This is a genomic window from Desulfuromonas carbonis, from assembly GCF_054658035.1.
Genome location: NZ_BAAHXR010000003.1, coordinates 1293429 through 1350299, shown reverse-complemented (window position 1 = coordinate 1350299; position 56871 = coordinate 1293429). Strand labels below are relative to the sequence as shown.

Sequence of the window (56871 nt, the reverse complement as noted above, 5' to 3'; positions counted from 1 at the left end):
AGGGAGGCTACCAGCAGCACCAGCAGCATGGAGAGGGCGACGGTGTTGCGCAGCTCGGTGATCGCCTCCTCGGTCTGCTGGATCGAAAATCCGATGCGGAAGCCACCCCAGTGCTCGCCACCGACGAAGACCGGCGCGGTGATATCCCACATCGTTTCACCGGTATCGCGGCGGTAGACCTGGCGCAGGATCTGCTGGCCGTCCCTGCCGTCATAGCGCCCCGCCGCCAGACCGACCGGGTCGTTGAAGAGGCGCTTGGTGCGGTTGCCGACCTTGTCCTTTTCGGCATCACCGGTCAGGGGGTTGGAATATCTGGTGTTGTGGGTCGGCAGGTAGCCGTTCTTGTCGACCAGCACGGCGAAGACCACCATGCTGTCTTCCTGGACCAGGGTATCCTCCAACTCCAGAATGTTCTGGTCGAGATATTCATCATAGGCGGTGTGATATTTGGGAATCGACGCGCCGGCCAGAGGACCGCTGGTGATCGGCTGATAATCGCTGTCGAATACCTGCGCGCGGGTCAACTGGCCGCTGCTGATCGCTTCCTCCAGCACCTGCTCCATCGCCTGGGCGCCGAACAGGGCGAGGGTCCGCGCCTTGGTCAACATCAGATCCTTGAGCACTTCGCCCCGGCGCTGCACCAGGGTGGCGGTAAAGATCGCCATGATTACGGCAAGAACCGCAATCAGCGAGATAACGATCTTGAGGGAAATTCTTTCCGTGATCCATTTGAACATGTGACCCCCTTGTGCCGGCCGCAAGCCTGGCGGGAATGGATGGGGCGGGCGCCAGGCGCCGTCAGTCCCCTTTCTGTTCGATGACGAATTGCGAATGGCTGAAGAGACGCGGCAGGTCGAGCAATACCAGCATCCCGTCCGCCCGGGGAACCTGCCCGAGGACGGTTTCCCGCGGAATTCTGGCGAGACCCTCGGTCAGCGGCTCGATGGCGGCAAGAGGAAAGGTCTCGATTCCCAGCACTTCGTCGCTCAGCAGGGCGGTGGTCAGGCCGCCGGCTTCGACCACCACCAGCCGGGTGCCAGCGGTGACCACCGTCTCGCCGAGGCCGAGAACCTGGGCGAGGTCGGTGACGGCGACGATCTGGCCACGCAGGTTTATCACCCCGCGGATGTGGGACGGCACCTGGGGGACGCGGACCAGCTTCGGAGCGCGCAGGACTTCCCGGGTCAGGCTGGTGGCAAACCCGAAGCGCTCGCCGCCCAGGCGCAACACCAGGTAATCGGCAGTCTCGCCGATCGCCGCCTCCTCGACCGCATCGAGCCCGCGCCAGTATTCCTCGCGCATCTCCTGGAGCACCCGCTGAATCTCGTAGGATGTCGACTGTTTCATCTGCCTGTCCTGTCTTTCTGGAATCTAGGCTCCTGCATACTGTTCGAGCTCCCGGCGACACTCCCGGGCCAGTTTCTGCGGGGTCCAGCTGCCGGCATAAACCAGCTTGCGCCCGGCCGGGAGCCGTTCCAGCAGGCGCAGGGTGTTGCGCACCTCACGGGCCGCCTCCTGCAACCGGCCGAGGCGCCGGAAGACGCGGCTCAGGGCGTAGTGGGGCATGATCAGGTTCATGTCGAGCAGGAGCGCCCGCCGGTATTCGAGCAGCGCCTCCTCCGGGTTATCTTCCATCTCCCGGATCAGCCCCATGAGGAAGTAACTCTCCGGGTAGAGGTCATCGACCTGCTGGGCGCGCTGGCAATATTCGAGGGCTTCCTGGTAGTCGCCGCGGTTGGCGAGCAGGAAGCCATAACCGACCAGGCCACCGACATGTTCCGGTTTGTGGCGCAGGAGTATAGCATAATTTTGAGACGCTGTTTTAAAATTTTCCTCATCAAAGGCGGCGACCGCCCGGGCATAGATTTCCGCCAGATCCGGGGGGTCCTGATCACCGCCGCCAGCAGCCTGGGACGGCGGTTCGGGTAACGGCGGCGGCAACACCGGCCGGCGGACAATGGGGTCGATCTTCGGCGCGGCAAGGTTCCCGGAAGGAGGGGGGGGCGGCGCTCCCGGCTCCGGCAGGCGGTAGACGAAGCCACCCCCATACTGAACCCGGGCGAAGTCATGGCGCAGGTTGAGCAGGGTCTCGGCATGGCCGAGCAGGAGGTAGCCCCCGGGCCGCAGCACCCCGGCCATCCTGTTGATGATCTCCTGGGTCGTCTCCGGCTGGAAATAGATCATGACGTTGCGGCAGAAGATCAGGTCGAGGGGCTGGGCGGCAGCCCGCCCCGGGTAGAGGCCGGTCCGCAGGTTGAGATATCCGAAGTGAACCATCGCGCGGATCTCGGGAACGATGCGGAAATGACTCCCCTCTGCCCGGAAATAGGCATCGCGATAGGCGGCCTCGGTAGCCCGCAGGGCGCGGCCGCCATAGAGCCCGGCCCGGGCCGCGGCGAGGGAACGCTTGTTGATGTCGGTGCCGAGGATCTCCAGGCGCCAGTCGCGCAACTGGGGAAACTGGGCATGGAGCAGCATCGCCAGCGAGTAGGGCTCTTCGCCGGTGGAACAGCCGGCCGACCAGATGCGCAGCGATCGGTTGTGCCGGTTGCGGCTGATCACCTCGGGGATGATTACCTCGCGCAGCAGCTCGAAGTGGGCGAGGTAGCGAAAGAAATAGGTCTCGCCGATGGTCAGCAGGCCGAGGAGTTTTTTCAGCTCCTGGCGACTCTCCTGGTTCGCCTCGAGGTAGCCGAGGTAATCACGGTAGCCGGTCGAGCGCAGGGCCCGCATCCGCCGTTGCAGGCCACGTTCCAGCAGCAGGGCGTTGCGGCGGTCGAAATGGAGACCACTGTGGGTGACGAGGAAGTCACGAAAGAGGGCGAGGTCGACCTCGGTCAGGCCCGGGTAGGGGCCGGGGGGGCTGCGCCGCGCCGCGAGCTGGGCCAGATCTTCGAGGAGACGCTCCTCATCGAGGGGCTTGGGGAGGACGTCGAAGACATCGAGGAGTTCGAACTCGAGGCGGGGATCATTGGCGGTGACGATGATCGGCAGATGCAGGGTGGACCGCTGCAGACTCAAACGCCGCAGCAGGTCGACCTCTTCCCCCTCGGCGCCCGGCACATCGATCAGCAGCAGATCGGGGGTCTGGCGCCGCAGCTCGGACAGGGTCAAAGCCCCCCGCAGGCAGCGGACCCGATGCCCGGACGCCTCCAGCAGCCCACTCAGGGCCTGGCAGAGCTCCGCGTCGCGATCGACGATCAGGACCTGCAGGGGGGAGGTCATGAGGACACCTGTCGCAGCCGTCGGCGGCAACCGCCGCGGGTCATGACGGCGCGCCTGTCGACTCCTGGCGGGCCCAGGAGTCGCGCAGCGTCGCGGTCCGGTTGAAAACCGGGACCCCGTCTTGGCCGCGCTCCGCATCGACGGTGAAGTAGCCGAGACGCTCGAACTGGAAGGTCGTACCCGCCGCCAGCTCTGCCATTCCCCCCTCCAGCCAGCAGTCGGTGAGGGTTTCACAGGAGTCGGGGTTGAGGTCCTCCAGAAAATCCCGTCCGCCGGCGCCGGGGGTCGCGCTGGTGAAGAGCCGGTCGTAGAGCCGGATCTCGCCGCGCCGGGCATGGGGAGCGGAGACCCAGTGAATCGTCCCCTTCACCTTGCGCCCGTCCGGGGAGGCGCCCCCGCGGCTGGAGGGGTCGTAACTGCAGCGCAGTTCGACGATCTCACCGGCGGCATCCTTGATCACCTCTTCGCAGCGGATGAAATAGGCGCCGCGCAGGCGCACCTCACTGCCGGGCGCGAGGCGGAAAAACTTCTTTACCGGTACTTCCATGAAGTCGTCGCGCTCGATGAAGAGTTCCCGGGAGAAGGGGACCATGCGACTGCCGAAGGCCGGGTCTCCGGGGTGGTTGGGGAGTTCGAACTCCTCGCTCTTCCCCTCCGGGTAGTTGCTGATCACCACCCGCAGCGGCCTGAGTACCGCGAGCACCCGCGGCGCGCTGAGGTTGAGCTCCTCGCGAACGCAGTCCTCCAGCACCGAGATGTCGATCCAGCTGTCACTCTTGCCGACCCCGATCCGCTCGCAGAAGCTGCGAATCGCCGCGGCTGGATAGCCGCGCCGCCGCATCCCGGCCAGGGTCGGCAGGCGGGGATCGTCCCAGCCGCCGACATGCCGATCCTGCACCAGTTGCAACAGCTTGCGCTTGCTCATGACGGTATAGCTCAGATTGAGGCGGGCGAACTCGATCTGCCGCGGCCGGCAGGGGACGGAAGTGTGGGTGACAAACCAGTCGTAGAGGGGGCGGTGGTCTTCGAATTCCAGGGTGCAGACCGAATGGGTCACCCCCTCGAGGGCATCGGAGAGGGGGTGGGCAAAATCATACATCGGGTAGATGCACCAGCGGTTGCCGGTCCGGTAGTGGGGGACGCGCTGGATCCGGTAAAGGATCGGATCGCGCAGGTTGATGTTGGGGGCGGCCATGTCGATTCGTGCCCGCAGGATATGGGCGCCGTCGGCAAATTCTCCGGCGCGCATGCGCCGAAAGAGGTCGAGATTCTCGGCCACGCTGCGGTTGCGGAAGGGGCTCTCCTGCCCCGGCTCGGTGAGGGTGCCGCGATAGAGCCGCACCGACTCGGCGTCGAGGCTGTCGACGTAGGCGAGCCCTTTTTCGATCAACTCCTCGGCGAAGGCATAGAGCCGTTCGTAATAGGCGGAGGCATAGTATAGATGCTCGCCCCAGTCGAAGCCGAGCCAGCGCACCGCCGATTTGATCGCCTCGGCGTACTCCTCGCTCTCCTTCTCCGGGTTGGTGTCGTCCATGCGCAGGTGGCAGCGCCCGCCAAAGGCGGCGGCCAGCCCGAAATTGAGGCAGATCGACTTGGCGTGGCCGATATGGAGGTAGCCGTTCGGTTCGGGCGGAAAGCGCGTCACCACTCCGGCGTCGACTCGTCCCTGCTGGAGATCATCGCTGATGAGGTTGCGGATAAAATTGGTGGGAGTCACTTCGCTGGTCATGGACACCTTTCCTGGGCTGTTATCCCCGCTGTGCCGGGAGCCGTGGGTTTGCATTGCGGTTTTGGCCGGCTAGAACTCTTCACCGACCGGGCGCGGTTCCAGCAGGACCACGGCATGGCTGGAAATCCCCTCGCCGCGCCCCTCGAAACCGAGCTCCTCGGTCGTCGTCGCCTTGACGTTGACCCGTTCCGGATCACACTCGCAAGCCGTGGCGATCCGCTCGACCATGGCGGGGATATAGGGGGCGAGTTTCGGGCGCTGGGCGACCACCGTTACATCGAGGTTGCCGATAACATACCCCTTGCGTCGGGTGAGAACCATCACCTCGCGGAGGAGCTTGAGGCTCGAAATTCCCTTGAAGGCGGCATCCGAGTCAGGGAAATGCCGGCCGATATCCCCTTCCCCCAGGGCGCCGAGGATGGCGTCGCAGAGGGCGTGCAACAGGACATCGGCGTCCGAGTGACCCAGCAGACCGAGGGAATAGGGGATTTCCACACCACCGAGGACCAGTTTGCGCTCCGAAACCAGTCGGTGGACGTCATAGCCATGGCCGATGCGCATCATCCTGCCTCCTCCTCCGCTGCCAGGAAGGCCCGGGCCAGCACCAGGTCTTCCGGGGTCGTAATCTTGAGGTTGCGTTCACTGCCGGGGAGCATCGCCACCGGCAGCCCGAGCCGCTCCACCAGGGAGGCGTCGTCGGTGCCGCGGAAGCCGTCCTGCGCCGCCTCGGCGTAGGCGCGCCGCAACACCGCCGCCGGAAACGCCTGGGGGGTCTGGGCGAGCCAGAGGCTCCCCCGCTCCGGGGTCGAGACAATCCGCCCGCCAGCCACCACCTTGACCGTATCCTTGACCGGCAGGCCGACGACGCAACCGCCGACCCGCTTTGCTGTCGCCACGACCGCGGGGATCAGCCCGGCCGGAAAGAGGGGCCGCACCCCGTCGTGGACCAGGACGATGTCGTCATCCGCCGGCGCGGCGGCCGCCAGCCCGTTGGCGACCGAGTCCTGGCGTTCGGCACCGCCGGCAACAATGGCCTCAACTTTGCCAAAGGCGTAGCGTTCCACCACTTCGGCGCGGCAGAAATCGATTTCCGCGGCCGGCGAGATAACCAGAATCCGGTCGATCAGGGGATGGTGATCAAAGACTGCCAGGGTATGAGCGAGGATCGGCCGGTCGGCCAGGGTCAGGTACTGCTTGTTGACGGCGGCTCCCATGCGCCGGCCCATGCCGGCGGCAGGAACCAAGACAATGACACTCATGCTCCTCCGGCGGGCACCCCCGCAGGGCAGGGGCCACCTTGGCGGCGGCCGGCAAGCAGATCTCCGCAGCTGGGCTGCAGAGAAAAAAGAGGACCGGTGCTTGCGCGCCCGGTCCCGGTCTGGACGGTGGGATACTAGTTGACGAAAATGCTCTCGACCCGCTCGGCAACCTGCTGCTCTTCGCTTCCTTCGGCAAAGGCCAGTTCCTTGACCAGCAGCCGCCGCGCCAGGTCGAGCACCTTCTTCTCGCCGTAGGAAAGATCCTTCCCTTCCTTGATCAGGTAGAGTTCGCGCAGCACCTGGGCGACTTCGAGCAGGTCACCCGACTTGATCTTCTCGTTGTATTCCCGTTGCCGGCGGCTCCAGGAAGCAACGGCCCCCCCGTTCTCCTGCTTCTCCCCGAGGGTGGTGTAGATCGTCGAGACCTGGTCTCTCTCAATGACCGTTCGCAGCCCAACTTGGGCCGCATTGGTCACCGGGACCATGATCGTCATGTCGCTGTCGACAATCTTCAGAACATAGAATTTGTTGTGCTGCCCTGAAAACTCCCGGGCTTCGATTGCCTCAATGACACCGAGGCCCTGGGTCGGGTATACCGCCCTGTCGCCAATCTTGAACATAAGGCAAACTCCTTCCGCAACCCGGGAAGAATACCACAACAGAGCCCTCCCGTCAAGGACAACCCCCCGTGAAACGGGGATTTGCGGCGCGTTGCCGGGAGGGCTGCCCCCCACTCCCGGGTCTGCCGTTAACGCCGGTAAGGGGTCACCGTGAGGGTGCCGACATCGAGCATCTGCCCGCTACCGACCTCCCGGCAGGCGTCCTCGCCGCGACCGAGCAGGCCATAGAGTTCACCGGCCACCGGCTGACCGCGGCTCCCGGAGCGAACCACCAGACAATAACGTCCGGCCGCCGGAACGTGGAGAATAAAGTGGCCATCGATCTGCGTCGCCGGGGAAGTGACGTCGGGCATACGATGGAAGTCACTGTCACGGTACGCCATGGCGATGACGCCGGCGACCGGCTGGCCGCTGGCGTCCACGACGGAACCGGTAAAACCGGTATCGCTACTGGCGAGACGGGCGTTACGACCGAGCTGGGGCCGGTTACCGCCCATGAGAACGAAATCGGCACGTCCCACCCGGGACGGCGCCACTGCTATCGGGTTGTCGGGAAAGAGCGCCCAGGCATCCCCCGGCTGCGGCGGCCCCGATTCTCCGCCCCCCTGCCGCAGCCGTGCCACCAACCAGTAGTCTCCCTCGACCAGATCGAGAAAATAGGCGCCGGCGGCATCGGTCTCCGCGGCAAAATCGGCAGGCCCGCGCAGGTTACCGCGGGGATTGCGATAGGCATAAACCCAGGCCCCTGCAGCCGGTCGACCATTCTGACTGCGCACCGTCCCGGCGATGCCCGACGCCCCCAAACCGCCACCCGGAGGCGCCAGAACCGGAGTCGCGGGGCCGGGGCTGCAGGATAGCAACAGCAGCAGGGCTACGGCCGCAAAAACTGGCCGGAGGAGGGTTCGATATCGCCAGGGTGCCATACTTAGGGAGAATCCGTCAGCCGCGCTCAATTGATCTGGACAATCTTGCCATTTTTCACCTGCAAGAGAAAGAGGACCTTATCCGCTTCCCCCTCCAGGGTGAAGGAGGTGGCACCGGTAACGCCGGGATAATTGTGCAGCCGTTGCAGGGCGAGGCGCAGTTCGGCGCGGGTCGCGATCGCCGGATCGCTCAGGATGTCGAGGAGAATGCCGGCCACATCGTACCCCTGGGCTTCAAGGACGGTCGGCTCCTCCCCATAACGTTCGAGGTAGCGGGCGACGAAGTCGCGCACAAAGGGATAGGGGCTGTGAACAAAGAAGCCATCGACGAAGACCGCCCCCTCGACGTAGGGGCCGGCAGCCCGGACCAGCTCCGGCGAATTCCAGCCGTTGATACCGAACAGAGGCACCCCCTCGAGACCATAATAGGGGAGCTGCGGCGCCAGCAGGCCGACCTTTTCGACGTAATCGGGGATGAAGAGCGCCTGGAACGGCAGGGGCGGCGGTTCCGGCCGGAAAAGCTCTTCCAGGGGGTCATCGGAAGGTGCCTCATCCCGGGCATCGGGGTCCTTCCCCATCAGCAGGCGGACCTGGCGGCGGAAATCGGTGGCATCGGGAGCATAAGCCGCGCGCACCAGGACCTGGCCGCCGCAGCGGCGCAGCGCCGCGGTAAATAAATCGGCCATCTCTTGCCCGGAACGGCTGTCGGGCAGCAGAATGGCGAAACGGGTCAGGCCCCGCACCTCCACCGCATAGCGGGCCAGCGCCTCGGCCTGCAGTTGCGGCGTCAGCGAGTCGCGGAAGATCATGTTGCCCAGTTGCGGCAGGTCCTCGCGTTGCGACAGGGTCAGCAACGGCACCTGCTCCTGCTGGGCGCGCTCGGCGGCGGCCACAGCCGCAGACCCGGTGATCGGTCCGGCGATCGCCATCACCCCGTCCTCGCGCACCAGCCTGCTCACCGCTTCCGCGCTGCGCTCGGGGTCGGCGCCGATATCCCGGAAGAGGAGTCGCACCGGGGCCGGGCCACCGGACTTTTGGTCCAGGGCGAGTTCCATGCCGCGGCGCACCAGCTCGCCAAAGGTCGCATACTTTCCGGAGAGGGGGAGCAGTACGCCGATCGTGCGCTGCAGCCAGGGGCGCCCCGCCACCCGCGCATAGAGCTCCGCCGCCGCGGCGCGATAAGGAAAGTCGACCGGGCTGCCGAGGAGCCTCGTCAACAGGCGGCTGGCGGTGGCCTGATCGCCACGCCGATAGGCCCGTTCGGCCTGCTGCAGGAGGGCATCAAGCCCGAGGGGAGTCTCCCCGAACATGAAGGCGGCCTCGCCGAGCGCAGCTTCGTCCAGGGTCTGCAGGATCGCGTGTCCTTCCTGCAGGGGGACAGAGCTCGTCTCGGGAACGAGGCGCACGAGCTGGTAGAGGAAAGTGAGGGCTTCCAGGGGGCGGCCCAGGGCGGCATCGGCGCGGGCCAGCGCCTGCAGGCGTGCCCCCTGGCTGGTCGTGGAAAGGTCGGGGGGATCGACGGCCAGCAGCTGCTGCCGGGCCCTTTCGACCTGGCCGTTGGCAAGGAGCGCCTGGCCGAGGAGCAGGCGCAGCTCCGGGGTACGCTCCGCCTCCGGTACCCGTTCCAGGTAGAGCAATGCTTCCTGGGGATGGTTTTGCTGGAGAAAGATCTGCGCCAGGGCGAGGACGGCGCGGGGAAGTTCGGGGTCGGCGGGATGCTGGACGACAAATCCGCGCAGCAGGATGGTGGCCTGGTCGACCTGGCCGGCGCGGAAGAGGGCCAACCCCTGCTCCAGGCTCCCCTGCCCTTCGCCGAAACCCGGGGGGCGGCTCTCCGCGGGGCTGTCCGGGTAGGCCGCCGCCGTCAGGGGCAAGGCGAGCAGGAGCAGTAACAGCACCAGCTTCAGCAAGCGAGTCATCCCATCCTCCCTGACCGGGACCGTTTTGGGCGTCCCGCCCCGGTCAATCGAAGAGTTCCTTGACCTTGTCGAAAAAGCCCTTCCCCGTGGGGTTGATCTCCTCGCCCCCCTCACGCGCGAACTCCTCAAGGAGTTCGCGCTGCTTTGCGGTAAGCCGGGTCGGGGTTTCGAGACGGACCACCACCAGGTGATCGCCGCGGCCGTAACCCTGCAGGTGCGGGATCCCCTTGCCGGCGAGCTTGAAGACCTTTCCGGTCTGGGTGCCGGCGGGGATCTTGAGCTTGACCTTGCCGTCCAGGGTGGGGACCTCGAGTTCGCAGCCCAGGGTCGCCTGGACGAAGGAGATCGGCACCTCGCAGATGACCTCCTGCCCCTCCCGCTGGAAGAGGGGATGGTCCTTGACCGCAATCACCACGTAAAGATCGCCGGGCGGACCGCCCTGGCTCCCGGTATCCCCCTCGCCGCTCAGCTTGAGGCGGGTGCCGGTTTCAACCCCGGCGGGAATCTTCAGGGAGAGCTGGCGTTTCGCCTGGATGCGTCCGGCGCCCCGGCACTCAGGGCAGGGGCTGAGGATGACCCGCCCTTCGCCACCGCACTCGGGGCAGGGGCGGGTCAGGGAGAAGAATCCCTGCTGGTAGCGAACCTGTCCGGCCCCCTGGCAGGTGGGGCAGGTCTTGGGACTGGTCCCCTTCTTCGCCCCGCTGCCGTCACAGGCACTACAGCTCTGGTGGCGGGGAATCTGGATCTTGGTCTCCAGGCCAAAGGCCGCCTCCTCGAAGGAGATGGAGAGATTGTAACGCAGATCGTCACCCCGCCGACCGCGGCCGCGCCGGGAGCCACCGCCACCAAAGATATCCCCGAAGATGTCGCCGAAGATATCCTCAAACGGGCTGCCGCCAAAGCCGCCGCCGCCATTCAGGCCGGCGTGGCCGAACTGGTCATAGGTCGCCCGCTTCTGGGGGTCGGAGAGGACCGCATAGGCCTCGGACAGCTCCTTGAACCGTTCCTCCGCCGCCTTGTCCCCGGGGTTCTTGTCAGGATGATAGCGCAGTGCCAGCCGCCGATAGGCTTTCTTGATCTCGGTATCGCTGGCGTTGCGATTGACTTCGAGTGCTTCGTAGTAGTCTTGCTTGGCCAATGGATCTGTCCTCGCAGCGGCCTCACCGCCGCCGGCTCTCTGCATCCACCGGGGTGGAGCAGGGGTTTCCAAGCGCCAGAAGCCGGGACGGGTCCCGGCTTCTGGCCCCGCTATTCAGGGCGAAGGAGATTACTTCTTCTTGTCGCCGTCGACTTCCTCGAATTCGGCGTCCACCACCGTATCGTCACCGCCCCCCGGCGCTCCCTCCGGGGCGGCGCCGGCCTGCTGGGCCTGGGCATACATCGCCTCGGCCAGCTTGTGGGAAGCCTGGCCCAGCGCCTCGGTTTTGCTGCGGATCGCCTCGGCATCGCCGCTCTCCATCGCCGCCTTCAGCTCATCGAGGGCGCTGCGAATCTTGCCGCGGGTCTCGTCGTCGATCTTGTCGGCATGTTCGTCCAGAGACTTTTCGGTGGTATAGACCAGGCCGTCGGCCTGGTTGCGGGCCTCGATCAGTTCGCGCTTCTTCTTGTCTTCGCCGGCATGGGCCTCGGCATCCTTGACCATCTTCTCGATCTCCTCCTCGGAGAGGCCGGAGGAGGCAGTGATCTTGATCGACTGCTCCTTGCCGGTGCCGAGATCCTTCGCCGAAACATGCAGGATGCCGTTGGCGTCAATGTCGAAGGTCACCTCGATCTGCGGCACGCCGCGGGGCGCCGCCGGAATACCGACCAGTTCGAAACGGCCGATGGTCTTGTTGTCGGAAGCCATCTCCCGCTCGCCCTGCAGCACGTGCACCGAGACGGCGGGCTGGTTGTCGGCGGCGGTGGAGAAGACCTGGCTCTTCTTGCAGGGGATGGTGGTGTTCTTTTCGATCAGCCGGGTCATGACACCACCGAGGGTCTCGATGCCAAGGGAGAGGGGGGTGACGTCGAGGAGCAGCACGTCCTTGACCTCGCCCTTGAGCACTCCGCCCTGGATGGCGGCGCCGATGGCAACCACTTCGTCAGGATTGACGCCGCGGTTCGGCTGCTTGCCAAAAATATCCTGAACCTTCTTCATCACCGCCGGCATGCGGGTCATGCCGCCGACCAGGATCACCTCGTCGATCTCGGTCGCCGAGAGGCCGGCATCCTTGAGAGCGATCTTGCAGGGCTCGACCAGCTTATTGATCAGGTCGTTGCAGATGCTCTCCAGCTTGGCGCGGGTCAGCTTGATGTTGAGATGCTTGGGACCGGAGGCGTCAGCGGTGATAAAGGGGAGATTGATGTCGGTCTCCATCGAGCCGGAGAGCTCGCACTTGGCCTTCTCCGCCCCTTCCTTGAGGCGCTGCAGGGCCATCTTGTCGTTGCGCAGGTCGATCCCCTGCTCCTTCTTGAACTCGTCGGCGACATAGTCGATGATGCGTTGGTCGAAGTCCTCGCCGCCGAGGAAGGTGTCGCCGTTGGTCGATTTGACCTCGAAGACGCCGTCGCCGAGTTCGAGAATCGAAACGTCGAAGGTACCGCCGCCGAGGTCGAAGACCGCGATCTTCTCGTCCTTCTTTTTCTCCAGGCCATAGGCGAGAGAAGCGGCGGTCGGCTCGTTGATGATGCGCAGGACGTTGAGACCGGCGATCTTGCCGGCGTCCTTGGTCGCCTGGCGCTGGGAATCGTTGAAGTAGGCCGGAACGGTGATGACGGCGTCGGTCACCTCTTCACCGAGGTAGTCTTCGGCGGTCTGCTTCATCTTCTGCAGCACCATCGCCGAGATCTCCGGCGGGCTGTAGTTCTTGCCGCGGGCCTCAATCCAGGCGTCGCCGTTGTCGGCCTTAAGGATCTTGAAGGGGCTGATCTTGATATCCTTCTGCACCGCTTCCGTATCGAACTTGCGGCCGATCAGGCGCTTGATGGCGTAGAGTGTGTTTTCCGGGTTGGTGACCGCCTGGCGCTTGGCCTGCTGCCCCACCAGCCGCTCACCCCCCTCGGTGAAGGCGACCATCGACGGGGTGGTGCGCGAACCTTCCGAGTTGGCGATGACGATCGGCTCGCCACCTTCCATCACGGCGACGCAGGAGTTGGTGGTTCCGAGGTCGATTCCGATAACTTTACCCATGAGTTTATATCCTCCCTTGAAGAAGTTGGCTTTTATTGATTACGCGCCCGGTTCCCGGCGCGCTCACGCGTTTTGCCCCGGGTTCTCCGCCGCGGGCGCCTTGCTGACCATGACCATGGCCGGGCGCAGCAGGCGTTGATTGAGCAGGTAACCCTTCTGCAATTCCTGGATGACACTCCCCGGGGGGAGCTCGTCACTCTCCAGCTGCCCCATGGCCTCGTGGCAGGAGGGGTCGAAGGGCTTGCCGACCGCCTCGACTGCAGTCACACCGGAGCGCTCGAAAACCTTGCGCAGCTGGCCGAGGGTCATTTCCACCCCTTCGAGCAGGCTGCCGTCCCCGGTGCCACTCTCCCGGGCGTGGGCTACCGCCCGCTCCAGGTTGTCGACCACCGGCAGCAGCTCCCGCAGCAGGTTTTCGTTGGCGAAACGGCCGAGGTCTTCTTTCTCGCGCTGGGCCCGCTTGCGATAATTGTCCAAGTCGGCCCTGGTCCGCAGATAGAGGTCCCAGTTCTTGGCCGCCTCTTCCAGGCTGGCCGTCAACCGGTTCTCCAGCTCGGCGTCCGGCGCTGCCGCTTCATTCGTCTCCGCCGGAGTCTGTTCCGTATCAGGGGTCACTTCCGGGGCTTCCGTCTTCTGTTTCTTGGCCACGCTATCCGTTCTCCTCGCTTTCAAGCAGCTGGCTGACCAGCCGCGCGGTGTAGTCAACAATCGGGATGACCATCGAATAAGGCATGCGACTCGGGCCGATCACCCCCAGGGTCCCGAGCGTACCGAGACTGTTGGAGTAGCTGGCGGTGATCAGACTGCACCCCTCGATTTCCCGGTATTCGCTTTCACTGCCGATGAAAATCTGCACCCCCCCGGCCTGCTGGGTCCGGTCGAGAAGCTCGACCAGCTGACTCTTCTTTTCAAAGGCGCGAAACAGCCGGCGCATCTTTTCGACATCGGCGAACTCGGGCTGATCGAGGATGTTCGAAGTCCCCTCGATGTAGAGCTGTCCCCCCGGCTCATCGCGCAGGGCGACCTCGGAGAGGCGCAGCGCCCGCTGCATCAGCTGGTCGTAGAGCGCCTTCTCCCGGGCCATCTCTTCGATTATCTTGGCCTTGACCTGCTGCATCGTCAGGCCGCCGAGAGTCCGGTTGAGGTAATTGCCGATCTGGTCAAGCTCGGACTGGGAGAGGTTCTCGCTGTTCTCCACCAGTTTGTTCTGCACCAGCCCGGAGCGGGTGACAAAGACCACCAGCAGCCGCCCCTGGGAGAGGCGAACGAACTCGATATGGCGGAAGATGGTGCTGGTGAAGCGCGGCGCCATGACAATGCCGGTGTAACTCGACATCATCGACAGCGCCTTGCCGGCTTCCTGCAGCAAATCCTCGACCCGCAGCCCGCGCTTGCGATAGTGCCCCTCGATGCGCAACTGCTCATCCCGGGTCAGCTGCCGCAACTGGAGCAGGGAGTCGACGTAAAAACGATAACCCTTCTCGGTCGGAACTCGACCGGCGGAGGTATGCGGCGAGGCGATGTAGCCCATCTCTTCGAGGTCGGCCATGACGTTGCGCACGGTGGCCGGCGAGATCGCCATCTGGTGGCGCCGGGTCACTGCCCGCGAGCCGACCGGTTCCGCCGAGGCGATGTAGTCTTCAATAATCGCCTCGAGAATCCGGCGACCCCGCTCGTTGAGCTCTTCGGCCATCGCAATCCCCGCCCCAAAAAATCAAGCCGGACAACCCGGCCGACCCATCCTTAGCACTCCTGAGACGAGAGTGCTAACGGGACTCAACATAACAACGGCCCCTCCCTTTGTCAAGGGTGAAGGGCGACACCGCAGAGTGCCCCTATTTCAAAGAAAGGCACTGATCAGGTGGTCGTAAAGGAGCCAGCCATCGAGATCGAAAACCCAGCGGCCCTGGCGCCGGGAAAGGCGCTGGCCGCAGCGCCGCAAAGCCGCCGGAAAAGCGCTGGCCACATCACTGCCGAAGGCATCCTGGAATGCCGCGTCGTCGACACCGGCCGCGGTACGCAGGCCGAGGTAGAGGGTCTCGGCCATCGCCCCGCGGCGGTCGAACTGCTCCAGTTCCGTCGCCGGGTCCTGTCCGCTGCGCAGCGCCGCGGCATAGCCGGCGAGGTCAGGAGCGACCGCCAGCCGCCGCCCCCAGCCATCCGCAATAAAGCTGTGAGCCCCGGCGCCCACGCCAACAACGCTGCGTCGTTGCCAATAACCAAGGTTGTGCCGGCATTCCCTGCCCGGGCGGGCGAAGTTGGAGACTTCGTAATGGACCAGTCCGGCTGCCGTGAGGGCCGCGTCGAGCTGCCGGTAGCCGGCGGCGAATCGTCCTTCGTCGGCGGGGAGAAACTCGCCGCGCTGGAGGCGGGTGGCCAGCGGGGTTCCCGCCTCGACACTCAACCCGTAACAGGAGAGATGCTCCGGAGCGAGCTCGAGCAACCCTGTCACCTCGGCATCGAGACTTGCCTCCGTCTCGCCAGGGAGGCCGAAGATCAGGTCGCAGGAGAGGTTGTCGAAGCCGGCCCGGCGCGCCCAGGCGCAGGCCTGGCGTCCTTGTGCGGCGGAGTGGCCGCGACCGAGAAAGGCGAGGGAGAAATCGTTAAGGGATTGCAGCCCGAGGGAGAGCCGGTTCACCCCGGCGGCGCGGTAGTCGGCCAGAGAGGCGGGCGTCACCGTCCCGGGGTTCGCCTCCAGGGAAATCTCGACCCCGGGGGCGAAACCGAAACGGCGCTCGGCGGCCGCCAGCAGCCCGGCAACCGCTTTTGGTTCGAGCAGCGAAGGGGTGCCGCCCCCAAAAAAGACGCTCGCCAGGGGCGCCGGGGCTGACCATTGGGCCGGGGTCAGCGCCAGCTGGTCATGCAGCAACGTAACGTAATCGGCGAGCGGCAGGGCGGCGTCGGCGAGGGAGAAGAAGTCGCAGTAAGCGCACTTGCTGCGGCAGTAGGGGATATGAAAATAGAGTCCGGCCATGAAAAAAGCGGGGAGTCGCCTCCCCGCCTCGTTGCCTGCGGCGGTCGTCGCCGGTTAATGGAAGTCGGTAAAGTGACTGGCGTTGAGCCAGAGGTGGACGAGGATGCTCGCCGCATAACCGAGCGCCACCGCCCAGGTCCACTTCAGGTGGTTGCCAAAGGTGTAAATCCCGCGAGCCGAGCCCATCAGGGCGACCCCGGCGGCCGAACCGATGGAGAGCAGGCTGCCCCCAACGCCGGCGGTGAGGGTCACCAGCAGCCACTGGCCGTGGGACATGTGCGGGTCCATGGTGAGGACCGCGAACATCACCGGGATGTTGTCGACGATTGCCGAGAGGAGGCCAACCAGGACGTTGGCGGTGGTGTGCCCCAGCCCGTTATAGGCGAAATTGGAGACATAGGCGAGGTAGCCGAACTGACCGAGCCCTCCGACGCAGAGGATGACGCCGTAGAAGAAGAGGAGGGTGTCCCATTCGGCCTTGGCAATCTTGCGAAAGAGGTCGAAGCCGGCCACCGGCATGTGGGCATGACCGGTGACGTCGAGGGGGCTGTCGCCGCTGAGCAGACGATGTTCCAGTTTCTTCAGGTAGTAGGCGAAAAAGGAGAGGTAACCGAGACCGAGCATCATGCCGACGGCCGGCGGCAGGTGCAGGAAGTTGTGAAAAGAGACGGCGGTGGCGATCGTCAGCAGGAAGAGGAACATGATGCGCCGGGCGCCGATCTTCATATGCACCGTCTCGTCCATCGCCTCGGGCTTCTCCTTGGGGACGGCGAAGCTCATGATCGCCGCCGGAATCAGCCAGTTGACCAGGGAGGGGAAGAAGATGGCGAAGAATTCGATGAAATCGACCTTCCCCTTCTGCCAGACCATCAGCGTGGTGATGTCGCCAAAGGGGGAGAAGGCACCACCGGCGTTGGCGCCGACGACGATATTGATGCAGGCGACGATGACGAAGGCGCGGTTGCTCCCCCCCACCGCCATCGCCACCGCTCCCATCAGAAGAGCGGTGGTCAGGTTGTCGGCGACCGGGGAGATGATGAAGGCGAGAAAGCCGGTGACCCAGAAGACGGTGCGCAGGGTGAAGCCCTTGTTGACCAGCCAGGAGCGCAGGGCGCGAAAGACATTGCGCTCCTCCAGGGCGTTGATGTAGGTCATCGCCGCCAGCAGGAAGAGGAAGAGTTCGGCATACTCGGTGAGGTTGCCGAGGATCGCTGCATGGGGCGTATGGGTGTCGCCCATCGCCGCATAGGCGAGGGCGACCAGGACCCAGATAATCCCGGCAGCGAGAATAACCGGCTTACTCTTGCGCAGGTGCAGCTTCTCCTCGAGAATGACCAGCGAGTAGGCCGCGACGAAAAGAATCAGCCCGAAGATCCCGTAAGCGGTACCGGTCAGGTTGGCCACCTCGCCGCCACCGCTCGCCAGTGCCGGCACGCCGCTCGCCAGCAGCAGCACCATTGTCAGAAGAAAGCTCTTCACAACTCCCACCTTTTCTCCGCCAGCGGGCTCGCCATGCGGGTCGCGGGCATGTTAAAATCCGGTCGGACCTGCCCGGGTCGACGACCGGATAGCCTAGGGCCAAAACAATAGAACGCCTTGTTTTTTACCATCGGCCTCTTGACAGTGTCAAGGGAAAGCGGACGGCCAAGGGCCCTTGTACTGTCAAGGCAACAGCCCTATAATGAGACCTTCACGGGGCCGCTCCGGCCACGTGAATTTTTTAAAACCATGTTTTTACGGGAGGCATTTTTCCATGAATCGCAAAATCTGTGCGGCGGCCGTTCAATTCAACATCACCCTCGGGGGGGTGGAGGCCAATCTCGGCAAAGCCCTGGCCGGGCTGGAACGGGTCCAGGCCCGCGGCGCCCAACTGGCAGTCCTGCCGGAAATGTGGAGCAGTGGCTACGACTACAAACGCCTTTCCCAACTGGCGGAAGAGACCCCCCGGGTCCGCGCGGCGCTGCGTGAATTTTCCGCCCGCCACGGCATGGTCATCGTCGGCAGCCTGCCGGAAAAGAGCGACGGCAGGATTTACAACACCGCCTACGTCATCGATCGCGGAGTCGATCTTGCCAGCTACCGCAAGCTGCATCTCTTCTCCACCATGGGCGAAGACCGTTTCCTCGCCGCCGGCGACCAGCTGAAGGTGGTACCGACCTCCGTCGGCCGCCTCGGGGTGGCGATCTGCTACGACCTGCGTTTCCCGGAATTCTTCCGCAAGCTCGCTCTCGAAGGGGCCGAAATCCTCTGTATCCCCGCCGAGTGGCCGAAACCCCGTCAGGAGCACTGGCGCACCCTGTTGCGGGCGCGGGCGATCGAGAATCAGCTCTTTGTCGCCGCCGCCAATTGCTGCGGAATCCAGGGGAAGCTTGACTTCTTCGGTATGAGCCTGCTCCTGTCAGCCCGCGGCGAAATCCTGGCCGAGGCCGGCGAAAGCGCGGCCGAACTCTGCGCCCTCTTCGACTTCGCCGAAATGGCCACCTACCGTGCCCAGATTCAGTGCTTCAAGGACCGCCGCCCGGAAATCTACGGCACCCTCCCCTGAAATCCTTCGCACCCGTACCATGTGAACCGGCAGGCCATGCGGCCTGCCGGTTTTGTTTCAGCGCTCCAGCGGCCGGGCTTCGCCGCGGTAGCGCTCCGGGATATCCTCGCGACGATCGGCAAACTGCAGGTCGCCGGCAGCATCGACCCAGAGGTAGCGCGGTGTGGCAGCGGCCTCCGGTTTGCCCTGAGCCGGCGCCGCTGGCTGCGACGTGGTTGCCGGCCGGGCCGGGGGGGTGACGGGGGCCGGGTGCTGCACCGCCTGATCGATCAGCTGGTCGATGGTCGCCGGCGGCGCGTGGCCGGCAAGCCGCAGCAGGCGGCCCCGGAAATCGAGATAGAAAGAGCGCACTGAGGCGAGGGCCGGCTGCTCCATCGGCACCCGCAGCAGCAGCTGGTCCGTTGCCAGCAGCAGGCCGAAAAAGACCAGGGCCCAGAGGAGAAACTTCAGGGATTTACTCATCGTCAGGGCTCAATGGAGGTGGTCATGGTCATGGCCGCCATGATCGTGGTGATGATCGTGCCGCTGCCGATGCTGCAGCTGCTGGATGACCGGGCCGGTGAGGCAGCGGGAACACTCCCCCTGCAGGGTGGTGTGGGTGATGTGGTAATCATGCTCCAGCATCTGTTCGATGGTGCCGATGATTTCCCCCTGGCGCAGGCGAAAATCCGGTTCAATGTCGATATGGGCGGAGAGCGCCGAGATGTGGGAGCAGATCGACCAGACGTGGAGGTGGTGAATGTCGTTGACCCCCTCCACGGCCCGCATCTTGGCGACCACGTCGTCGACCTCGACATGGGCCGGCACCCCTTCCAGGAGGATATGCCCCGCCTCCCGCAGCAGGCGGATCGACCCCCAGCCGATGATCAGGGCGATCGCCGCGGAAATCAGGGCATCGACCACGTACCAGCCGGTGTAGAGCATCACCAGGCCGCCGAGGATTACTCCGACCGAGGCGATGGCATCGCCGATCACATGGAGAAAGGCGCTGCGCACATTGAGGTCGTCGTGGCTGTGCCCATGCAGACGTGTTGCCGCCACCAGGTTCATCACCAGGCCAATGATCGCGATAATGAACATCTCCTTGCTCTTCACCGCTTCCGGGTGTTGAAAACGGAGCCAGGACTCGTGCAGAATGCCGCCGGCGATCAGGATCAGGGTGGCGCCATTGATGAGGGAGGCGAAGATTTCGGCGCGGTGCCAGCCGTAGGTGCGGCGATCGCTCGCCGGCTTGCCGGCGAGGTAGATGGCGGCCAGCGACAGGACCAGCGCCAGCAGGTCCATGAAGACATGGGCGGCATCGGAGAGCAGCGCCAGCGAATTGGTCCAGAAACCGCCGATCACCTCGGCCACCAGGGTCACCGCGGTCAGGACGATGGCGAAGAGAAAGCCGCGGCTGATGCTCTGGTCGAGGTGCTCGTGCGAAGGGTGTGAATTTTCACTAGCCATAAGTCATCTTAGGTGGGGATGGTTTTGAAGACAAGACTGACTTTCCGAATTTTTCAAGGTCAGCGAGAGACGAAGCGGGAATTGGAGGCAATCTGCAAGGCGATCATCTTCTGTGCGGGTTTTCCCGAGGGCCAGCCCGTCACATTGGCATGATTCCGATTGCCTGGAACCGGTGCAGCAACCACAGCGAGTTGATGAACCTGGTATGTGTCAGCATGATTCTCTGCTCTGCCGTAAAGAGTTTTTCCGGTCTGCCGGGCAACATTTTCGGCAATGTCCCAGAGAGCATTATCGTCAAGGCCCAGATGCCTGGTCACGGAGAGATCCGCATGGGGGTGGGGAATGAATGGATCGGCCTTCAAGGTCTGATCATGGCGGAAGTGCGATCTGTGCAGCACGAAGCGTGACAATGGCTCGTCATCGGCAACCGGCGGCATGGGTTCAATACCTTTCATCGGGCCATAACGCGATGGATCAGGTTCAGGATGGCTTCGGGAATCTCACCAAAGAAGAGTTCGGTACCGTAAGCCTTGCTACCGCCGATCAGAGCCGCGTAGTGGAGCTCCCCCTCGGGGCTGATACTGATCGAAAGGGTCCGTTGTGGAGTCCGATACCATTCCATCGTCAACTGCCCGTCTGCTTCGGCGCCAATATCGGGCATTACCGTTGCCAGCGGCAGGGCCTTGAGAAACTGAGCCGCAAGCTGATAGGTCTCGTCGGCCACAGGCTCAGCCCCATGACCATCCCAGTTGGCCTCGCGACATTCCACAAATTGGAGCCAAAGCTCATCGTCGGTCTTTTTCCCCAGCCAACCGAAAGTCAAGGAGCTTTTCAGCAACCTGAGGCCCTCTTCAGACTTCTGAGTGATGAAGAGAGACGTTTCGCTGGATGCTCTCGATGACCCGGTCAAGGCACCAGCGTAACGGGTAGCGGGCAGTGTCATGGCATAGCTCATCGCAAGTTCTCCCAGGTTTCCTCGGTGATTGTGCCAAAAAAGATCTTATTTTTCAACCAGCGCATTTCTGCAAAGCAGCGAGCGAGTTCATCCGTCGGCAAGGCGACTCCCTGCGTGGTAAACACATCAATGTCAAGGATCAAACCCGGTCCTCTGCCCGTGTCAGGGTCAGCCGGCTGAATTGTGCGAATAAAATTGATGGCGTAAGCATGGCCAGGTACGGCAAAGGTTTCATGGTGCATAAAGCCCATGTAAGGCAGATTCAGCCCTTCAGGTGGCTGGGGCGGATTCTTTACATAGGCGCTCAACCTTGGGTTATCGAGTGGCAATTCGATGCGATTGATATAACGTAACCCCAACCGGTTAATTTCGACAGGACGGGCGATGTCGCAAAAAATCCGCCAGAGGTCGAAGCCTTCTTCGGCGAAAGTGGTCCAGTCCGGGTAAGGTTCCAGAAGGCTGGCAACAAATCCATCCCGGTTGAATTGCACAATCTTCTTTTGATCTTCGGACTGAAAACGCAGACCTTTCCACCCCAGATCGCGTACACATTGATCGGGGGTGCTTCCCGCCGCAATTCTCACTTCATGCTGGAATTCCCGATGTGAATCCAGAAAACGAAAGCCTGTGAGTCGTGGTTCGAGAGACTGTCGCACCGCCTCTTCCTCGAAGGGCTGACTGGCGTGCGCCCGAATATCCATGACCGCCTCGATCACGGGGGCCTGCGACAACTGGGGGAATTGTTCGTCGATGTTGATGATGATTTTCTGTGCTGGGTTCATATCGATCATTGTCCTATCATAACAGTTGTTTTTTTGCGTTACGCTGTGCACTCACTCCTTCGCCACCACAGTGTCGTAAAGCCCGTAATGGCGAAGCCCTTCATGGCTCTCGATCCCTGTATAGCGGAGTGAGGCGTCTTCGTAGCGACGGAAGGCAAAGACGGCCTGGTTCATCTGCTCAGTGTTGAATACTTTCAGGCGCACGAGCAAATGGAAGTCCTTCACTGTCAGGCCGGTCACGGTCAGAAACAAATCCGGTTCGAGCTTGGTAATGACATCCTGCAGGGTGTTCTCGCGGAAGTCGGTCAGGTACATGAAGGCCGGGATGCGCGTCGCGAACTTGATCAGCTTCTCCTGAACGAGCTTGCGCTTGGACTTGTACTCTTTCTCCTCTGCAGTCAGCTCCTTCTTCTCCTTTGCCGTCAGCTCGCCGTCCTTGGCCTTCTTCTTGAGGTCCTTGACCTTGTCGCTTTTGTTGATGATCGTCTCGATAATGTTATCACCGAGCGAGCGCCAACCTTCGATTCGCTCGACAGCGGCCATGGCTTCGGGGTTGTCGAGGACGCGGCGCAGAGTTAGGTTGTCCACGTTAACCAGCAGCGCCGACTCCCACTTGCGTGCCAGCAGTGTGGCCGAGGTGCCAGACATGGCGATATCGAGAATGCCGCCCGCGTCGATCTGCGTCATATTGGCGCCGTCGTAGGCGAGCACGGGCAAAAAGGAGACAAGATCCTTTACCGCGTTCTCCGGGTTCGGTTCGTTGGGCGAGAGTCCGATCCCGTATTCGGACAGTTGCCGCAGTGCGCGAGTAGGCGCAAAATCGAATACGAAGCAGACAGGCTTGAGGATTTCCTCTTCGTTCGGATTGTCTCCGTTGGGGTTCTTGATCGACCAGGGCGACTGTACTCTGAATGCGGCTTGAAAGTAGGTCTCGGGTGACTTCAGGTTGCGCAGCATCAGGATTGAGGACCATTGTGCCACGGTGACACCGGTGGTGAGCTTGCCACACGAGAGCGTGATGGTCTTGGTCTCAAAACCAGACCCGATGGCTTTGCGCACGGGAGGCAAGGCTTCCAGCCCGATACCCGCCGAGGCCCCTGCGGCAACGGCCACTGTATAGTCATGCCAGAAAACATTGTGTTTCTCGGCCAGCAGGTTTGCCATTGCATGACAGGCCGCAACGTTGGGCAGGAACCAGAGCGAGTGTTGCAGGTAAGGCAGCAAGCGCACATCCGAATAGGGAAAGGGTGGCCGCGTGCCCGTCTTTAGGTGTTCAACCGATTTGGCCGCGTAACCCCCACGGATAATGTCCAGCCACTTTTGTACATCGCTCTTGTGCTTGAACTGAGCCTCTTTACCCGTGCCCGAGGCTTCGAAGAAGGCGTTGAGATCAAACTCGTCAAACTCGCCGCCACTCGCGATGGCGAGAAGTTCATCCGGCATCTGATAGGTCAGCAGCCGCATCTGCGGCAACGCACCGTAGGGGTTGCGCTGGTCCGGGTTCCGGGCAGCGAACTCCTCCTTGGCACGCTGCTCGTCGGTGTAAGTCCAGTTGAAAATCTGCTCTTCGATGAACTCGCCGGTCGCCAGCGCTTTGAACGGGGTGCCGGAGAGGTACAGATAAGCCTTGGTAGTGATGGGCAGGAACTCGGTTTCCTTCTCCGAGAGGACGGTGAGGTCTTCGTTCATCTCCTCCAGGCCGTCTGCGTATTCAATCCTGGCTTCCTTTTTGGCATCCTCCTCGCCTTCGAACAGCTCCTTGGCGGTCTCGCGCCAGGCCCCGAAGTGGTACTCGTCGAACACCACAAGATCCCAATTCACGGCGTGGAGCCATTCGTTCTTCGCCTTGATGTTGCCCACCTTGTCACGACCAAGCAGGTCCTGGAAGGAACCGAAATAAACGACCGGTTTCCTGCTGTTAATCTGTGTTGGATCGCTACCGGACGAGCGCGAAAGGTACTGCCAGCCGTCGAAGTCGACATGACTCTCAAGATCCGACTGCCACGCATCCTCTACGGCCGGTTTGAAGGTTAAGACCAGAACCCGCTTGGCCCCGAGCTTTCTGGCCAGCTGGTAGGTCGTGAAGGTCTTGCCGAAGCGCATCTTCGCGTTCCAGAGAAAGCGTGGAACTGCGTGCATGTCCTCAGCCCAGATCGAATGAAAGTAGGCGTGGGTCTTGTCCACGGCCTCGACCTGCTCCCGGCGCATCGGGAAGGTCTCGTGATGGGTTCCGGTGATTTGCTGGCCGGTGCGGAGTTCGGTGAGCACGGTCTTGACATTGGCCACCGAGCAGCGCACCCACTCCAGCTCGGTATTTTCGAAGCCCTTTTTGGCCAGGGCCGCGCGCACCTGGTGATCGGAGAAGAGCGTTCCGTCGTCGCGCTCGGCGGATTCGTCCAGTTCGATCTTGTAGTTTTTGATGGCAGCGGTCTTGACCTGTTCGGCGATGCGCTGCTTGACGTCGCGTGTGGTTTGACCCACCTTGAGGAGGCCCTTGTGCGCCTGGTCATCTATCGAATAGGCGTAGATGCGCGGCCGGGCTTCTGGCTTGGGCGCAAGAATTTGATCGATGGTAGGCTTACTCATCGTCTTCATCGCTAGAGCCACGTGACTCATCACTGGGGCGCGCTGCTATCAAAGACTCAATAAACGTTATCTGATCCGTCGTGATGCCGTAGCGCTTATACAGGTCTTCATCGGTCCAGAGGCGATTCATAGGTAGCAGAGGAACGAACTTGTATGAATCACGCGTGATGTTCTGCGTGATCTTCCGTAACGACACGAGGAACCTCACAAATCGCGTTCGCATGTACGCAGCTAGGTTTCGAGCCTCAGTTTCGGTTTTACATACGCCAATCACCAGATAGGTTTCAGTACACGCCGTCCCTGGTCCTGCGACTACAGGCTCGCCGAGAATAGTCACGTCATCGCGGCCACTCGTTCCATGCGCTTTGACCAACAAGACTTTCCACTTGTCAACCCAACCGACGTTGCTGGTGATTGCAGAACGCTCTAGGTAGGACGTGTGCTGGTTTCCGTACACCAAGACCGGTTTTTTGACCCCCGTCGGTGTCGCCTTACCGCGTTGATTTGTGAGACCAAAGGGCTTCCTTGCTGAGACGTGATTGCCCAGGCTAGGTTCCGGCTGGCCGTCGACACGAAAGCAGGCAACCTTGTCGAGAATACGTACAGCCTCGTTGCGTCGTACGAGCACGTCGTAGGCATCAAGCTTCCGCACAGCGGCTTTGCCTACGACTTCGTTCCCAATCATGGTTACGACCTCACACCCACCATCGTGATCGCGACCCCACAACCAGTATGAAATTCCGCCACGAATCTTCACGCCCGGAAACACGTCGTACAACTGCGGAAAATCAACGAGCTTCACGAAACGGCAGTCTCTCAGCATCCGGTCTCGAAATTCGTCCAGACCCTTCCCGCCAGAGAACCATCGCGACGGCGTGATCATCACGGCAAAGCGCGGCTCAAGTGACAGCGCTGCCTCAACAAACAGGTTATAAATTGGGGTCGCAGACGCACCGCCACCACCGCCGCCATCGCCGAGTTGGTAGGGTGGGTTACCGATGATTACGTCAAATTGCATATCTCCTCCAAATAACTCGGCGACCCGAGTCTTGATGTCGTCGGTGTGTATCAACGCATAAGCGTGGGTTTCGAGGCCTTCACCACGGTCGAGGGTCTTCTGGCTTGCGCCACAGTACTTGCACTTCCCGCCGTTCCACGAATGCTCAACGCGCTCAAACCAGATGTTGCCCTGGTCGCTGGCGAAGGACTTGGCGATAGAATGTTCGCCATTCGCATACTTCGAGCAATAGACGCTGCGCCGGGCCAGCAGACTGGTGAGATGCGTGATGCCGATACCGAAGACCTGCCTGGTCAGGATGTGGTCGACACGCTCTGCAAGGTTCGGAATCTCTGTCGCCAGCCCTTGGGTGAGACGGCTGGTGATCTCCCGCAGGAACACCCCCGACTTTGTAAATGGATCGAGGAACCGCACCGAACTGTCCGCCCAGAGGTTGGCACCGTTGTTGTTGGCTGCCCACGCCTCGGCGAGAGTGTCCAGCATCCTGCCCGCGAACTCGGGTGGCGTGAACACCTCGTCGTTCGAGAGGTTGGCGATGCAGGTCAGTACGTCAGGGTTGCGCCCGCGGAGAGAGAAACTGGCCTGGGTGTTCATGGTTTGTCGTCCGCTTCCTGCTGGTTTTCGACCCGCATGAACAGGCGCCACTGAGTCCAGCTCAATTCGCTACGCATTGCGTAGCGATTTCCGGCGTCAGGAAAGGTCAGGTAGAACTGCCTGAAATTTCTGAGATTGGCGACAGACATCCCATTGCCGAGTTCCTCGCCGAGTGCGCGAGCAAGATGGCGGATAAGCTGGCTGCCGTATTCGGCGCGGCTGGCTCCGCCCTGCTCCTCTTCAACGATACGGCGACCGATATGCCAGCAGGCATCCACCATGGCAGCATTGGCGGCCGCATAGGCCTTGCCGCGAGCCTGCTGCAGAATGACGCGGATATCCTCGAGCAGGGCCGGTGGCATAGACGGAAGGTCAGAATGCATGACCAAGCCCCCTCATGTTAAATTGGCGGCCAGTTCACTCACCGACATCGGCGGGTAGGTACTGGCCGGCTTGAAAATTTCGTGCTTGCCGAGATGCGCGAAGAGTGAGCCCTCCTCACTGAGCGCCGACATCTGAGAGAGGGTGTCCAGGCGAAAATCGCGCCGCTGAAACCTGCCCTTGCCGAGGTAGCCCCATTCCGCAAACGTAATCGGTTGGTCGTCCTTGGTGCGCATCGTCAAAGCGTCACCGTGAATGAGGTTCTGCGAAAGAACATAGAAAGCGGCTCTATAGAGATCATCCGACTCGTCAATATCCAGGTAGCCGGCGAAGATCTCCAGCATGTTCGCGCGGCACTCGGCGATGTTATCTGCCAAGAGTTCAATGCCGTAGGTACACATCACTGCGAGAAGTGCGTAGTACCGCTTTTCAAAGTCGGACTTTCCGAACTTGAGCTCGACCGCAGCGAGCTTGCGCTGCAGGACCCGGACAAGGAAATTCCCGCTCCCGCACGCCGGCTCCAGAAAACGCGAGTCAATGCGCTCGGACTCGCCCTTAACGAGATCAAGCATGGCATCGACCATCCACGCGGGGGTGAATACCTCTCCGTGATCGGCAACACGTTTTTTTGACTTGATAAGACTCATGGGCAAATTCCTGCAGTATTCTTCGTCTCAGGAAAAGATCACTCTTCTCCGAAATAATCCGAATCAACCCGCTTGATCTCGTAGGTCGCCGTCGTCGTTACCCCGAGCCCAAAGTCAATCATCAACTCGGCCAGTTCTGCCCCGTCGATCAGTACCACCTTGGGGTCGAGGTGGGCCACGTAGTCCCGGGCCTCGGCCGAGTAGCCGCTGGTGGTGATGAAGACGCCCTTGCGGGCACGCTTGCCGTGCAGGGCGCCGACAAACTTCTGGATCTCAGGTCTTCCCACCGTCCCGTCCCAGCGCTTGGCCTGGAGATAAATGGTATCGAGCCCGAGCCGATCCTCGTTGATGATGCCGTCAATCCCCTCGTCGCCGCTTCTGCCGAGAGCCCTGCCTGCCTCCTTGCGGGAACCGCCGTAGCCCATGCGGACCAGCAGTTCGACCACAAGCCGTTCGAAGAACGCGGGTGGCTCAGCTTTGACCCTCCTCAGCAACTCAGTGGCCAAATCCCCGCGAATCCGCTGGTGGGCCGACTCCAGCATCTCCTCCGGCGTCGCCGTCTCGCAGCTCTCGCCAGTGGCTACCGCTGCCTCATCGCCATTTTTCCTGCCGGAGGCGCGAAACTCCACGAACTCGGGAAAACGATCGAGCAGCTTGGTGTCGATGGAGGCGGGATTCTCGGCCAGAACCTGTCGGCCCCGGTCGGTGATCTGGAAGTGGGCGCGGCGCGGGGCACTGAGTAGCCCTGCTCGCTGGAGGTAGGTCTTGGCCCAGGCAACCCGGTTGTCGAACACCGACTGCCGGCCGCTGGGGAGCAGCTCCGCGCGCTCTTCGTCGGAGAGACCCAGATCGGCGGCGAGATGCTCCCGTGCCTCGCGGACCGAGTGTTCTTGCCCGTCGGCAGCGAAAGAGAGCAGCGGCAACATCAGGGTCTGGTAATTCGGAATGGCCATGATTCCCCCTAACCACATGAAAAGACAAACCAACTTCGCGTTGGACAGAGTAACATTTTTCTCAGGATTCCCCAAAAGAAAACAGCCCCTTGGCATCACCAGGGAGTTGTTCCTCCGTGTTGAAAGTTTCAGATCGCGTTGCCGAAATCACTCTTTAGTTGTAATAGATCAGGCGGGTGGCTTCCTGGAGATAGAGGCCCCGGGGAGGATGGGGGTGGCAATCAGCACGCGAATCTACTTCTTCCCTTATCAGGCCTTTCAATTGGATAGAAGTAAATGGCCCCGTTTTACAGGCAAACTTTATTCACTTTTGATAGGTCGTATGATAGTCTTTCTCAGTTTTTTGTCCATTAATCACAATTTTTGGAGCATCCCTTGAAAGATACCCTCTACGACGTCGTCATCATTGGCGGTGGCCCGGCCGGGCTGACCGCGGGGCTCTACACCTCCCGAGCCAAGCTGCACACGCTGCTGGTCGAGCGGATGATCATGGGCGGCCAGGTGATGACCACCACCAAGGTCGAGAACTATCCCGGCTTTCCCGGCGGCATCGACGGCCCCGACCTGATGCTGCGTTTCCAGGAGCATTGCCAGGAGTTCGGCCTCGAGGTGCGCACCGGCGAGGTCGAAAACCTCGTCGACCAGGGCGCCGTAAAGCTGGTGACCATTGATGGGGAGCCGCTCCGGGCGCGCAGCGTGATCATCACCACCGGCGCCGAACCGCGCAAACTCGGCATCCCCGGCGAACAGGAACTGACCGGCCGCGGCGTCTCCTACTGCGCCACCTGCGACGGCGCCTTCTTTCGCAACGTGCCGGTGGCGATCGTCGGAGGTGGCGACACTGCCGCCGAAGAGGCGCTCTTTCTGACCCGTTTTGCCAGCAAGGTCTCTATCATCCATCGCCGCCGCGAGCTGCGGGCCACCAAGGTGCTGCAGGAGCGTCTCGCCGCCAACCCCAAGATCGAGATCCTCTGGGAGCGCAATGTACAGAAGGTCGAAGGGGACGCTTCCGGCCTCAAGCAGGCCCTGCTCAGCCATCCCGACGGCAGCGCGGCGGAAACCCTCGCCATCGAAGGCCTTTTCATCGCCGTCGGCGTGACCCCGAAAGCCCACTTTCTGGCCGATGTCCTGCAGCTCGATGCCGACGGCTACATCCTCACCGACGCCGACTGCCGCACCTCGATGCCCGGCGTCTTCGCGGCCGGCGACGTCCGCAAGAAGATGCTCAAGCAGATCGCCACCGCCGTCGGCGACGGCGCGGTGGCGGCGATCATGGCCGAAAAATACCTCGACGACCTCGAAGCCTGATCAGGTAAACGACTTCAGCGCCTCCTCGACCGGGACATAGTCGAGGGCGAAGGCCTCGGCCACCCCCCGGTAGGTGACCAGGCCGTTGACGACGTTGAACCCGGCCCTGATGCCGGCATCCTGGCGCGCGACCCGTTTCCAGCCCTGGGTGGCAATCCGCACGGCATAGGGGAGAGTGGCGTTGGTCAGCGCCACGGTCGAGGTCAGCGGCACCGCCCCCGGCATATTCGCCACGCAGTAATGGACCACCCCGTCCACCTCATAAATCGGCGACTTGTGGGTGGTTGGTCGCGAGGTCTCGAAGCACCCCCCCTGATCGATGGCGACATCGACCAGCACCGCCCCCGGCTTCATCGTTATCAGCATTTCCCGGCTCACCAGCTTCGGCGCCTTCGCCCCGTGCAGCAGGACCGCCCCGATCACCACGTCCGCCTCCTGCACCAGTTCCCGGATCGTCACCGGCGACGACATCAGCGGAAAACAGTTCTTCGGCATTACCTCCGCCAGGTGCCGCAAGCGATCGAGATTCAGGTCGAGCAGGTAGACCCTGGCGCCGAGGCCGCAGGCCATCTGCGCCGCGTGGGTACCGACCACGCCGCCGCCGAGAATCAGCACCGTCGCCGGTGCGACGCCGGGGACTCCGCCGAGCAGGATGCCACGCCCGCCCTGGGCGCGCTCAAGGTACTTCGCCCCCTGCTGCGCCGCCATCCGCCCCGCCACTTCACTCATCGGCATCAGTAGCGGCAGGCTCCCGTCCGCCTGCTCAATCGTTTCATAGGCGATGCAGGTCGCCCCGGTCTTGAGCATCGCCGCGGTCAGGGGCTCGGAAGCGGCAAAGTGAAAGTAGGTGAAGATCACCTGCCCCGGCCGGATCAGGTCGTACTCCGCCGGCTGCGGCTCCTTGACATGCATCACCATCCCGGCGCGGGCGAAGACCTCCTCCGGCCCCGGGGCGATTTCGGCGCCGGCCTCCCGGTAAGCCGCGTCGGCAAAGCCGCTGCCGACGCCGGCACCTTGTTCGACCAATACCTGGTGTCCCTGCCCCCTCATCACCTCGACCCCCGCGGGGGTCATGCTGACCCGGTTCTCCTCGCTTTTGATCTCTTTCAGGATGCCTACGATCATCGCTTTGCTCCCGGTCTGGTCGTGATCAGGTCACGCGCCGCTGCTGTTGGGACATATCCGCTGGCCTTCGATTCCTTAGGAGCATAGCAGCAATTTTTCCGCTTGACGTCCGGCTGCCAGCGACAGGCTGTGATCGACCGCTCCACAGCTTGCCAGTCCCTGTTTTTTTTGTTAGAACTGCCGGGACAGCCGCACGCTGCGGCCACAGCAGGAGGGGGAACCTATGCTGGCTACCATTCTTTCCGGGGCGCTCCTCGGTATCGATGCCTATGCCGTCGACGTCGAGGTTGACATCGCCCAGGGCCTGCCCCAGTTCGCCACCGTCGGCCTCCCCGAAGGGGCGGTCAAGGAGAGCAAGGACCGCGTCAAGTCGGCAATCAAGAACTCCGGCTACGACTTCCCGGCCCGCCGCATTACCATCAACCTCGCCCCGGCCGACATCCGCAAGGACGGCACCGCCTTCGACCTGCCAATGGCAATCGGCCTGCTGATCGCCAGCGGCGCCATCCGCAAACCCCGCCCGGGGCGCTACCTCTACCTCGGCGAACTCTCCCTCGACGGCCGCGTCAAGCCGGTGCGCGGCACCCTGCCGATCGCCGTCGCCGCCCGCCGCTGGGGGATCGACGGGCTGATTCTCCCCCTCGACAACGCCCCGGAAGGGGCCATCGTCGACGGCCTCCCCGTCTACGGTGTCCGCGACCTCGGCGAGGTGGTCGCCTTTCTCTCCAGCGAGCGGGAGCTGGAACCTTGCCGGGTCGAGGTGCTCGACCTCTTCGCCGCCGCCCGCTGCGAGCATGAGGACTTCGCCGAGGTGCGCGGCCAGCAGCACGTCAAGCGCGCCCTCGAGGTCGCCGCAGCCGGCGCCCATAACCTGCTGATGGTCGGTCCGCCCGGCAGCGGCAAGACTATGCTCGCCCGCCGCGTGCCGGGAATTTTGCCGGCCCAAGCCTTTGACGAAGCCCTGGAGACGACCAAAATCCACTCCGTCGCCGGGCTCCTCGCCGACCGCACCGCCCTGGTCGCCGCCCGTCCCTTTCGTTCTCCCCACCACACCATCTCCGACGCCGGCCTGATCGGCGGCGGCACCATCCCCAAACCCGGCGAAGTCTCCCTCGCCCACAACGGTGTCCTCTTCCTCGACGAACTTCCCGAATTCAAGAAGAACGTCCTGGAAATGCTGCGCCAGCCCCTCGAAGACGGCCAGGTGGCGATCAGTCGCGCGGCGATGAGCCTCACCTTCCCCGCCAGCTTCATGCTTGTCGCCGCCATGAACCCCTGCCCCTGCGGCTTTCTCGGCGACCCGCAGCATCCCTGCAACTGCACGCCGCTGGTGGTGCAGCGCTATCGGCGGCGCCTCTCCGGCCCGCTCCTCGACCGCATCGATCTCCATGTCGAGGTGCCGCGCGTCCCCCACAAGGACCTCGCCGACCCCGTCGACGGCGAGAGCAGCAGCGCCATCCGCGCCCGCATCGAAACCGCCCGGGAAGTCCAGCGTGAGCGCCTCGCCCCCTTCGGCCTGCACGCCAACGCCCGCATGGCCGCCCGCCACATCCGCAAGTTCTGCCCCCTCGATGACGCCGGCCAGAAGCTCCTCGAACTGGTCACCGAGCGGATGGGGCTCTCGGCGCGCAGCTACACCCGCATCCTCAAGGTCGCCCGCACCATCGCCGATCTCGCCGGCAGCGACACCATCCGTCAGCCGCACCTCGCCGAGGCGATTCAGTACCGGGGTCTGGATCGGAAACAGAGTTGAATTCTGGAAGAATCTGGCAAGGGTGGAAGCTTTTCAGTGGTGTGGCAGAGTATCTGATAGAACTTCTTGGGCGAGGATTGAGGTAGGCTGGAAAAAGTGGACACCATCCTATTAGCCTGAGAGGTTAATAGGATGGTGTCGCTTGGGTGTATACCGAGGCCGTTTTATTCAGATGAATTTAGGCAGGAGGCTGTCAGCCTGGTTGTAAATGGTGGACTGACGGTTGCAAAGGTCAGTCGTCGATTAAGCGTGTCGCAGCAGACGTTGCGCAACTGGATCAAAAAGTATCGTAGCAAAGGGCAAATTTCTTTTGGTAACCGGTCCGTGTCGGATTTGGTAGTAGAGGTTTCAAGGCTTCGCAAAGAGCTGGCAGAGACGGCGGTGTAAATCAGTTTGTGTAAATGGCTTGGGTTTTTGTCGTCAGTAAACCGGCAACCTGCCTTCGAACAAGATGGAGAACCGGTTGAGGGCGGCCTTCCAGTCCCGAATCGGCAGGGTCCATTTCTTGGCGATATTATTCAGCGCCAGGTAGAGCAGTTTGAACATGGCTGCATCGTTGGGGAATGAGCCCCGGTTCTTGGTGACCTTGCGCAGCGACATGTTCAGCGATTCGATCGCATTGGTGGTGTAGATCACCTTGCGAATCTCCGCCGGGTAGGCGAAAAACGGGGTGATTCTCTCCCAGTTGCGCCGCCAGGACTGGCCGATGGAGGGGTGGGTTTTATCCCACTTCGCTTCGAACTCCGTCAGGTTCATTTCGGCCTGCTCGGCCGTCGCGGCCTGGTAAATGGACTTCAGATCGGCCGCCACTTCCTTGCGCTGTTTCCATGAGACGTAGCGGAGAGAATGGCGCACCATGTGAACGAGGCAGAGCTGGACCTGGGTGCGAGGAAAGACTGCTTCGATGGCCTCGGGGAAACCTTTGAGCCCGTCCACGCAGGCGATGAAGATGTCTTCGACACCCCGGTTTTTCAACTCGGTCACCACCTGTAGCCAGAACTTGGCGCCCTCGTTCTCGGCCACCCACATGCCCAGGACCTCCTTGATGCCGTCCAGGGTGACGCCCAGGGCCAGGTAGACCGCTTTATTGCTGACGTGGCCGTTGTCTCGCACCTTGACCCGGACCGCGTCCATATAGACGATGGGATAGAGGGCGTCGAGCGGTCGGTTCTGCCAGATCTTGACCTCGTCCGCGACGGCATCGGTCACGCTGGAAATGAGGGCGGGAGAGACCTCGACGCCATAAATCTCTTCCAGATGCCCCTGGATCTCCCGGGTCGTCATCCCCCGGGCGTAGAGGGAGATGATCTTGCCGTCGAAGCCGGCGAAGCGGGTCTGGCCCTTGGGAATGATGAGCGGCTCGAAGCTGCTGTCCCGGTCACGCGGAACCTCGATCGGCAGTTTGCCGAATTCGCCCTTGATGGTTTTGGCCGACTTGCCATTGCGGGCATTGCCGCCTTTCGTGGCCACGGGAGCATGCTTCTCGTGCCCCAGGTGTTGGGTCAATTCCGCTTCCAAAGCTCGTTCCAGAAGGGCCTTGGTGAGCTGTTTAAGCAAGCCGGTTTCGCCGATCAGGTCTTCGGGCTTCTTGTAGTCGGCAAGCAGACGGTCCAGCAGATCTTTTTCGATGGCCATGGGGGCTCCTTAGAGGGTGGGGTCCCGGTGTACCCCTGAATGGCCATTTACACAATCTTTTTTCCTGATTAGGTCCGATTCTCAGCTTGATGCGGATCGCCCCTACAAGAGCCCAAGCCGTAGCGATGAATTGAACAATGGGGCCCCTACATATTGGATGCCCAAGGTGCTCTCGCCCCTCAGCTGAGAATTAGGGCTAATCAGGATCTTTTTTACACCCTCGCAGAGACCCGACTGGAGAGGCTTAAATCGTTTGTGCAGGGTCTTCATTTTCCTCGAAAACCTGCATCTTGAGCGGCCTGACGAACACCCGGTCACCTTCCCGCAGGTTCAGCAGCCGCAGACGCTCCGGCGGCATCTCGGCTTCCAGCAACTCCTTGCCGTCGGCACTTTCCAGCTCGACCAGGGCGGTCGGCCCAGCCGAATGGAGGTGGACCACCCTGGCCTCGACTTCCCCCGGGCTCTCCTGCTGATCGCTGACCGCCAGATCCTGGGGGCGGACGAAAGCCACAACGGGACGGTTCCGGCTTTTGCGCAATTCCGGAAAACAGACCTCGACATTGCCGATCCGGACCAGTCCGGCCTGGACTACCCCGTGAAAGACGTTGACGTGGCCGAGAAAGTTGTAGACGAATGGCGTAGCCGGCTGGTTGTAGATCTGTTCCGGTGTGCCGGTCTGCTCGATCCGTCCCTCGTTCATGATCACCACCTGGTCGGCGACCTCCAACGCCTCGACCTGGTCGTGGGTGACGAACAGGCTGGTGATGTGCAGCTCGTCATGCAGCCGCACCAGCCAGCGCCGCAACTCCTGGCGCACCTTGGCGTCGAGGGCGCCGAAGGGTTCGTCCAGGAGGAGCACCTTGGGGTCGGTCGCCAGAGTCCTGGCCAGGGCAATGCGTTGCCGTTGACCGCCGGAGAGCTGCGAAGGGTAGCGTGCCGAGAGGTCCTCTAGCTGGACCAGGCGCAGCAGATCGAACACCCGGTCGCGGATCTCAGCCCGGCTGAGCCGTTCCCGGCGTTTCTGAACCTTCAGGCCGAAGGCGACGTTATCGAAGACCCGCATGTTGCGGAACAGCGCATAGTGCTGGAAGACGAACCCGATGCGGCGCTTGCGCACCGGCACTCCGGTGACATCCTCCCCCTGCAGAAAAATGCTCCCCGCATCCGCGGCCTCCAGCCCGGCGATGATCCGCAACAGGGTGGTCTTGCCCGAGCCCGAGGGGCCGAGCAGCGCCATGAGCTTGCCGGCAGGCACCACCAGGCTGACGTTGTCCAGTGCGCAAAAAGAACCGAATGTCTTGCGGATATTCCTGACCTCGATCCCCGCTTCCATGCCGACTCCTTCTGGTCACCAGCTTTTGGGAACCAGTTTGGTGGTTTGGCGTGATTCTCTTTACCAGAATAGTACCAAAGTCTCCGGAGCGCGCCGATTACCGAACAGTGCCGATCACGCGCTGCTGGGAAAAAACCCTGTTTTCCCCGAAGAAAACGGATATGGAGAAGACATGGCATCCAATTTGCGATACATATCAGTGATGGTTTGGCGATTTTGTTGCCCAAGGCGACGACCAGGGCTGCAGAAGTACATGCCGATCAACGACTCGCTGGTAGATGGCCCGCTCTTCACGATGCGATAATCGGGGACGTAGATGACCATTTTCATGAGCATCAAGGGGCGTTTGATCCTCGCGGCAACCGTCATCATGCTCCTCAGCGCGCTGGTTCTGGGCGGCTATTCCTACCAGAACCAGGTTCGGCAGCTGCGGCATCGCTTCAGCGACCTGGCCATTCACGACCATCACCTGTTCGAAACCATCCTGCAATCCGATGCCGACGGTCTGCGCCGCGCCCTGACGGGGCTGAGCCGCCTGGAACCGCTGCTCGAACCGTTCGCCCGGGGCGATCGTTCCGCCCTGCTGGCGGCCGTACAGCCGGTTTTCACCGAGCTCAAAAGCCAGCATCACATCACCCACATGTACTTCATCTCCCTTGACGGCGAGGTCTTCCTGCGCGCCCACAGGCCGGAGCAGTTTGGCGACAGGCTGGAGCGGGCGACCTACCTGCGCGCCGCGGCGACCCGCTCGACGGCTCACGGCCTGGAAATGGGACGCAATTTTTTCTCCCTGCGCTGCGTCACCCCGATCTATCTGCACGGCACCCATATCGGCTATCTGGAGGTGGCCGAAGAGATCGATCACATTTTCGAGCAGATGAAGCACATCACCGGCAACGATTTCGGCCTGTTCCTGCCTGCCAGCTACCTTGAGTCGTACGATTCGGCCCTGCGCCCCGATGCCGAGGGCGACTTCAGTCTGCTCTACCCGACCAACCGGGAAACCTTCCTCCTGCTCGCTGACCGCTTGAACGGCCTGCTCGGTCGGGGCCTGGAAAGTTTTGCCGTCGAGCCTTCGCGCCTCGCCGGGCAAGAGTATCTGATCGGCGTCGGACCGGTCCGGGACGCCTTTGACCAAACCGCCGGCGTGCTGGTGACACAGCGCAACATCACCCTGTTGCACGACGCCCTCTGGCGCGGGGTGGTGTCGAGCCTGGCAGGATTTGTCGCCATCCTCGTGGTCGGCAACGCCCTGCTCTATCTCTCCATGCGCAAAAGCCTCAACCTGTTTCAGTCCCTGCACCAGCACATCCGGAACGTCACCCAATCCTGGGACAGCAAAGCCCGCCTGCAGATCGATACCCGCGACGAAATCGGTGAGCTGGCGACCGATCTCAACCGGTTACAGGACGAGATGCAGAAGATGCAGACCTCCCTGCAGCAGCGGGCCAGCGAACTGGCGGCGGCCAACCAGGAGTTGGAAGCGTTCGGCTACTCGCTCAGCCACGACCTGCGCACGCCGCTGGCCAAGATCGCGTCGGCGGCGGAGATCCTGCGGGAGAACTATGCAGCCAGCGTGGATGAGGATGGTCAGTTCCTGCTCACGACCATCTGCGCCGGCAGCGAACAGATGGACCGGTTGATCGAAGCCATCATGGTCTTGACGAAGAGCACCCGCAAGGAGCTGGCTCTGGAGACGGTCGATCTGGCGGCGCTGGCCCGCGAGGTGGCCGCCGATTGCGCCGACACCGACCCCGAGGAGCGCCGCGTCGAGTTCATCGCACCGGATCAGGTGCTGGTGCAGGGCGATACGCAACTGCTGCGCCCGGTGCTGAGCAACTTGCTGGAGAATGCCTGGAAATACACCCGCGAGCAATCGGCCCCGCGCGTTGAATTCGGCGTCGAAGAGCGTTCCGGCAAACAGGTCTTTTTCGTCCGGGACAACGGTATCGGCTTCGACATGCACGAGGCCGGCAAACTGTTTCAACCGTTCCAGCGCCTGAACAATGCCAGCGGGTTTGCGGGGACCGGCATCGGCCTGGCGACCGTGCAGAAAATCGTGCAGCGGCACGGGGGGCGGGTCTGGGCCAAAGGGAAGCTGGGGCAGGGGGCGACGTTCTTTTTCACCTTGAGCTGAGGGCGCAACCAGGCAGGAATGCTTCAGGCCAGGCGCTGGCGCAGGGTGCGAGTCAGGGCGAATCCGGCCAGATTGCCGAGGGCGGCGCCGGGAATCCAGGCCAGGGAGGCGACGACGAACGCTTCGCTGCCCAGCATCACCAGCATAAAATAGGCGATCGCAGCGTAACCGAGGAAAAAGGTGGTACTGAATCGCCTGGCCCAGGCCAGCTCGGTGCGCCGCAGCAGCAGACCGCACAGAATCCCACCGCAACTGACGAACAGCAGGCCGCAGAACAGGTAGAAGAACAGCGCCGGGGCACCGGCATGTCCGGCGTGCAAAGAGAGATGGCCGCCCAGGCCGAGACCGAACTGCGGGCAGACGGTCAGGGTGGCCAGCCCCGTGGCGATCTGGGCCAGGGTCATTTTCAGACCGGTCTGCCAGGTTTGCCGCCGCATCTCCCTGCCGATCCGCGCGCTGACAGCCTCATCGAGTGCCGGGCCGGGCGTTATCGGTCCTGTCGTTTCGAAATCGTGAAACTCCCGGTATATCTGGTCTTCGTCATGACGGGTCATGAGTCATCTCCTTGCCACCCAGTAACCGGCGCAGCCTGCCAAGGGCGCGGCTGGCCAGCTTCCGGGCATTGGCCGGCGACAGTTCGAGCTGCTCGGCGATCTCGGTAAAACTGAACCCCTGGCCGAAGCGCAGTTCCAACACCCGGCGCTGATCCGGGCTGAGCGTGGCGAGCGCGGGCAGCGCCTCGTGCAGAGGCGCCGGGTCCGGCACGTGGTCGGCAACGGCTGCCGCAACCTGCTCACCATCCAGCACGATGCGTGCGCTGCGGGTTTGCTCCCGCCGCGCGGCATCGATCAGGGCAGTGCGCACGATGGTAAACAGCCAGGGGAGAAACGGCAGCTCATCCCGGTAGTTGTCGCGGCTGCGGTGCAGTTTCAGAAATACGGCCTGAAAAACGTCTTCGGCCGCAGTCCGATCGCCTGACCGCTTCAACAGATAGCCCATCACTCGGCATTTATGCCGGGCGTACAATTGATCAAAGGCCGCCTGTTCTCCCCGGGCATAGGCCTGCATCAACTCTTCATCGGTCACAATTCCCGCTCTCCCCCGCTCTCCCCTTTTAAGACTATACGCAGCAGAACGTCCGGATGTGACGATCGGCAAAAAGACCATCGAACTGTCACATCTGCCGCCGTCGCTGCGTATTTACCAACAAGATGACCCGCATGTTCATTTTACCCATCGCCGAAGGAGAAGAAAGATGCCAAAGACACGTTTTGATCGCTTCCTGCTGCTGACCCTCGCTGCCGCCCTGCTGCTGACGCCCCAATTCACCTGGGCCCACTGCGACACCCTCGACGGACCGGTGGTGATTGACGCGCGTGCCGCACTGGCCGCACAGGATGTCACAACCGTCCTCAAATGGGTCCGCGCCGAGGACGAGGCAGAGATTCGCGCCGCCTTTGCCCAGACGCTCAAGGTGCGGCACCTCGATGGCAGCGCACAAGAACTGGCCGACCGCTATTTCTTTGAAACGCTGGTGCGGGTTCACCGGGCCGGCGAAGGTGCCCCCTACACCGGCCTGAAAGCCGGAGCGACCGTGCCGGCGCCGATCGCCAAGGCCGACCGGGCGCTGGAACAAGGCTCGGTCGACCAACTGGCGAAGGCCATCGCCGCCCATGTGGAGCAGGGGATTCGCGACAAGTTCGCTGCCGCCCATGCCAGCCGTCAACACGCCGCCGACAGCATCGCCGCCGGCCGCGCTTTTGTCGCCGACTACGTGACCTACGTGCACTACGTGGAGGGGATTGTCGAGGCGGTGCATGCCGGGCCGCACCACGGGACACCTAAACCGGAGAGTCATGGTGGCGGACACGCCCATTGACGGTTCGCCAGTTTACGAACAACCGGCCGGCCGGTGCAAGATACACTGAACTCTTGAGCTGCAGGTTGAATTCCCGGATTCGGGAAGGACTGCTGGATGGTTACGCGTGCGGGGGGGGAGGGATCAGAAACCGAGACTGGCGACGAAAACCTGTGCGAACTCCGCGTGGTGGGCCAGCTCCAGCACCTCGATCTTCCCGACCAGCTGCTGCAGGTGCGGGCGGCAGTCGCGGTTGAGGAGCAGGGCCTGGCTGCCGCTCTTGGCGGTGTTGCCGACGAATTCGATCCGTCCGGCGAACTCCGGGGGGAGCAGGCCGATGGTCAGCAGGCTCTCCGGGCGCAGGTGCAGGCCGAAGGAGCCGGCAATCAGCACGCCGTCGAGCTGCTCGGGGGAAAGACCGACCTGGCGCAGCAGCAGGTCGATCCCGGCCCGGATCGCCCCCTTGGCCAGCTGGACCTGGCGCAGATCGCCGCGGGTCAGCACCACCTCGTCGGCGATGACAAAGACCGGCTTTCCGTCCCGCGCGACCAGCCGGGCGCCGAGGCTGGCGGGCAGGCTGTCGGCCGAGCGCAAAAAGCCCCCCGCCCTGGTGACCACGCCGCTGCGCAGCAGCTCGGCGACGGCATCGAGCAGGCCGCTGCCGCACAGGCCGAGCGGATCTCGCTCGCCGATGGTCTGCAGGGCGATCGCCCCGTCAGCGTCGATCCGAACGCGCTCGATCGCTCCGGCGGCGGCGCGCATGCCGCAGCGGATGTTCATCCCCTCGAAGGCCGGTCCGGCGGCGGTGGAGGTGGCAAAGAGTCTGCCCTGGTGGGCGAGGATCATCTCGCCGTTGGTGCCGATATCGATCAGCAGCATGCTGCGCGTCTCGCTATCGAGGCCGGCGGCGAGCAGCCCGGCGCTGAGGTCGGCGCCGACATAGGCCGAGATGATCGGCGGCAGGTAGACCTGGCCGACGGCGGCGATCTCAAGGCCGAACTCGGCAGCCGGGTGGCGGCTGCCGCCGCTCAGGGTCGGGGTGTAGGGAGAGTGGCCAAGGGGGGAGGGATCGGTGCCGGTCGCCAGGTGCAGCATGCAGGTGTTACCGCACAGGACCGCTTCGTAAATCGCTTCCCGCCCGATCCCGGCAGCAGCCGCCACCTCGGCGGTCAGCTGGTTGAGGGCGTCAAGCAGCTCGCCGCGCAGCTGCGACAGGCCGCCCTCCCGGGAAGCAAAGCGGATGCGCGACAGCACATCCTGGGCGTGACGCGCCTGGGGATTGAGACTGGAGGCGACCGCCAGCTCGGCGCCGGTGCGCAGATCGATGAGGGCGACGACCAGGGTGGTGGTGCCGATATCGACCGCCAGGCCGAACTGCTCGCCGCGGGTGTCCCCCTGCTCCACGCCGAGCAGGTCCTCGCCACTATGTACCAGCGTCTGGCCGGTAGCCGCCACGAACTCCTTGCCGACCGCCGGTCGCAGGGGGACGCTGCGGGCCGCTCCACCGTGGGCAATGCGCAGCCCCGTCTCGCGCTGGCGCTCCGCCAGTTCCAGTCGCAGATCGCCGCAGACCTGCTCCTGGCAGGCGAGAAGCCAGCCGTCCGCCTGTTCCGCACGGCTGAGGGCGTGGCGGGCGCCGACGATGGTCCGAGTCTCGCCGGCCAGGCGCCGCACCTTGCATTTGCCACAGGTGCCGACCCCGTCGCAGGGGGCCTCGATCACCACCCCCGCGCGCCGTGCCGCCTGCAGCAGCGTGGTGCCGACTTCAACCTCGACCTGGCGCGCGGCGGGGAAAAATTCGATCAGCGGCACGGCGTCAGCCCGCTTTGACCGTGCCGGTCAGGGCACGGATGTTGGCCAGGGCGCTGGCGGTGGAGAGACCGCAGGCCGGGGCGATGATGTCGACGCCGGCCCGGACCAGGCCCGCCGTCTGCCGCTCGATCTTCGCCGGATCGCCCGCTTCGAGCAGAAAGGTGCTGATGTTGCCCATGGTGGTCAGCTGCGGAAAGTCGTGCTTGAGCTGCGCGAGGTTGACCAGGGCGTCGGTACTCAGGGCATCGGCGCGCAGCCGGCCCACCAGCGGCCGCACGCTCTTGAGATCGCCGCAGATATGCAGAATCGCCGGCCGGCCGGCGGCGCGGATACTCCCGGTCAGTCGGTTCAGATACGGAACAGCGTAACTCTCGAACATTTTCGGCCCGAGAATCTCGCCGGTGGCGGTCGGATCGCCGATGGCCACCGCCGCGGCGCCGGCCTCGATCAGCAGCCGGGCGAACCCTTCCAGAAAAGCGGTCACATAATCGAGCACCCGATGGGCGTGCTCGGCATCCTTGCGCAACTCGCGCAGAAACTGCATCGGGTCGACAATCGACGCAGCGGTGGAGACCGGCCCGGTGAGGCTGGCGATGACCGGCTGCTCCGGGTGGCGGCGCGCCAGCGCCTCCACCGTCGCCGCGACGGTCCGGATGCGCCCGGCGCCGAGCAGCTCGGCCAGGGGGCGATAAACCACCTGCCGGGACGAGGGGAAGATTTCGCGGGCGATTTTCGGCTCGCAGCTCAGCGACCCGAAGTCGATCTCGCTGCCGAGCACTTCGGCCTCGACGGTCATGCAGAAGGGGACGCCGATATTCTCAAAGCCGGTCGCCTGCTGCACCTCCGTCGCCAGGGCCGCCATCAAACCGGCATCGTGATGGCCGGCCGGCAGGGTGACTCCGCTGGAGGTCATCACCTCGACCACCGCCGCGTTCATCATGCCGCCGGTACAGATGGCCGGCGGCCGGTCGACCGGCTGTCGGCTCAAGGTGCGTTGCAGGCGTTCCTTGGGGCTGAGACTCATGATCCCTCCGTCAGGGCATGCGGCTGGACCGGCCAGCCGATCTCGCGCACCGCCGCGAGCATGGCGTCAATATTGGCGAAGGGGGTTTCGGTCGGCAGGCTGCACCCCGAAGCGACGATATAGCCCCTGGGCGCGGCGTGCGCCTGGCGCACGCCATCGCGCACCGCCTGCCGCACCGTCGCCGGCGTCCCCGACAGCAGGACCGCCGTCGGGTGGACATGGCCCATGATCCGGACCCGGTCGCCGATCTTCGCGGCGGCCGCGGCCAGGTCGACCTCGTTGTCGAGACTTAAGGTATCGGCGCCGGTGGCGACCATCCCCTCCCAGCTCTTTTCGGTCTTGCCGCAGATGTGTAGGGTCACCGGCTTGCCCTGGCGATGGATGAAGTCGACCAGTTCGGTCAGGTAGGGCTGGGCAAAGGTCGCGAACTGGCGCGGGCTGATCACCGTGCTCGACGCCATCGGCTCGGTGAGGCTGGGGGTGCCGCCGGCGGCGATGATCGCCGCCGCGAAGCCGATGGCGCTGTCCAGGGCAATCCGGCACAAGCGATGGACGGCCTCCGGATCCTTCAGCATCAGCCGGCTCAGTTTTTCGGCCCCGATCAGGAACGAGGCGGTGGTCAGCGGGCCGGTGACGGCGGCGCTCACCGGCACCTGGTCGCCGATGGCGGCCAGGGTACGCTCCAGAGCCTCCAGGTGCCGCGGCAGCAGGCCGTCGCGGCGGGGGTCAGCAGGTTGCAGCGCGGCGATACCGGCCACGTCGTCGATGGCCGGCGCGGCGAGATAGGCGGTTTCGTCCTCGGGAAGGGTCACCGTTGCTCCCATCGCCTCGGCCAGTACGTAGAGGTCGGTGAAGATGCGGACGTTGTCGTAACCGAAGCGGCGCCAGGCGGCGGTTTGCGCCGCGGCAAGCAGGCGGGCATCGGCACGCAGGGCGCGCACCTTGACGCCGAGCACCCGCGCGGCGCCATTGCCGACGATCGGCACGCACGGCAGGCGGTCGATGGGCTCGCCCCGCCCCCAGGCGGCCAGCCGCTGGACAGGTGTCAGCGCATCGCGGTTCATGCCGCGACCTCGCTGCTGGCCGTCAGGCGCCGCACCAGCTTGACCGCCTCGGCGGCGTTGGCGGCGTAGCCGTCGGCGCCGATGCGACTGGCGAAGCCCTGCGAGATCGGCCCGCCGCCGACGATCACCCGGAAGCGCTGGCGATTGCCCCGCTCGTCGAGCAGGCGCACCACCTCGCCCATCCCGTCCATGGTGGTGGTCATCAGGGTGGAGAGGGCGATGACCTGCGCGTCGATCCGCTCGGCGGTGGTGACGAATGCGAGCGGTGCGATGTCGCGGCCGAGGTCGGTGACCTCGAAGCCGGCGGCCTCCAGCAGAATCCGCACCAGGTTCTTGCCGATGTCATGGGTATCCCCCTGGATGACACCGATCACCACCCGCACCTTGTCGGCCGCCGCGGCGACCCGCAGGTGCGGCCGCAGAATCTCCAGCCCGGCATACATGGCGTCGGAACACATCAACAGTTCGGGGATGAAATACTCCTCCTCCTCGAACAGCGCGCCGGCCCGTTCCATGCCGATCGCCAGCCCCTGGTCGATGGCGCGGTAGGCGTCGATATTCCGGCGGATCGCCTCCTGCGCCAGCGCGACGGTTTGCTCCTCGTCCATTTCGACCACCGCGGTGGCCAGGGCTTCGAACAGTTCCTGATCTTGCATCCTTGGTCTCCTTGCGTCAGCGCACCCAGAAGAACAGGCGGCGTTTGATCTTTTCCAGCAGGGCCATGGCGGAAAAGGCCACCAGGCCGGTGTAGAGGATGCCGGCGACCATGCGCGGATAATCGGCGTAGTCGGCATAATACTGGACGAAACGCCCCAGCCCCTTGTGGGCGCCGAAGAGTTCGGCCACCGTCAGCATGATGAAGGAGAGGACCAGCCCCACTCCCAGTCCCGAAAAGACCTGCGGCAGGGCCGCCGGCAGGACCACCCGGCGCAGGTAGGGAAGATAGGCGATGCCGAGGACCCGGGCGTTGTCGCGGTGGCGCTGCGGGGTCTGGGCGGCACCGGCGGCGGTATTCACGAAGATCGGCCAGAAGGCGCCGACAAAGACCACGAAGATCGCCGCGGTGAAAAAACTCGGCAGCAGGGCGATGGCATAGGGGATGTAGACCGTCGGCGGAATCGGCGCGGCGACCCGGGCGAAGGGGTTGAAGGCGCGCGACAACCAGCCGCTGGTGCCGACCAGCAGCCCCCAACCGATGCCGGCGACGATCGCCAGGCCGTAGCCGGGGAGAAAGATCAGCAGCGACGCCCAGGTCCCCTGCAACAGTTCGGGGAGCGACTGCCAGAGGGCGACGGCCGTCACCCGCGGGGTCGGAAAGAGTCCCGGGTTGGGGAGCTCGACGGCGGTGGTGAGAAACTGCCAGAGCCCGAGCAGGGCGAGAAAAAAGAGCCACCCTTCGCGACCCTGCACGCCGGGAAATCTCCAGGCGGCAGATTGCCCGCGGGGTTGCGCGCCGATGACGGCGGTTCTCAGTTGCGATTCAGCCATGTTCAGATTCCTTCCGCCGGCGAGCTGATTTGTTCCTCCGCGGCGAGGCGCCGCTGGATGTCGGAGCGATAGAGCTCGTCGATCTGCTGGCGCAACCTCTGGTAGCGCCCGTCGGCAAAGACCTGGCGACGCTGGCGCGGGCGCTCGAAGGGGACCTCCAGATCGGCGATCACCCGGCCCGGAGTGGAGCCGAGCACTACCAGCCGGTCGCCGAGAAAGAGGGCTTCCTCCACGTCGTGGGTGACGAAAACCACGGTCTTGCGCGGCTGTTCCGCCCGCCAGATCTCCAGCAGCAGATCCTGCAGGCGCAGGCGGTTGACCGGGTCGAGGGCGCCGAAGGGCTCGTCGAGGAGCAACACCGGCGAGCCGAGGGCGAGGACGCGGGCGATGGCGGCGCGCTGCTGCATGCCGCCGGAGAGCTCGAAAGGGTACTTCTTCGCGGTCCCGGCCAGGCCGACCATCTGCAGGTAGGCCGCCGCCAGCTCCCGGCGCCCTTTGCGCGGCATCTCGGGCAAGGACTTTTCGAGGGCCAGGCCGATGTTGTCGGCGAGGTTCAGCCAGGGGTAGAGGGAGTAGTCCTGAAAGACCACCCCGCGCTCGATGCCGGGACCGCTGATCGGACTCCCCTGCCAGTGCAGACTGCCGGTGCTGGGCACCTCAAGCCCGGCGAGGAGGCGCAGCAGGGTGGTCTTCCCCGAGCCGGAGGGGCCGAGCAGGCAGACAAACTCGCCGGCCGCGATCTGCAGCTTGATCTCCCGCAAAATTTCGGTCTCGCCGTAGGAGAAGCGCACCCCTCCCACGGCAAGCCCCCCCCTCCGCGAACTCTCTGCTGCCGAAAATGCTCCTGCAGTCATGAACGATCCCGTGCGTTGAAGATCTCCCAGAGCTTGGCCCAGAAGGCCTCCTTGGGCTCTTCTCTGGTCAGTTCAAAGAGCGCCAGCCGGTAGATCTCGGTATTGATGTAGGGGGCGATCGCCTTGTTCGACTCGACGAAGCCGCTTTTCTGCATGGTGCTCCAGAACTCCTCCACCCCCTTGACGTTGGGGTCGGAAGACTGGTCGAGATGCGGGCTGTAGTAGGCCTTCTCGATCAAGGCCGCGTCGAGCTTGAGATATTTGGTGATGATCGCCACGGTCTCCGGCCGATTTTCGCTGGCGAACTTTTCGGCCTTGAGGATCGCCCGCAGGAAGTGCTTCCAGGTCTCGGGATGATCCGTGGCGCTGGCGTTGCTGACAGTCAGGCGGCAGCAGGGATGGCCGGGGGAGAGTTCGTCGCTGCGGATCACCACCTTGAGCCCCTGCTCCTCGGCGCGAAGATCGTGCGGACCCCAGACCAGGCCGGCATCGACCTGGCCGGACTTGACCGCTTCGATCACCGCCGGCGGGTTTTTCAGCTCAAAGATTTCGACTTCGGTTTTCCAGTCGATACCGGCCTGATTGAGGGCGCCACGCAGCACCGCATCGCCACTGGCCAGGCGCACCGTGGCGACCTTCTTCCCTTTCAGGTCAGTCACTTTCCGCACCTTGTCGGCGTTGGCCGCGGTGGTGATCAGCGCCGCGTCCTGCCCCATGATCCCGCCGATCACCTGGATCTCGGCCCCCTTGGCGATATGCACCAGCGGCGCGGTGGTGCCGAAGGCGCCGACGTCGAGCTGACCGGCGCGAATCGCCGACAGGCCGTCGGCCGAGTTGTGGAACTGGATCAGTTCGACATCGAGCCCTTCGGCAGCGAAGAACCCCTTGTCCTGGGCGATGAAGAACTTGGCGTGGCCGGTCACCGGCAGGTAGCCGACCTTGAGCGGGGTTCCGGCCAGGGCCGGCAGGGCCGACAGCACCAGCAGGGTGACGGCGGCAAGGGGGGTGAGACGATGCAACAGCGAAATATTCATGGTCGATCTCCTTTGGCCTTAAGCGTGGCGTACACGTCAGGCAGAAAAAAAGAGGCCAGAACACCGTCACCCCGGAAGAGAGGGGGGAGAAGCATTCTGGCCTCCGGTTGGTCCGGTCAGCCGGTTGGTTGTCAATGTCGCCTGGGCAAAACTATAAAAGCGCCGGCGGACGCCTGTCAAGAAAAAACTTATTTGCCTATCGTTTTTATCGTCTTTTACTCAGGGGCGCTCCGTTTTCTCCCGGTCCGGTGCTTAACGGCTGCTGCGCATAGAGAAGTAGCGTGTCAGCCGATCACTCCCTTCGCGCCAGATCAGCAGCAGAAAGCCGGCGGGAAAGAGCGCCGCCAGCGGAATGGCGGCCCAGACGCGCCGATCCCAGGAGAAGGCGAGGGGGAGCAGGCTGTAGGTGAAGAGCAGCAGATTCAGCAGCAGATAGGCGCAGCCCTTCTGGGCATAGATGTTCGACAGCGCACGGCGGCGACCGCGACCGGTCAGGCCGAATTTAGGGGTGCGCTCAAAGATCCCGCCGCGCCGGGTCAACCCCTGGAAGATGGCAAAGAGGAGGCTGGGAGCCAGGCCGATACAGAGTGCGGGGAGCAGCGGCAGATAGCGCAGGCTGGCAAAGTTGCGCCGCACCAGCAGGTGGAGCAGAAAGAAAAAGGTCAGGGCGGCGCTGGCGCCGAAAAAGAGCGGCAGATCGAGGCGCAGCAGCTGGTAGGGACCGATGCCGACCCGCCAGGTCATGACCGGATAGAGGGTCAGCACGATCAGGGTCGCGAGGAGCCAGCCGAAGTTCGCCAGCAGATGAAAGCCGGCCTCGACCTTTATCTGGAGCGGCAGCGGCGCGCGCCAGATGCGCGGCAGCAGTTTGCGCGCGGTCTGCAACGATCCCTTGGCCCAGCGCTGCTGCTGGCTGCGGAAGGCCGCCAGGGTCACCGGCAACTCCGACGGGACGGCGACCTCATCCAGGCAGATAAAACGCCAGCCTGCCAATTGGGCGCGGTAGCTCAGGTCGAGGTCTTCGGTCACGGTATCGGCCTGCCAGCCGCCGGCTGCTTCGATCGCCTGACGCCGCCAGATGCCGGCGGTGCCGTTGAAGTTGAAAAAGAGGCCGCGGCGAAAGCGGACCAGGTGTTCGATGCGGAAATGGGGTTCGAGCAGGATCGTCTGCACCCGGGTCAGCCAGGAGTGTTCACTGTTGCAGAAACTCCAGCGGGTCTGCACCATGCCGATCCGCGGGTCACGAAACTGCGCCACCGTGCGGCGCAGAAAATCGGGCGACGGGATAAAGTCGGCGTCGAAAATCGCCACCAGCGATCCCCGGGCACTCTTCAGCCCCGTCGCCAGCGCACCCGCCTTGTAGCCACTGCGCTCTGTGCGGCGGATCACCTGCATGTCGATGCCGCGCTGCCGCCAGTAGGCGCTGCGCGCATCGACCAGCGCACAGGTTGCGTCGTTCGAATCGTCCAGTACCTGAATTTCGAGGCGTTCTGCGGACCAGTCGAGGGCGGCAGCCGCATCGAGCAGGCGCACTGCGACGAATTGCTCATTATAGAGTGGCAGCTGCACGGTCACGATCGGCAACTCTTCCCCCGCAGCGGCGGAAGGGGGCAAGGGATCGGGCCGGTGCCGCTCGTTCATCCAGCAGGCCAGCAGCCAGAGCCGGTGCAGGCCATAACAGGCCAGTCCGGCCAGCGAGGTGAAATAGAGCCCGGCACAGAGCCGGGCAAAGAGATCAGTCAGGGTCACGGGAACCAGAAAACCTTTCCTTCTTTGGGGGCCGTGGTGCGGCTTCAGCCATCTTCACCAAGCCGGCGGTTCTCAAACAGATAGTGGCGCGGATGCCAGGCTTTGAGCTCGGCCCGGCTCCCTTCAAGCGTGAGATCGGCGACCGGCAGCAGCCAGAATTTCTGGCTCCACAACTGCCAGTTTCCCTGTAATTGCAGCTGACCGTCAAGATCGCTGCGACCAACCGCCAGCACCTGTCCGTCGCGCGGCTTGTCGTTATGCCGCACCAGGGCGTAATCGCTCTGCGGTGCAAGTCCGTGCGCACTGAAGCGGAATACTCCCTGGGCCGGATCATAGCGCAACTCCCCCGCGGCGCCCCCCGCAACCACCTGCCAGTTGCGTGGATCCTTGGCTTGCAGCCAGAGCACCTGTTCGGCCATCGCCGCTCCCCTGCTTCCCGAAATCAACAGCAGGGCCAGGAGCAGCGCGCCGATGAAACGGCGCGCGGTCAAGGTTGCGACCGGCGGTTCCAGGCTTCCATGCTCCCCTCGTAATTACGCCCGTTCGGCAGGCCCGCAAGCTGGTAGACCAGCCAGGCGTAGGCCGAACGGATGCCACCGGCACAGTAAAAAACGACCGGCTTCGACGGATCGATCTCATTCCTGGCGAGGAGTTTTTGCAGCGCATCCGGTGTCAGAGGGGCACGATTTTCACCCTGGTAAAAATCCTCCCAGGGGATGCGCACCGCACCCGGAACCCGCCCCTTGACCCATTCGAGCAAGGAGCGGACATCGACCAGCGTCTGCGCCTGCGGGGCCTGCACGATCTCCTCTGTAGAGATATACAGTTCCGCGCGCGGCGCAACCTGATAGGCGGCACTCTCTTTCACTGCCGAGGTTTCGCCGGTCAGGGGGAGTTGCGCCTGCCGCCAGGCCTGCACGCCACCGTCCAGCAGGCGGATCGGTCCCCGATGTCCCAGCCAGGCGAGCAGCCAGACGGTCCAGCCTTCACCGCCCCAGCTGGTGTCGGCATCGCCATAGACCACCAGCGGTGTTTGTTCGCTGATGCCGAGTTGACCCAGGGCGGCAGCCAGTTCCTGCGCCGGCCAGGGGCGGTAGGGGATTCCTTGCGCGTCGGTTCTGGTGTAATCTTCCCACGAAAATGAATGCGCTCCGGGCAGATGCCCGGCCGCCCACTCTGCCTTGGGGCGCGCATCGAGGAGCACCCATGCCTCGCTCTGCTGCTGCAGGGTCGCCACCGTGATCAGGCCAAGATCGACTTGATGGTTGGTTCCGGCTTCCACCGCGTAGACGGGTGACAGAAAAGCTGCCATGAACAGTCCTCCCGCCAGCCATAATCGCTGGAAAAATTTAACCCGTTTGACTCCGCTGCTCCTGGTCATCCTTGGCTCCTTTTTATGGTTGGCCCGGCAAGCCGACCTGCGCCTGGTCGTGCCTGAACTGATCGGGGTTTGCGCCCTCGCTGTGATGATGCTGGGGCTGCTGGTTTTTGTCTGCGCGCGCGGCCTGATCCGCTGCCCGACGCTGTTGATTCTGGCGGTGGCCCTGCTGTTGCGCCTCGTTTTTGTCGTCGCGCCGCCGCAGCTCTCCGATGATCTCTACCGGTATCTGTGGGATGGCCACCAGCTGCGCCAGGGGGTCAATCCCTACGCCGCCGCCCCCGCCGTTGCCCCGGCATCCGCCGACCGGGAGGCGCTGCGCGGGTTGATCAATCATCCCGACCTGGTCACCATCTATCCGCCGGCGGCGCAACTGTTGTTTGCCGCCGGCACCCTCTTCGGCGACGGCGTTACCAGGTTCAAGCTCTTTCTGGTGCTGCTCGATCTCGTTCTGTGTCTGGTGCTGCTGGGCCTGTTGACCGTTTTACGCCGTCCCCCCTGGTGGCTCATCCTCTACGCCTGGAATCCGCTGCCGGTCCTCGAAATCGCGGCTTCGGGGCATATCGACGGGGCAGCCATGCTGTTTCTGCTGGCCGCCCTGCTGGTGCTGCTGAAGGAGATTCCCCGTTCGCCGCGCGCGGCGGTCGCCACCACCATCGCCGGGGGACTCTTCGCGGCGGCGGTGCTGGTTAAACTCTTCCCGCTGGTTTTTTTGCCGGCGCTTCTCCTTTTGTGCCGGGGTGTGCGGCGCTGCTTTCTGGGCGGCTTTCTTCTCGTGGCCCTGCTCCTCAGCCTCCCCTTCTGGCCGGAACTGCAGAACGGGCTCGACACCCTCGATCTCTATCTGCGCAACTGGGAGTTTGCCGGACTGGCCTATCGCGCCCTGCGCGATCTGACCTCGGGAGGCACGGCGCGCCTGCTGCTGGCGACAACCTTTGGTCTGGCAGCAGCGGGGCTCTATCTGCGCGCCGCGCGGCAGGCGACGACAACGGCAGTTATTCAAACCAGCTATGCGGTCACCCTGCTTTTCCTGCTGCTGACCACAACCCTGCACCCCTGGTACGCCCTCTACCTGGTGGCACTGCTGCCGCTGGCCGGCGGCCCGGCCGGGCTGGCGCTCGGCTGGTCGGTGCTGCTCGGCTATCAGGTGCTGACCCCCTATGCCATCCTTGGCCAGTGGCAGGAACAGTCCTGGGTCGCGGCGGCGATTGTCAGCGCTCCGCTTTGTACGCGCCTTGCAACGCGACTGGCGTCGCGCTGGTCGCCGTCAAGCGTTCACGACCGATCACCCACAGAATCCTGACCCCCGCCCTGATTACGCCGCTGACCGTGCGGCTGATCTTCGAATCTCCGGCCATCCGCGCCCGATAGGGAAGCGGCAACTCCAGCACCCGCAGCCCCGCCTTGAGGGCGCGAATCTGCATTTCGACCGTCCACCCGAAGCTGCGATCCTGCATGTCGAGACGTTCCAAAGCGGTCCAGCGGATCGCGCGCAGCGGGCCCAGATCCTCATAACGGTGCCCCCAACCAAGTCGGATCAGCCGCGTGGCCAGCCAGTTGCCGAAGCGCTGCTGTGCGCTTAAGGCGCCGCGCCCCTCGGGGATGCGCCGCGCCAGGGCCAGATCACAACGGCCGGCGGTTATCAGGGAGAGCAGCTGTGGCAGATTTTCCACGCCATCGCTGCCGTCGGCATCGGCAAAGGCGACAAGCTCCGGCGGATTTTCGCGCAGAACCGCCAGTCCGGCCAGGCAGGCGGCGCCATAACCGGGGCGCGCCGCGTAAACAACCTCGGCCCCGGCGACGCGGGCCACCTCGCCGGTGGCATCGGTCGATCCGTTGTCCACCACCAGCACCCGCGTCACCTCGGCAGGCACCCGCGCCAGCACCTGCGGCAGCGCCAGTTCCTCATTGCGGGCCGGGATGATCAGGGCGATCGCCGACGGTCTGTAGCTAGCGTCCATATTCATCCTCAATCCGCGTAATATCGTCCTCTTCGAGGTAACCTCCCGACTGCACCTCAATTACCTGCAACGGCACCGCACCGGGGTTCATCAGGCGGTGCACCACCCCCGCCGGGATCCTGGCCGAGTCGTTTTCGCTGATTAGCAGAACTTCGTCACCTCTTTCCACCTGCCCCACCCCGCTCACTACCACCCAATCTTCGGCACGATGCTGGTGGAGCTGTCGGGAGAGCGCCGCCCCGGGATCGACGGTAAGAAGCTTCAGTTTGAATCCTTGGCCCACGGCGAGGATTTCGTAGTGTCCCCACGGGCGCTGGCAGCGCCGCGGCCATATCGTTTCCGGCCGCTTCTGCTCCGCGAGGCGGGCAACAACCTGGGCAACCCTGTGGGCGCTCTCTCTGGAGGCGACCAGTACTGCATCCCCGCTTTCCACCACAATGCAGTCCTGCAAGCCGACGGCAACCAGCAGTTGCCTGTCCGAGGAGAGATAACAGCCGGTGCTCTCTTCCGCCATCACGTCACCCCGGCAGACATTCCCAGCGCCGTCCTTGCCGGCCACCTCCCAGACTGAGGGCCAGGTACCGAGGTCGAACCAGCCGGCAGCCAGCGGAACAACCCGGGCGCGCCGGGTTCGTTCCAGGACCGCCCGGTCGAGCGAAAGGTCGGGGCAGGCAGAGTAGCCGGCGGCGCCCAGCCGGACCGATCCGTCCGTCGAAGCCACCGCGTCACGCCAGGCCGATCGGCAGGCCACCAGCACCTCGGGTGCATGCTCCGCCACCTCGGCAAGCCAGGTGGAAGCACGCACCAGCAGCATCCCGCTGTTCCAGAAGCAGTCCCCGGTTAAAAGCATTTTACGGGCACTCTCCCGATCCGGTTTCTCAACAAAGGAACAGACGGCCGCGGGAGGGGGCGCAGCGGCCGCACGAATATAGCCGAAGTTGGAGTCGGCCGTCGTCGGAACGACGCCGAACAGAATGATATCACCCGCGGTTGCCGCAGCGATGCCCATCTCGACCCCGCTCGCGAAAGCCGCCTCATCGGTGATCTGGTGATCTGCGGGCAGGACCAGCAACAGAGGATCATCGGCAGATTGCGCGTGCAGGGCCGCCACGGTCAATGCCGCCGCCGTATTGCGACCGGTCTGTTCCAGCAGGATCGTTCCCACCTGAAAACCGTGGATTCGTAACTGATCGGCCACAGCAAGCTGGTGATCCGCATGGCAGACAATGACCGGATCGCCGCACTGCGCCAACGCGCGCGTCCGCGACAGCGTATCGAGCAACAACGATCGGGCGCCGTCGAAAGAGAGCAGATACTTGGGATATCCAGCCCGCGAGAGGGGCCAGAGCCGGGTGCCGCTGCCCCCCGCCATAACCACCGGCAGGATGGGCAGATGCGCTGCGCCACCGATCAAAGCAGAAGGAATAGGATCCTCACGATGGAACATCTCGCCCCTTGCCCCCCTCAATGCTCCTTGGCATCGATCGCCTGCCCCCCCAGTTTCCCCTTGAGAACGGGGAGCAGCGACACCAGCCCTACCAGCCCGATCCCCAGCAGAACCCGGGGCGAAATGCTGCCGCGCAGCAAATCGAACAGCGAACTGGAAAAGACGATGAAGGCGATACAGGCCGGCAGCATGCAGACAAAGGTCGCGACCACATACGGCACAAACCCGACCCTGGTCAGGCCGAAGGCGTAGTTCAGCAGGTTGAACGGGAAGGCCGGAATCAGCCGGGTAAAGGCTACCACCTTCCAGCCATGCTGGCCGACCTCGGCATCAAGCTTGCTCCAGGTCGGTCCGGTCAGTTTGGCGGCCACCCAGTCGCGGGCCAGATAGCGGGCGACCAGAAAGGCCAGCGCCGAGCCGGTGGTGGCGCCGATAATGGTATAGACCACTCCCCAGACCGGGCCGAAAAGCAGGCCACCAACGAGAGTAATCGGCAAACCAGGCAAAAAGAGGACCGGCGCCAGGGCATAAATCAGCATGTAGATCAATGGGGCGAGCACGCCATAGTCGGCAATCAGGGCCTGGAGTTTCTCCTGCTGCAGATACTGGTCTGCTCCGGAGAACTGAATCGTGGCGATGACGGCTGCCAGCAACGTTAGCAGGATCAAAGGTTTCAACGCCGATTTTCTGGATGACGAATTTTCAGGAAGAATGTTTCTCTCACGGCTCACGGCAAATCCCTCTTTACGGTTGTAGGCGCTTTTCAGGCGCAGTCGATTCAGATAAGTCCAGGGCGCTTTGGCGCCTCTTTTACGATCGGCCAAAGTCGCCTGCGGAGCAAACAGGATGTCGACCAGATGGCTGGTGGGGGTCTGGGTGCCGAGTGCCTGTACACAACCGGCACAGTAGCTGATGGTGCGACGGCCCGCGGCTTCGCGCCGGCGCAGGTCTTGCCATTCTGCCGCCAGTTCGGGCTGGAGCAGGTCGACCCCCCCTCCCTTGCCGCAGCAGACCGTGTTCGGGCCCGAATTGGGCATCTCTTCCACCGTCAACCCCTGACGCTGCAGCAGGGTGCGCACCGCCGCATGGGTCGGGGTCGAATTGCGGATGACGCAGGGGTCGTGCACCGTCACCGTGCCGCTGGCCTTTTGTGGTTGCAGCCCGGAATCGGCCAGCGCTTCCCACACCGTACGTACCTGCAGCCCGGCACCGAAACGTTCGAACATGACCTGACAGTTGGGGCAGGCGACCAGCACTTCCTTGACCCCCTGCGTCACCAGCCAGTCGCGCATCTCGCTGAACATGCTGTCGACATAGGCTTCGCGGCCGAGACTGTGCGAGGGCTTCAGACAGCAATCGAAGACGATGCCGACCTGCGGGTCGCCTTGCTGCAGCTGGCTGAAGACCTGGTTGACCCCGCCGGGACGGGTGCCGGAGAGGGAACAACCAGGAAAAAAAATCGTCGTGCAATCGTGCGGAAGCCGGTAGAGAGTGAAGCGTTTTGAGGTGCCGAGCTTTTCGTAATTTTTCAACGGCGCGTGGGCGGCGAATGCGCCGTGATGGCGATCGACCGCCTCCCGGCGCATTTCGAGGAAAAAATCGTCAAGCGGCAGCTGCTGGGGGCAGACCGCGTTACACAGGCCGCACAGGGTGCAATCGAACGCGCTGGTCAGACTGGCCGGGGTGGCGCCATCGAGGGCGGCGGCGATTTGCAGCGGGTTGCCGCTGCGCTGCAGATAGGGGCACTGGGCGACGCAGATGCCGCACTCATCGCAACCGACAAGAATCTCGGACTGGTGCGTCCGCAATTGCACCCGCAGTTCGGAACTCGTTTGTGCCATGAAACAATCGCTCACTTTCAGGGGGTGGCGAAACTGAGCGCCAGGGTGTAGGTCGCACCGGCTGCGGTGTTCTGGCCGTAAATTGCCGGCGTCCAGGCCGCCTCGATCGCCCAGGCCGGGGTCAGCTTGTAGCCAATGGTCAGATCCAGCTTGGCCAGGTCGAAGTTATTGGTGGTGGTCGGATTACCGGTGGCGTCGGTGCGGGCGCCGTTGTCGACACTGAAAATGCCATCCAGTTTCCCGCGGGTGTAGACCTTTTCCGCCAGGTCGAAACCGATTTCGACCAGATAGCGGATCTCGTCGGACGGCGCTCCATCGCGCCAGCGATAGCCGAGCTCCAGGTTGGTGTAACCGGGGAGCAGCGGGTAGAGGGAACGACCGTAGAGTATTTTCCCTTCGATATCGTACTGGCCGTTGCCCAGCGGCAGATAGTCGTCCTCGTCGTAGGCCTCGGGGATTTTCACCAGTGCCTGCACCGAAAAGATCCCCAGATCATTGTCGAGCAACCGCTGTCGCAAGCCGAGGTCGATATCGCCGACCCCCCAGGTCGTGTCGCGGCGCAGATCGCTGTCGTTTTTAATCCGTTTGTAAGCCAGCGAGCCGAAAATCGTCAAGGGGTCGGTCAGGCCGTATTCGAAGTAGTTGCTCAGGTTGTAATCGCTGAACTCGCCGTTGTTGGCGAAATCGACCCGGTCGCCGTCACCGTCGAAGTTGCGGTCGGCGAAATAGTAGTTGAGCGCCACCCGGTTGTAGAGATGCCCCGCTTTCTGGGTCCAGGCTCCGGCGAAGCTGAGGCTGGAAGTAGCGAGGAACAGAACCGCAGTGGAGATGAATATCTGTAGCAAAGGAAAAAGCTTCATCAGTCAGGCTCCAATTGGGAAAAAGTGGGCCGGCCCGGAGAGAGGGCCGACCCGAAATTAGACATCAGCGAGTGCCAAGGGCTTACTCGACCGGGAAATTGGTCGGGTCGGTAATGTTGTACTTGCCCCATTCGCGCCAGGAGCCGTCGTAGTTCTGCACCTCCGGGTAGCCGAGACTTTTGAGCACCAGGGCGGAGAAACCCGAACGGTAGCCCGACTGGCAATAGGTGATGACCCGTTTGTCCGGGGTGATGCCAGCGGCGAGGAACTGATAGAAGAGCGAGTCGGCATCTTTGAGCACCTTGGCGCCGGTGGCGGCGTCGTAGGTCAGCAGGTCGGACCATTCGAGCCAGATGGCGCCCGGCACATGCCCCGGATTGAGGCCGTCGGTGCGCGGCACGCTTTGCAGGTATTCGGTGGCCTGGCGGGTGTCGTTGATGACCGCCGCAGGGTCACTGATCGCCGCCAGAACATCGGCGGCCAGGGCCAGGCTGCCATCGTTGCCGACAATGGTGAAGCTGCTTGTGGCGACCGGGGTATTGACGGTCGTTTCGGTCGATTTGCTTTCACCGGTCCACTTCTTGTAGCCGCCGTCGAGGGCACGGGCGTCATGGCCGTAGTAGACGAAGGACCAGGCAACCCGCGCGGCGGACGAGCTGCTGTCCGCATCGTAAACGATCACGCGGTCGCCATCGACAATGCCGAGGCTGTTAGCGAGGGCAATGAACTCGGCTTGAGAGGGGAGCAGGCGCTGGACGCCATCGGCACGATCAACGGTCAACGCGTTTGCCGAAACGTTGATGGCGCCGGGGATGTGACCGGCCGCGTAGAGTGCCGCGGAGCGGATGTCGATGATCTTGGTAGTGGCCGGATTGGCCGCAAGTTCCGTTGCAAGCTCGTCGGTGCTGGCGAAATAGTCACTGATCGCGGCGGTGGGGTCGCGCAACGCTTCCAGCGTGGCGGTGGTGTTCTCCACCGGGAAGGCGGTGCCGTCGGTCTGTTTACCCCAGTCGTTCCAGGAACCGTCGTAGTTCTTCACGGTGTAGCCGAGACCGAGCAGCACCTGGGTGATGAAGGAGGAACGGATCCCCCCCTCGCAATGGGCAATGATCGTTGTGTCGGCGGTGACGCCACGGGCGGCGAAGTAGTTGCGCAGTTCGGTCTCGCTCTTCAGCACTTTGACCGGACGCGAACCATCGGCCAGCCAAACGCCAGCGGCGTTATCCTTGAGCACGTCGGCCCAGTCGATGAAGATCGCGCCGGGGATGTGGCCGAGGCGGTAGGCATCCCAGGTGGCGTTGGTCACCCCGGCGTATTCCCCCGGCACCCGGGCGTCGAGCACCACAAACGAGGAATTTCCCACCGCGGCACTCAGTTCTTCCTTGCTGGCCAGAATGCTGCGCTGGCCGCTGATGACGTAGCTGGTGGTGTTCGGGGTCGGCAGGGTCGGGGTGGTCACCAGCGGACGGCCATCGATCAGCT

52 protein-coding genes (2 of these 52 running past the window's edge) are annotated in these 56871 nt (G+C 63.4%); 7 read left to right on the top strand and 45 right to left on the bottom strand.

What is annotated here, in order from left to right; all coding sequences use genetic code 11:
- From ACYQ8E_RS13185 to nhaD, 15 genes are all read right to left on the bottom strand, one after another.
- A protein-coding gene (locus ACYQ8E_RS13185; RefSeq protein WP_231875375.1) for a methyl-accepting chemotaxis protein crosses the window boundary here: on the bottom strand, window positions 1-737 show its 5' portion. 1042 nt of this gene lie to the left of the window's left edge; 737 of the gene's 1779 nt are visible here — the first part of the coding sequence; its start codon is at window positions 735-737; its stop codon lies beyond the left edge, outside the window.
- A gap of 61 nt (window positions 738-798) precedes the next feature.
- A complete protein-coding gene (locus tag ACYQ8E_RS13180; RefSeq protein ID WP_066723465.1) occupies window positions 799-1347 on the bottom strand; it encodes a chemotaxis protein CheW in 549 nt (182 codons plus the stop codon).
- Window positions 1348-1371: 24 nt separating this feature from the next.
- Window positions 1372-3225, bottom strand: a complete 1854-nt coding sequence (locus tag ACYQ8E_RS13175; RefSeq protein ID WP_066723463.1) for a CheR family methyltransferase — start codon at window positions 3223-3225, stop codon at window positions 1372-1374.
- A 40-nt stretch (window positions 3226-3265) separates the two neighbouring features.
- Window positions 3266-4954, bottom strand: coding sequence for a glutamine--tRNA ligase/YqeY domain fusion protein (locus tag ACYQ8E_RS13170; RefSeq protein WP_066723461.1), 1689 nt, complete (start codon window positions 4952-4954; stop codon window positions 3266-3268).
- Between the two features lie 69 nt (window positions 4955-5023).
- The gene (gene ispF, locus ACYQ8E_RS13165; RefSeq protein ID WP_066729627.1) at window positions 5024-5515 is read right to left on the bottom strand and encodes a 2-C-methyl-D-erythritol 2,4-cyclodiphosphate synthase; all 492 of its coding nucleotides are present in this window, start codon (window positions 5513-5515) and stop codon (window positions 5024-5026) included.
- Window positions 5515-6213 (bottom strand): 2-C-methyl-D-erythritol 4-phosphate cytidylyltransferase, encoded by a 699-nt coding sequence (gene ispD / locus ACYQ8E_RS13160; protein WP_066723459.1) that lies wholly within the window; start codon window positions 6211-6213, stop codon window positions 5515-5517. The genes ispF and ispD overlap by 1 nt, the downstream gene beginning before the upstream one ends.
- Before the next feature lie 134 nt (window positions 6214-6347).
- Window positions 6348-6833, bottom strand: a complete 486-nt coding sequence (locus ACYQ8E_RS13155) for a CarD family transcriptional regulator (protein ID WP_066723452.1) — start codon at window positions 6831-6833, stop codon at window positions 6348-6350.
- Between the two features lie 128 nt (window positions 6834-6961).
- On the bottom strand, window positions 6962-7636 hold the full coding sequence (locus ACYQ8E_RS13150; RefSeq protein ID WP_066723450.1) for a carboxypeptidase-like regulatory domain-containing protein: 675 nt from the start codon (window positions 7634-7636) through the stop codon (window positions 6962-6964).
- Window positions 7637-7782: 146 nt separating this feature from the next.
- On the bottom strand, window positions 7783-9675 hold the full coding sequence (locus tag ACYQ8E_RS13145; RefSeq protein ID WP_066723446.1) for a penicillin-binding protein activator: 1893 nt from the start codon (window positions 9673-9675) through the stop codon (window positions 7783-7785).
- A gap of 43 nt (window positions 9676-9718) precedes the next feature.
- A complete protein-coding gene (gene dnaJ, locus ACYQ8E_RS13140) occupies window positions 9719-10813 on the bottom strand; it encodes a molecular chaperone DnaJ (protein ID WP_197463706.1) in 1095 nt (364 codons plus the stop codon).
- 129 nt (window positions 10814-10942) lie between these two features.
- Complete coding sequence (dnaK, locus tag ACYQ8E_RS13135; protein WP_066723439.1) at window positions 10943-12844, bottom strand: molecular chaperone DnaK; 1902 nt, start codon at window positions 12842-12844, stop codon at window positions 10943-10945.
- Between the two features lie 63 nt (window positions 12845-12907).
- Complete coding sequence (gene grpE, locus ACYQ8E_RS13130) at window positions 12908-13492, bottom strand: nucleotide exchange factor GrpE (protein WP_231875374.1); 585 nt, start codon at window positions 13490-13492, stop codon at window positions 12908-12910.
- A gap of 1 nt (window position 13493) precedes the next feature.
- Entirely contained in the window at window positions 13494-14537 is a 1044-nt protein-coding gene (gene hrcA, locus ACYQ8E_RS13125; RefSeq protein ID WP_066723433.1) for a heat-inducible transcriptional repressor HrcA, read from the bottom strand.
- A gap of 147 nt (window positions 14538-14684) precedes the next feature.
- Window positions 14685-15818, bottom strand: coding sequence for a radical SAM family heme chaperone HemW (hemW, locus tag ACYQ8E_RS13120; RefSeq protein ID WP_066723430.1), 1134 nt, complete (start codon window positions 15816-15818; stop codon window positions 14685-14687).
- Window positions 15819-15872: 54 nt separating this feature from the next.
- On the bottom strand, window positions 15873-17276 hold the full coding sequence (gene nhaD / locus ACYQ8E_RS13115) for a sodium:proton antiporter NhaD (RefSeq protein ID WP_066729625.1): 1404 nt from the start codon (window positions 17274-17276) through the stop codon (window positions 15873-15875).
- 295 nt (window positions 17277-17571) lie between these two features.
- Here nhaD and ACYQ8E_RS13110 point away from each other — a divergent pair, with 295 nt between their 5' ends.
- On the top strand, window positions 17572-18363 hold the full coding sequence (locus tag ACYQ8E_RS13110; RefSeq protein WP_066723428.1) for a carbon-nitrogen family hydrolase: 792 nt from the start codon (window positions 17572-17574) through the stop codon (window positions 18361-18363).
- A 57-nt stretch (window positions 18364-18420) separates the two neighbouring features.
- On the opposite strand, the gene ACYQ8E_RS13105 is transcribed toward ACYQ8E_RS13110, so the two are convergent.
- Genes ACYQ8E_RS13105 through ACYQ8E_RS13060 form a run of 10 tightly spaced genes read right to left on the bottom strand, consistent with a single transcriptional unit; the run spans window position 18421 to window position 27728 of the window.
- Window positions 18421-18825: a hypothetical protein gene (locus ACYQ8E_RS13105; protein ID WP_066723426.1), complete on the bottom strand. Its 405-nt coding sequence runs from the start codon at window positions 18823-18825 to the stop codon at window positions 18421-18423.
- A 9-nt stretch (window positions 18826-18834) separates the two neighbouring features.
- Window positions 18835-19812: a cation diffusion facilitator family transporter gene (locus tag ACYQ8E_RS13100; RefSeq protein WP_459861076.1), complete on the bottom strand. Its 978-nt coding sequence runs from the start codon at window positions 19810-19812 to the stop codon at window positions 18835-18837.
- Between the two features lie 59 nt (window positions 19813-19871).
- Window positions 19872-20267, bottom strand: a complete 396-nt coding sequence (locus tag ACYQ8E_RS13095; protein WP_459861075.1) for a hypothetical protein — start codon at window positions 20265-20267, stop codon at window positions 19872-19874.
- Window positions 20264-20767: a hypothetical protein gene (locus ACYQ8E_RS13090; protein WP_459861074.1), complete on the bottom strand. Its 504-nt coding sequence runs from the start codon at window positions 20765-20767 to the stop codon at window positions 20264-20266. Before ACYQ8E_RS13090 ends, ACYQ8E_RS13095 begins: the two co-directional genes overlap by 4 nt.
- Entirely contained in the window at window positions 20764-21558 is a 795-nt protein-coding gene (locus tag ACYQ8E_RS13085) for a TIGR04255 family protein (RefSeq protein WP_459861073.1), read from the bottom strand. The genes ACYQ8E_RS13090 and ACYQ8E_RS13085 overlap by 4 nt, the downstream gene beginning before the upstream one ends.
- Window positions 21559-21600: 42 nt before the next feature.
- Complete coding sequence (locus ACYQ8E_RS13080) at window positions 21601-24135, bottom strand: GIY-YIG nuclease family protein (RefSeq protein ID WP_459861589.1); 2535 nt, start codon at window positions 24133-24135, stop codon at window positions 21601-21603.
- Complete coding sequence (locus tag ACYQ8E_RS13075) at window positions 24128-25747, bottom strand: Eco57I restriction-modification methylase domain-containing protein (protein WP_459861072.1); 1620 nt, start codon at window positions 25745-25747, stop codon at window positions 24128-24130. The genes ACYQ8E_RS13080 and ACYQ8E_RS13075 overlap by 8 nt, the downstream gene beginning before the upstream one ends.
- The gene (locus ACYQ8E_RS13070) at window positions 25744-26130 is read right to left on the bottom strand and encodes a DUF1016 N-terminal domain-containing protein (RefSeq protein WP_459861071.1); all 387 of its coding nucleotides are present in this window, start codon (window positions 26128-26130) and stop codon (window positions 25744-25746) included. The genes ACYQ8E_RS13075 and ACYQ8E_RS13070 overlap by 4 nt, the downstream gene beginning before the upstream one ends.
- A gap of 12 nt (window positions 26131-26142) precedes the next feature.
- Window positions 26143-26775, bottom strand: coding sequence for an N-6 DNA methylase (locus tag ACYQ8E_RS13065; protein ID WP_459861070.1), 633 nt, complete (start codon window positions 26773-26775; stop codon window positions 26143-26145).
- Between the two features lie 38 nt (window positions 26776-26813).
- Window positions 26814-27728 carry a restriction endonuclease gene (locus tag ACYQ8E_RS13060; RefSeq protein WP_459861069.1) on the bottom strand — a complete coding sequence of 305 codons (915 nt, stop codon included), beginning with the start codon at window positions 27726-27728 and terminating at the stop codon, window positions 26814-26816.
- A 375-nt stretch (window positions 27729-28103) separates the two neighbouring features.
- On the opposite strand from ACYQ8E_RS13060, the gene trxB reads away from it, so the two are divergent.
- Window positions 28104-29036 (top strand): thioredoxin-disulfide reductase, encoded by a 933-nt coding sequence (gene trxB / locus ACYQ8E_RS13055; RefSeq protein WP_459861068.1) that lies wholly within the window; start codon window positions 28104-28106, stop codon window positions 29034-29036.
- On the opposite strand, the gene ald is transcribed toward trxB, so the two are convergent.
- Entirely contained in the window at window positions 29037-30161 is a 1125-nt protein-coding gene (gene ald, locus ACYQ8E_RS13050) for an alanine dehydrogenase (RefSeq protein WP_459861067.1), read from the bottom strand.
- Window positions 30162-30384: 223 nt separating this feature from the next.
- Here ald and ACYQ8E_RS13045 point away from each other — a divergent pair, with 223 nt between their 5' ends.
- Together ACYQ8E_RS13045 and ACYQ8E_RS13040 are read left to right on the top strand one after the other, a co-directional pair.
- Complete coding sequence (locus ACYQ8E_RS13045) at window positions 30385-31914, top strand: YifB family Mg chelatase-like AAA ATPase (RefSeq protein ID WP_459861066.1); 1530 nt, start codon at window positions 30385-30387, stop codon at window positions 31912-31914.
- A gap of 132 nt (window positions 31915-32046) precedes the next feature.
- Entirely contained in the window at window positions 32047-32301 is a 255-nt protein-coding gene (locus ACYQ8E_RS13040; protein WP_082820101.1) for a transposase, read from the top strand.
- 33 nt (window positions 32302-32334) lie between these two features.
- Here ACYQ8E_RS13040 and ACYQ8E_RS13035 read toward each other — a convergent pair whose 3' ends face one another.
- Both ACYQ8E_RS13035 and ACYQ8E_RS13030 read right to left on the bottom strand, forming a co-directional pair.
- Window positions 32335-33549, bottom strand: coding sequence for an IS256 family transposase (locus ACYQ8E_RS13035; protein ID WP_066722912.1), 1215 nt, complete (start codon window positions 33547-33549; stop codon window positions 32335-32337).
- A 244-nt stretch (window positions 33550-33793) separates the two neighbouring features.
- Complete coding sequence (locus ACYQ8E_RS13030) at window positions 33794-34882, bottom strand: sulfate/molybdate ABC transporter ATP-binding protein (RefSeq protein ID WP_066722910.1); 1089 nt, start codon at window positions 34880-34882, stop codon at window positions 33794-33796.
- A 316-nt stretch (window positions 34883-35198) separates the two neighbouring features.
- Between ACYQ8E_RS13030 and ACYQ8E_RS13025 the strand changes: the two genes are divergently transcribed.
- Entirely contained in the window at window positions 35199-37019 is a 1821-nt protein-coding gene (locus tag ACYQ8E_RS13025) for a sensor histidine kinase (protein WP_066722903.1), read from the top strand.
- Window positions 37020-37042: 23 nt separating this feature from the next.
- On the opposite strand, the gene ACYQ8E_RS13020 is transcribed toward ACYQ8E_RS13025, so the two are convergent.
- Window positions 37043-37573, bottom strand: a complete 531-nt coding sequence (locus tag ACYQ8E_RS13020; RefSeq protein ID WP_066722901.1) for a hypothetical protein — start codon at window positions 37571-37573, stop codon at window positions 37043-37045.
- Window positions 37560-38105 (bottom strand): RNA polymerase sigma factor, encoded by a 546-nt coding sequence (locus tag ACYQ8E_RS13015; RefSeq protein WP_066722899.1) that lies wholly within the window; start codon window positions 38103-38105, stop codon window positions 37560-37562. The genes ACYQ8E_RS13020 and ACYQ8E_RS13015 overlap by 14 nt, the downstream gene beginning before the upstream one ends.
- A 169-nt stretch (window positions 38106-38274) precedes the next feature.
- On the opposite strand from ACYQ8E_RS13015, the gene ACYQ8E_RS13010 reads away from it, so the two are divergent.
- Window positions 38275-38898 carry a DUF6448 family protein gene (locus tag ACYQ8E_RS13010; protein ID WP_066722897.1) on the top strand — a complete coding sequence of 208 codons (624 nt, stop codon included), beginning with the start codon at window positions 38275-38277 and terminating at the stop codon, window positions 38896-38898.
- A 123-nt stretch (window positions 38899-39021) separates the two neighbouring features.
- On the opposite strand, the gene ACYQ8E_RS13005 is transcribed toward ACYQ8E_RS13010, so the two are convergent.
- The 10 genes from ACYQ8E_RS13005 to ACYQ8E_RS12960 all read right to left on the bottom strand — a co-directional run bounded on the left by ACYQ8E_RS13005 (window position 39022) and on the right by ACYQ8E_RS12960 (window position 49214).
- Window positions 39022-40689 (bottom strand): ASKHA domain-containing protein, encoded by a 1668-nt coding sequence (locus ACYQ8E_RS13005; RefSeq protein ID WP_066722894.1) that lies wholly within the window; start codon window positions 40687-40689, stop codon window positions 39022-39024.
- Between the two features lie 4 nt (window positions 40690-40693).
- Window positions 40694-41716: a uroporphyrinogen decarboxylase family protein gene (locus tag ACYQ8E_RS13000; RefSeq protein ID WP_442856872.1), complete on the bottom strand. Its 1023-nt coding sequence runs from the start codon at window positions 41714-41716 to the stop codon at window positions 40694-40696.
- Window positions 41710-42777 (bottom strand): uroporphyrinogen decarboxylase family protein, encoded by a 1068-nt coding sequence (locus ACYQ8E_RS12995; RefSeq protein WP_066722889.1) that lies wholly within the window; start codon window positions 42775-42777, stop codon window positions 41710-41712. Before ACYQ8E_RS12995 ends, ACYQ8E_RS13000 begins: the two co-directional genes overlap by 7 nt.
- Entirely contained in the window at window positions 42774-43433 is a 660-nt protein-coding gene (locus tag ACYQ8E_RS12990) for a corrinoid protein (RefSeq protein WP_066722886.1), read from the bottom strand. The genes ACYQ8E_RS12995 and ACYQ8E_RS12990 overlap by 4 nt, the downstream gene beginning before the upstream one ends.
- Before the next feature lie 16 nt (window positions 43434-43449).
- Window positions 43450-44265 (bottom strand): ABC transporter permease, encoded by an 816-nt coding sequence (locus ACYQ8E_RS12985; protein WP_082820099.1) that lies wholly within the window; start codon window positions 44263-44265, stop codon window positions 43450-43452.
- A gap of 2 nt (window positions 44266-44267) precedes the next feature.
- Window positions 44268-45119 (bottom strand): ABC transporter ATP-binding protein, encoded by an 852-nt coding sequence (locus tag ACYQ8E_RS12980; RefSeq protein WP_082820098.1) that lies wholly within the window; start codon window positions 45117-45119, stop codon window positions 44268-44270.
- Window positions 45116-46153, bottom strand: a complete 1038-nt coding sequence (locus ACYQ8E_RS12975) for an ABC transporter substrate-binding protein (RefSeq protein ID WP_066722881.1) — start codon at window positions 46151-46153, stop codon at window positions 45116-45118. The genes ACYQ8E_RS12980 and ACYQ8E_RS12975 overlap by 4 nt, the downstream gene beginning before the upstream one ends.
- Window positions 46154-46405: 252 nt before the next feature.
- Window positions 46406-47902 carry a glycosyltransferase gene (locus ACYQ8E_RS12970; protein WP_231875361.1) on the bottom strand — a complete coding sequence of 499 codons (1497 nt, stop codon included), beginning with the start codon at window positions 47900-47902 and terminating at the stop codon, window positions 46406-46408.
- Window positions 47903-47946: 44 nt separating this feature from the next.
- Window positions 47947-48393: a hypothetical protein gene (locus ACYQ8E_RS12965; protein ID WP_066722879.1), complete on the bottom strand. Its 447-nt coding sequence runs from the start codon at window positions 48391-48393 to the stop codon at window positions 47947-47949.
- On the bottom strand, window positions 48390-49214 hold the full coding sequence (locus tag ACYQ8E_RS12960) for a sulfurtransferase (RefSeq protein WP_066722877.1): 825 nt from the start codon (window positions 49212-49214) through the stop codon (window positions 48390-48392). The genes ACYQ8E_RS12965 and ACYQ8E_RS12960 overlap by 4 nt, the downstream gene beginning before the upstream one ends.
- On the opposite strand from ACYQ8E_RS12960, the gene ACYQ8E_RS12955 reads away from it, so the two are divergent.
- The gene (locus tag ACYQ8E_RS12955; protein WP_066722874.1) at window positions 49213-50583 is read left to right on the top strand and encodes an MptA/MptB family glycosyltransferase; all 1371 of its coding nucleotides are present in this window, start codon (window positions 49213-49215) and stop codon (window positions 50581-50583) included. The genes ACYQ8E_RS12960 and ACYQ8E_RS12955 overlap by 2 nt on opposite strands.
- Here the strand turns inward: ACYQ8E_RS12955 and ACYQ8E_RS12950 are convergent.
- From ACYQ8E_RS12950 to ACYQ8E_RS12930, 5 genes are all read right to left on the bottom strand, one after another.
- On the bottom strand, window positions 50492-51241 hold the full coding sequence (locus ACYQ8E_RS12950; RefSeq protein WP_066722871.1) for a glycosyltransferase family 2 protein: 750 nt from the start codon (window positions 51239-51241) through the stop codon (window positions 50492-50494). The genes ACYQ8E_RS12955 and ACYQ8E_RS12950 overlap by 92 nt on opposite strands.
- Window positions 51231-52655 (bottom strand): mannose-1-phosphate guanylyltransferase/mannose-6-phosphate isomerase, encoded by a 1425-nt coding sequence (locus ACYQ8E_RS12945; RefSeq protein ID WP_459861065.1) that lies wholly within the window; start codon window positions 52653-52655, stop codon window positions 51231-51233. Before ACYQ8E_RS12945 ends, ACYQ8E_RS12950 begins: the two co-directional genes overlap by 11 nt.
- 50 nt (window positions 52656-52705) lie before the next feature.
- Window positions 52706-54529: a VTT domain-containing protein gene (locus tag ACYQ8E_RS12940; RefSeq protein WP_066722865.1), complete on the bottom strand. Its 1824-nt coding sequence runs from the start codon at window positions 54527-54529 to the stop codon at window positions 52706-52708.
- A 17-nt stretch (window positions 54530-54546) separates the two neighbouring features.
- Complete coding sequence (locus tag ACYQ8E_RS12935; RefSeq protein ID WP_066722862.1) at window positions 54547-55389, bottom strand: hypothetical protein; 843 nt, start codon at window positions 55387-55389, stop codon at window positions 54547-54549.
- Window positions 55390-55471: 82 nt separating this feature from the next.
- Window positions 55472-56871 carry the 3' portion of a sulfurtransferase gene (locus ACYQ8E_RS12930; RefSeq protein ID WP_066722858.1) on the bottom strand. The gene runs 502 nt beyond the window's last position, so the window shows 1400 of its 1902 coding nt (coding positions 503-1902); its start codon lies beyond the right edge, outside the window; its stop codon occupies window positions 55472-55474.

Bases quoted from the DNA above. Each gene is read 5' to 3' on its own strand.
- ACYQ8E_RS12955 (WP_066722874.1), top strand. From the start codon at position 49,213: ATGAACAGTCCTCCCGCCAGCCATAATCGCTGGAAAAATTTAACCCGT.
- ACYQ8E_RS13045 (WP_459861066.1), top strand. From the start codon at position 30,385: ATGCTGGCTACCATTCTTTCCGGGGCGCTCCTCGGTATCGATGCCTAT.
- ACYQ8E_RS13110 (WP_066723428.1), top strand. From the start codon at position 17,572: ATGAATCGCAAAATCTGTGCGGCGGCCGTTCAATTCAACATCACCCTC.
- ACYQ8E_RS13095 (WP_459861075.1), bottom strand. From the start codon at position 20,267: ATGAAAGGTATTGAACCCATGCCGCCGGTTGCCGATGACGAGCCATTG.
- ACYQ8E_RS13145 (WP_066723446.1), bottom strand. From the start codon at position 9,675: ATGACTCGCTTGCTGAAGCTGGTGCTGTTACTGCTCCTGCTCGCCTTG.
- ACYQ8E_RS13105 (WP_066723426.1), bottom strand. From the start codon at position 18,825: ATGAGTAAATCCCTGAAGTTTCTCCTCTGGGCCCTGGTCTTTTTCGGC.
- ACYQ8E_RS13180 (WP_066723465.1), bottom strand. From the start codon at position 1,347: ATGAAACAGTCGACATCCTACGAGATTCAGCGGGTGCTCCAGGAGATG.
- ACYQ8E_RS13010 (WP_066722897.1), top strand. From the start codon at position 38,275: ATGCCAAAGACACGTTTTGATCGCTTCCTGCTGCTGACCCTCGCTGCC.
- ACYQ8E_RS13080 (WP_459861589.1), bottom strand. From the start codon at position 24,135: ATGAGTAAGCCTACCATCGATCAAATTCTTGCGCCCAAGCCAGAAGCC.
- ACYQ8E_RS13060 (WP_459861069.1), bottom strand. From the start codon at position 27,728: ATGGCCATTCCGAATTACCAGACCCTGATGTTGCCGCTGCTCTCTTTC.
- ACYQ8E_RS13085 (WP_459861073.1), bottom strand. From the start codon at position 21,558: ATGATCGATATGAACCCAGCACAGAAAATCATCATCAACATCGACGAA.
- ACYQ8E_RS13035 (WP_066722912.1), bottom strand. From the start codon at position 33,549: ATGGCCATCGAAAAAGATCTGCTGGACCGTCTGCTTGCCGACTACAAG.
- ACYQ8E_RS12950 (WP_066722871.1), bottom strand. From the start codon at position 51,241: ATGGACGCTAGCTACAGACCGTCGGCGATCGCCCTGATCATCCCGGCC.
- ACYQ8E_RS13090 (WP_459861074.1), bottom strand. From the start codon at position 20,767: ATGAGCTATGCCATGACACTGCCCGCTACCCGTTACGCTGGTGCCTTG.
- ACYQ8E_RS13075 (WP_459861072.1), bottom strand. From the start codon at position 25,747: ATGAACACCCAGGCCAGTTTCTCTCTCCGCGGGCGCAACCCTGACGTA.
- ACYQ8E_RS13030 (WP_066722910.1), bottom strand. From the start codon at position 34,882: ATGGAAGCGGGGATCGAGGTCAGGAATATCCGCAAGACATTCGGTTCT.
- ACYQ8E_RS13155 (WP_066723452.1), bottom strand. From the start codon at position 6,833: ATGTTCAAGATTGGCGACAGGGCGGTATACCCGACCCAGGGCCTCGGT.
- ACYQ8E_RS12975 (WP_066722881.1), bottom strand. From the start codon at position 46,153: ATGAATATTTCGCTGTTGCATCGTCTCACCCCCCTTGCCGCCGTCACC.
- ACYQ8E_RS13100 (WP_459861076.1), bottom strand. From the start codon at position 19,812: ATGGCTAGTGAAAATTCACACCCTTCGCACGAGCACCTCGACCAGAGC.
- ald (WP_459861067.1), bottom strand. From the start codon at position 30,161: ATGATCGTAGGCATCCTGAAAGAGATCAAAAGCGAGGAGAACCGGGTC.
- ACYQ8E_RS13070 (WP_459861071.1), bottom strand. From the start codon at position 26,130: ATGCATTCTGACCTTCCGTCTATGCCACCGGCCCTGCTCGAGGATATC.
- ACYQ8E_RS12940 (WP_066722865.1), bottom strand. From the start codon at position 54,529: ATGGCACAAACGAGTTCCGAACTGCGGGTGCAATTGCGGACGCACCAG.
- ACYQ8E_RS13065 (WP_459861070.1), bottom strand. From the start codon at position 26,775: ATGAGTCTTATCAAGTCAAAAAAACGTGTTGCCGATCACGGAGAGGTA.
- ACYQ8E_RS12935 (WP_066722862.1), bottom strand. From the start codon at position 55,389: ATGAAGCTTTTTCCTTTGCTACAGATATTCATCTCCACTGCGGTTCTG.
- ACYQ8E_RS13020 (WP_066722901.1), bottom strand. From the start codon at position 37,573: ATGACCCGTCATGACGAAGACCAGATATACCGGGAGTTTCACGATTTC.
- ACYQ8E_RS12985 (WP_082820099.1), bottom strand. From the start codon at position 44,265: ATGGCTGAATCGCAACTGAGAACCGCCGTCATCGGCGCGCAACCCCGC.
- hrcA (WP_066723433.1), bottom strand. From the start codon at position 14,537: ATGGCCGAAGAGCTCAACGAGCGGGGTCGCCGGATTCTCGAGGCGATT.
- ispD (WP_066723459.1), bottom strand. From the start codon at position 6,213: ATGAGTGTCATTGTCTTGGTTCCTGCCGCCGGCATGGGCCGGCGCATG.
- ispF (WP_066729627.1), bottom strand. From the start codon at position 5,515: ATGCGCATCGGCCATGGCTATGACGTCCACCGACTGGTTTCGGAGCGC.
- nhaD (WP_066729625.1), bottom strand. From the start codon at position 17,276: ATGGTGCTGCTGCTGGCGAGCGGCGTGCCGGCACTGGCGAGCGGTGGC.
- ACYQ8E_RS13170 (WP_066723461.1), bottom strand. From the start codon at position 4,954: ATGACCAGCGAAGTGACTCCCACCAATTTTATCCGCAACCTCATCAGC.
- ACYQ8E_RS13040 (WP_082820101.1), top strand. From the start codon at position 32,047: ATGGTGTCGCTTGGGTGTATACCGAGGCCGTTTTATTCAGATGAATTT.
- ACYQ8E_RS13025 (WP_066722903.1), top strand. From the start codon at position 35,199: ATGACCATTTTCATGAGCATCAAGGGGCGTTTGATCCTCGCGGCAACC.
- ACYQ8E_RS12960 (WP_066722877.1), bottom strand. From the start codon at position 49,214: ATGGCAGCTTTTCTGTCACCCGTCTACGCGGTGGAAGCCGGAACCAAC.
- ACYQ8E_RS12980 (WP_082820098.1), bottom strand. From the start codon at position 45,119: ATGACTGCAGGAGCATTTTCGGCAGCAGAGAGTTCGCGGAGGGGGGGG.
- dnaK (WP_066723439.1), bottom strand. From the start codon at position 12,844: ATGGGTAAAGTTATCGGAATCGACCTCGGAACCACCAACTCCTGCGTC.
- hemW (WP_066723430.1), bottom strand. From the start codon at position 15,818: ATGGCCGGACTCTATTTTCATATCCCCTACTGCCGCAGCAAGTGCGCT.
- ACYQ8E_RS12990 (WP_066722886.1), bottom strand. From the start codon at position 43,433: ATGCAAGATCAGGAACTGTTCGAAGCCCTGGCCACCGCGGTGGTCGAA.
- ACYQ8E_RS13175 (WP_066723463.1), bottom strand. From the start codon at position 3,225: ATGACCTCCCCCCTGCAGGTCCTGATCGTCGATCGCGACGCGGAGCTC.
- ACYQ8E_RS12995 (WP_066722889.1), bottom strand. From the start codon at position 42,777: ATGAACCGCGATGCGCTGACACCTGTCCAGCGGCTGGCCGCCTGGGGG.